This is a genomic window from Leifsonia sp. 10L418, assembly GCF_056395445.1.
Genome location: NZ_JBFTJN010000007.1, coordinates 113,362 through 169,903 on the forward strand (window position 1 = coordinate 113,362; position 56,542 = coordinate 169,903).

Genomic DNA, 56,542 nt, shown 5'->3' on the forward strand with positions numbered 1-56,542 from the left:
CCGCCGCTGACGGTGCTCAGTATCGAGGATCATGCTCGAGGGCTGAGCGACGAACCGCGCCTGCTCAGTTCGGCCGGCCGTGCGGTTCGTGAGGCCCGAATCGAGGTTGTCGGGGAACCCGAGTCCGGCGCCGTGGAACGCGGCGATGCAGGAGTTCTCGGCGCGACGGCGCTCGGCGAAATCGCTGTGAGCGGGCCGATGGTCACCCCCGGTTACTGGAATGCCGACGAGCGAACTGACCTTGGCAAGGCATTCGACGGTGCCGCCCTGCTTACCGGTGACGTGGGCGTCGTCACCAACGGCTATCTCTATCTCGCGGATCGCAAGAACAACATGCTGATCAGTGGGGGATACAACGTCTATCCGGGCGAGATCGAGTCGGTGGTCGTGTCGAGTCCTGGCGTGCGCGCTGCTGTGGTGGTCGGCCTTCCCGATGATCGCTGGGGCGAGCGAATCGTGCTCGCCTATACGACGACATCCGGTGACGATCTGACGGCAACCGAAGGTCAGTGTCTTCACGACCGCCTCGGTGGACTCGCGCCGCACAAGAGGCCGAAATCGTCCTATTTTCACACCGAGTTTCCGCTCGGGGCGACGGGCAAGATCGACCGCCGTGCCATCACCTCGCGACTCGTTGAGCTTCAGGCCAGCGTGCTACCACACGCTGTGCAGCCCGCCGCCGACCCGCCCACTGCCGCGAAGCATCCGCTCACCGAAGCATCTGATGAAAGGTTCCCCACGACATGATTCCCTCTGAACTGCTTGAGCGCCTGCGCCTTCCCGTCGTCGCGGCCCCCATGTTTCTGGCCTCGGGGCCGGAGCTGGTCATTGCAGCGAGCCGCGCCGGAATCGTCGGCTCCTTCCCCACGCCGAACTGTCGCACCATGGAAGAACTCGACGCCTGGCTCACGCAGATCACGACGGCACTGGGTACCGGGGTGGATGCGCCGCCGTGGGCGATGAACCTCATCACGCACTCCACGAATGCGCGCCTGGGCGATGACCTCGAGATGGTCGCGAAGCACCGCCCGCCGGTCGTCATCACGGCCCTTGGTTCGCCGCGCCCCGTCGTTGACGTGGTGCATTCCTACGGTGGCATTGTGCTGGCGGATGTTGTCTCGTTGAAGTTGGCCCGCAAAGCTGCGGATGCCGGTGCCGACGGCCTCGTCTGCGTGTCATCTGGTGCCGGCGGTCACACCGGCCACCTGTCGCCATTGCCTTTCATCGCGGCGGTACGCGACAGCTTCGACGGCCTCGTCTGTGTCGGCGGAGGCGTGGCAACCGGCGCCGGCATTGCCGGTGCCATTGCTGCGGGTGCCGACCTCGTCTACATGGGCACCCGCTTCCTGGCCACGCCAGAGAGCATCGCCCTCGAGGCGCACAAACAGATGGTCGTCGACAGCTCGATCGATGACCTTGTCGTTTCGGCGGCGATCACCGGCACCCCGGCATCCTGGCTGCGTGCCTCGCTGACCGCGGTCGGAATCGACCCCGACGCGGCCGCCCCGATCTCGCGCAACTACAACACCGAGGCCTCGAACGTTCGACGGTGGAAAGACACCTGGGCCGCGGGTCAGGGGCTCGACAACATCAACGCGATCGAAACGACGGCGGAAATCGTCGATCGCCTGGTCATCGAGTATGGCGCGGCGTGTGACCGGGTCGGCAGGCTGGCCGGCGCGCGATCACTAGGCTGACGGAGTGACAGCGACAATCCCCACGAACGGGAGTGCGATCGGAATCGCGCTCCTCGCCCTCGGCGACCGCTGGACGCTTCTCATCCTGCAGCGAGCCTTCGTCTTGCGTACCCGCCGCTTCGGCGACTGGGTTGCACAGCTCGGGCTGAGCGAATCGACGCTGGCGGCACGCCTGCGCGATCTTGTCGCGGCCGAGCTGATGGAGCGGGTTCCCTACGACGACAACGGTCGAACGCGCGAGGAGTACAAGCTCACTCCACGCGCGCTGGAACTGTCGAGTCTGCTCCTTGCGATCTGGGGGTGGGAACAGGTTTCCGTGCCCGGCGTCGAAGGCGCACCGGTGCTCATTCACGACGTCTGTGGGCACGCGACGCTTCCTGTCCTGGGGTGCGGCGTGTGTGGAGTGTCTCCGATCACGGCCCGCGAGACTTCTGCGGAGCGAGGTGCTGAGGCGGAGTTCACGAAGATCGCCGTGCCTCGATTGCACCGGCGGGCCGCTGAGTCCGGCACTCCAGCGGATGCGCTCTCCTACTACCCGGAGACGATGGAGATTCTCGGCGACCGCTGGAGCACGGCGATTCTCGCGGCTGCTTTTCTCGGTATACGCCGGTTCAACGCATTCAAAGCGGAGCTGGGCATCGCCCCGTCGATTCTGTCCGACCGGCTTCGCCGATTCGTCGCGGCCGGGGTACTGAGCGCTCCGTCGTCGGAGGGCGAGTATCGGCTCACCGCGAAGGGAATGAACTTCTTTCCCGTCTTCGCGATTCTCGTCGACTGGGCTCAACGCTGGTACTCGCCCGAGTCGGCTCATGAGCTGACGATCCGGCACACGTCGTGCGGTTCACCGCTCGGCCCGGTCCTGCTGTGTTCAGAGTGCGGCACCGAGCTGGTGCGCACGTCGGTGCACTTCGACCTGCCGGCGAGCCATTTCGGCGGTTGAGGAGCAGCAGACGGAGTCGGCCGCGTCTCGAAACCACGCGAGCCAATCCTCACACCTGGTTTGCGGCTGAATCTATGTAGACCTTTGGGTCCGTTCGAGGATCGACTCGCGAGGTCGGATTCACGTGCCCCAACTATCCCGGCGCGGTGTATCCCCGCTGGCGCGCGGTCTACCCCGCGCCCACGGGGATAGACCGCGCCGGGACAGGAATTTCGCGCTCGGTCAGCCCTCTTCGCGTCGGCCGGCCCTCGTGTGCGTCAGCCGGCGTTGTCTGCGCGTCCGGCGGCCTCGGCGACCTGCTGGTGCAGCTCAGAGTGATCGGCGGCGCTGAGCTCCTCGTCGCCACCGAACGTGTACGGCATGCCTTCGCCGGTCTCGATGAACGCCTTGAGGCTGCCGTTCACGAACATGCCCCACGCGTTCGAGCACACGTCGTAGCATTCGACCTCGGGCTCAAGGCCCTCGTGGGTGAAGGTGACCCGGGTGGCGCCGTCGGCCTGTTCGATGTCGAAACGCACGGTCGTGCCATTCCACTCCTGTTTGTCGTCGACGAAATCGAGGTAGCTGCCCGTGACGAGCCATTCGATGCGTCGCGCCGGCTCGACCTCGGTGATCCGGAATCCGCTGTAGTGCAGCCCGGGCACGACGTAGACGAATTCGTCGCCGACAGCGGTGGTCGAGCCGGTGATGCGCCCCCACCAGCCGGCTACGTCGTTGATCGAATCGAACGCCTGTTGCGGCGTGGCATCCACGGTGATCGTCGTCGTGAAGTTCTCGGTCATTCTCTGCTCCTTTGCACGCCTCCCGCGGCGGGAGGTCTCCGTAACTTGCCTGATGAAAGTGAGCGTAGACCGACCACTTGCATCATGCAAGTGGTAGAGTCGGCTCATGTTGGGAAAGACTTATGACACGCAGGTGTGCTCGATTGCGCGATCACTCGAACTCGTCGGCGAGAGGTGGAGCCTGCTCATCATTCGTGATGCCCTGTTCGCTCGGGTGACGCGGTTCGGTGATTTTCAGCACAACCTCGGCATCGCGACCAACGTGCTCACATCGCGACTGGATTCATTCGTCGGCAGCGGCATTATGGAGCGCGAAGGCTCTGCCGACTATCGCCTCACCGACAAAGGCCGAGCACTCGCGATCGCACTCATCGCCCTCACCGAATGGGGCGACGCCTGGGCCTCTCCCGTCGACCCGCCGATCCTGTACCGACACGCCACCTGCGGTGATGGCGAGGTGCACGCGGTCGCCCTGTGCGAGACCTGCGGCATTGTGCCGGCGGAAGAAGTTGCCATCCGCATCGGGCCGGGTATGCCGGCCGACTATCTCGCCGAGCGCCGCGGAGGATCCCGCGCGGGTTGAATGACCCGGTGAGCGGGATCGCCAGCGCTGCGTTCGCGGCCGCGTGGGTGAACGGTCAGTCGTTGTCGTCGCCCGAAGGCGTCTGCACTTCCCACCGCCCAAAGACGTGCAGCCCAGCGGAGTCGGCGAGAGCGTTTGACGCACTGTTGTCGAGTTGGCACCGGTATTGCAGTTCGTGATGCAGATCGTATGCGTGACGCGCCATCGCCTGAACGAGGCGACGTCCGTTCCCCCGACCGCGCGCGGTCGCGAGAGTGAGAACGCCGATGTCGGCGAGCGTCGATTCCTTCCACGGATAGGTACTCGCGACAGCCACAAGCTGATCGTCAGAGATCACACCAAAGGCCGCCCAATCGTCGAGATCGACCTGTGCATCGTCACGGTCCTGCTCGGATGCGCGATCTTCAAAATCGGCGAACAGGTCTCGATCGTCTGCAGTCAATTGCCGAATGACGAATGAGTCTGATCCCGTGTCCCCAGAAGGGTGGGAGCGGTCCGGAAAGTAGTAAAGATTGTCGGCGCCGTGGAGCACAATTCCGACCCGCACCAAGGCTTCCCGCACGCGCGCTTCCTCAAGGAGGGGCGCCCCCGCGCGGATGCCGTGACCCGCAAGCGCTTGAGCGAGCTCCGGAAGAACTGCGATCGCGGTATGGGAATCGTCGATGGTGTGGAGAACAATGACACGCTCATCGTCTCCGAGATCTGGGTTGATCGTGAGACTGAGGCGTTCATCGCGGTAGAGAACTTCACCGGCGAACGGCTTTCTCCAGAATTCAGTGACGACGTCGGAAAAGCGTGTCATGAGCTTGTCTCCATGGGTTTAGAGTTGATGGCAGGACTGACAGTTATGACAGCCTATGACACAAGAGGATCAACGAGTGAAAGAGCCGAGTCTTTCGTCGCGCGAGATTGCTCGCCAGGCGGTTCGCAACAGGATTCAGGAGGTTGCGGAGCGGCTCTTTGACGAGCGTGGGTTTCGAGAGACGACCGTGGGTGATATCGCCGAGGTGGTGGGTATTTCCGAACGCACCTTCTTCCGCTACTTCGCGACGAAGGATGATCTCCTGTTTTCGAGCTTCGACGCTGATACACAGTGGGCGATTGATTCCGTCAACGCCCGGCCACGGGGTGAGAACCCCTGGGACTCTCTGCACGCGGTGGTGGAAGCGGCGCTGGATCGGCTCGATAGCGATGCGCAGAGGAGGTCGGCGCTCTTTCAGCGAATCACAGCAGAGTCACCCCACGTACAAGCAAGTTATTTCACTCACGTTCAGGCGTTCCATCGGAGCATCGGGGAAGCACTCTGGGTCCGCTGGCACACGAACCACGTCAATACGGGTGGCAATCCGGCTTCCGGAACGAAGCCGAGCGACCCCGATGACCGGATAATCCTGTGCGCCGTTGTGAGTTCAGTGTTTGCTGCCGTCAACGAAGTGACTGTGCTTTCCTCTGACCGCGCTCCGGCCGAACAACGACGGATCATTCGCGCCACACTCGCCACACTGCGTCCCTCACTCACCGGATTCGAAAAAGAAAGCAGAAACGACCATTTCGCACGTCAACCTCGGTAAAACAAGCCCCGCAAGCTACCAACGACTCTCAGCACTCGATGCGACGGCCGCGGCGGAGGCAGTTGCAGTCGGACTCGACCCGCTGCTCATCGAACTCGTGAAGATCCGGGCGTCGCAGATCAACGGCTGTGCATTCTGCCTACGGATGCACTCGCGCGATGCACTCTCAAACGGCGAGTCCGCCGACCGGCTCGCGGTCGTCGCGGCCTGGTGGGAGTCACAGTACTTCAGTGACAAGGAGCAGGCCGCGCTCATCCTCGCCGAGCGGCTCACAAACATCTCCCTCGGCTCGGCCGACGCGCACAACACAGTTGATGTCGATGCCGTACTCACGACGCAGGAGGTCGCCGCAGTCTCCTGGCTGGTCATTGTGATCAACGCCTGGAACCGCGTGGCGATCTCAAGCCATTACCCCGTCGCCCCCGAACGGGTCGGCGCGCACTCCAACGGACAGGTCTGAAGCAATGAGTTGTCAGATCCGTCTTGCCACTTCGTCTGACCTCGACGCCGCAGCCCGCGTGCTCGCCGCCGCCTTCGACGCGTACCCCTGGACGCGATGGTCCATTCCCCACGACGGATACGCGAATCGCCTCGAGAAGCTTCAGCGCCTGTATCTGTCCCACGCCCTGGAGCATGGCATCGTGCTCGTAGACGAACAACTGAGCGCGGTCGCAGCGTTCCTTCCACCAGATTCTCCAGAGCCCACTGAGCAGACACAACAGCACGTCGCCGACCTGCTCGGAGCGCGCGTTGCAGTGCTCGCCGAGCTGTCACTGCCCGATGCACCAGCTGGAGCGTGGACTCTTGAAACTGTCGGTGTTGATCCGGCCCATCAGGGGACGGGACTCGGAACAGCCGTGACGGCGGCCGGCCTCGCGATGATCGACGAGCGCGCCGCACCCGTTGCCCTCGAGACCTCGAACGAACGGAATGTGCGTCTCTACCAGAGGCTCGGATTCTTCACCGTCGCCACGACCGCGATCCCAGGGGGTCCAATTGTGTACTCGATGAGCCGCACGACCCCGTCATGAGCCGCACGACCCCGTCATGAGCCGCACGACCCCATCCAGTGGCGGTTACTCGACGAGCTTCCCGGCCGTCGACACCTCACGGATCAGCTCGGCGACTTCCTCCGAAATCTCCGGGATTTCTTCGCGGACCACGCCGGTCGTGGGGGACCAGACGAGGTTGACCTGCAGGGTCGGATCAATCTCCGGGTAGTCGCTGCGGTTGTGGCATCCGCGGGTCTCGCGGCGTTCCACCGCCGCCTCGAGGGTGGCGCGGGCGGCCAGCGCCGACGCCTTGAGGTCGAAAGCGTGTGCGAGATCCTGGAAGCCGGCGATGTCGGGGTGGATTCCGACGTTCTGCATGCGCTGTTCAATGTCGTCGAGCTTGGCGAGGCCGGCCGTCAGGCCCTCCTCGTCGCGCACCACCCCGGCGTGTTCGGTCATCATGTTGCGGATGGCGCGCTGCAGCGCCCGCACGTTTTCGGGGCCGTCGGCCGCGAGCAAGTCATCGATCTCTGCGCGCGCCTGGGCCAGTGCCGCGGCAGAGCGCGGCTGGGCCTCGAGCGACGCCGAGTGCTCCGCCGCAGCATGGGCGACGATCCGGCCGAAGACGAGCAACTCGATCAGCGAGTTGCCGCCCAGACGGTTGGCACCGTGCAGACCACTGGATGCCTCACCGATCGCGTACAGGCCGTCGACATCCGTGCTGTGGTCCTCTGGGCGCACCCAGACGCCGCCCATCGAGTAGTGCGCGGTCGGTGCCACCTCGATCGGCTCCTTGGTGATGTCGAGCATCTGCACCTCCATCATGGTTTGGTAGACGCGCGGCAGGCGCTCCATGATGGTTTCGCGCGGCAGGTGTGACACGTCAAGCCAGACGCCGCCGTTGGCGGTACCGCGGCCCTCCTTGATCTCGGTGTACGCAGCCAGAGCCACCCGGTCGCGGGTGGAGAGATCCTTGCGCACCGGATCGTAGCGCTCCATGAAACGCTCGCCGGAGGAGTTGCGCAGGACGCCGCCCTCACCGCGGGCGGCCTCGGAGATCAAGGTGCCGGCCGCGTTCTCTGGCTCGATGATGCCGGACGGGTGGAACTGCACGAGCTCCGGATCGCGCAGCCGAGCGCCGGCGTCTACTGCCAGGCGGAACGAATCGCCGGTGTTCTCGTCGCGGCGTGAGGAGGTGCGGCGCCAGATGCGGTTGTGGCCGCCGGCCGCGAGGATGACCGCGTCGGCGTGGATGAGGTAGCGGGTGCCGGTGTTGAGGTCGAATCCGTAGGCGCCGAAGACCTGGTTGTCCTTGACCAGCAGCCGGGTGATGTAGACCTCGTCGAGGATCGGGACATCCAACTGCGCGGCGCGGTTGACCAGGCTGCGCTGGATCTCCAGGCCCGTGTAGTCGCCGGCGAACGCCGTGCGACGAAAGGTGTGCGCGCCGAAGAAGCGCTGCGAGATGCGCCCATCGTCTTCGCGGGCGAAGTTCATTCCATAGCGTTCCAGATCCTGGATGCCCTGCGCAGCACCGCGGGCGACGATCTCCACGGTGTGCGGGTTGGCCAAGAAGTAGCTTTCCTTGATGGTGTCGGCGGCGTGCTGCTGCCAGGAGTCGTCCTCGTCCATGGTGCCCAGCGCCGCGTTGATACCGCCTGCGGCGAGCGAGGTGTGCGCGTCGTTGCGGGGGCGCTTGCCCACCGCGAGCACGTCGACTCCCATTTCGGCCAGCTCGATGGCGGCCCGAAGCCCCGAGCCGCCGGTGCCGATCACCAGGACCGTGGTGGAAATCTGCTTTTCAATCGCTTTCGATGCGTTCATGCTTCAACGCTAAGAATCGACTCATGATTAGTCCAATGAATCATTCGAGTCGTTTCAATGCGTTTAGGCTATTGGAATGAACCTGGAACAGCTCCAAAGTTTCGTGGAAGTGGCTCGCATCGGGCACTTCACCCGTGCCGCCGCACATCTGCATTTGGCCCAGCCGTCGCTCAGCCGGCAGATTTCAGCCCTCGAAGCGGATCTCGGCGCGCCGCTCTTTCACCGAGCCCGGGGCAACATCACCCTGACCGCGGCCGGCGAATCGCTGCTTCCGCTGGCCAAGCGCATGCTCGCGGATGCCGACACCGTCAGGTACGAGATGCAGGAGCTGGCCGGCCTCCGAACGGGTCGGGTGCGCCTCGGGGCCACCCCGACGCTGTGCATCAGTCTGGTCGCCGAGGTGCTGACGTCCTTCCACGCGACGTACCCGGGCATCGACCTGCACCTGACAGAGGGGGGCTCGCACGGGCTGCTGGACGAGCTTTCCGGCGGGACGCTCGATCTGGCGCTCGTCACTACATCCGATGGCCGCCCATCTGCCATGAGCCTCCGCCGGCTTCCTCTTCTCACCGAGGAACTGGTGGTCATTGCCGCGGCCGAGAGCCCGCTTCTGCACGATCTTCAGGCCCTCACGCTCACGGAGCTCGCTGCGCTCCCACTGATCACGTTCCATGAAAGCTACGACTTGCGGGCCATGACAATGCGCGCATTTCAGGAAGCCGAGCTGGTTCCGACCGTGATCCTCGAGGGTGGGGAGATGGACTCAGTGCTGCGCTGTGTGGAACGCGGCCTGGGGGTGGCGGTCGTACCCGCCATGGTCTTGGCAGACCGGCCTGGCCTGCGCTCCGTTCGGCTCACCGCGCCGCGCCTTGCCCGGTCGATCAGTCTCGCCCAGCGCAATGACGTGACATTGACCCGCGCCGCTGAGGCGATGCAGAGTCTGATCATTGAGACGGCGAATGTGCTGTCGTCGGTCGAGGCCGGGGGTGAGGGGCTGATCACGCGGGCCGCCTAGGTTTTCGAAGGCGCCGAGTGGCGCCCGGTGGTGGCCTCAGGTCCGAATCTGACGGATGGCGTCGGGGATGGATCCCGACCAGGCCGGGCCGTGACCCGGCACGATGCGATGCGCCGCGACCGCGGAGAGCCCGTCGAGGGAACGGAGAGCTTCGGCCGGATCATCGGTGAACGGGGCCGGCTGCGGGCCCGTCACTCCGGTGAGCACGTTGCGGGTGGTGAGCGCATCGCCGACGAAGACGGTGTCGACTGACGGCACGAAGACGGCGACGCTTCCCGGTGAGTGGCCGGGCATCCCGATGATCTGCGGCGAGCCGGGCAGGGCGAGCGTCTCGCCGTCGCGCATCTCGACCACCGAACTCAGGTGCTTCGTCATCGCGCCGCCCTTGCGCACGGCGTACGCGGCGAAGCCGAGCACTGCGCCGAACCGCTTGGATCCGCCCGGGGCGTGCGAGGTCGCTTCTCCGCGTGCCCGGGCGGCATCGGCGGAGTGCACGTACACGGGGATGCCGTGCTCGCGGCGGAGCCGTTCTGCGATGCCGATGTGGTCGCTGTCGCCGTGAGTGAGCACCACCCCGCGGATGTCTGTGAGATCGCGGCCCATGTCCGAGAGTTCTGCACGAAGATCGGTCCAGTGGCCGGGCAGGCCGGCATCGATCATGGTGATCCCGTCGGGGGTCTCGATGAGGTGAAATGCCACGATGTCGTTGCCGACGCGACGGAGGCCTGGAGCGAGTTGCATTGTCTTGCACCTTTCGGATTGCTACGCTGGCTACATGGCTACGATACATAGCCATCATGGCTATAGTCAATAGCTATCAATTCTCAAGAGAGAGCCGCGGAGCACAATGCCAACACCTGAACGCACATCTCGCGAGGCGATCATTGCCGTTGGCCGCGAGCTCCTGGAAGTGGAGGGCCTCGCCGGGTTGAGCATGCGGGCGGTCGCCGACCGTGTCGGCGTCAAAGCTCCGTCACTCTACAAGCGAGTGCGAGATCGCGACGAGCTCGTTCGGCTCATCACCGAGGCGACCCTCAACGACCTCGGAGAGCATCTGCGGAGCGCCGCAGCCGAGCCGACGGATGCCGCATCGCGAGTCGCCGCGCTCGCGCTGGCGTTCCGGTCCTTCGCGCATCGCTTCCCGGCCGGGTTTCACCTCATCTTCGCGCCTGGCTCGGTGAATACTCGTCCGTCCGGCGACCTGATCGTCGCATCGAGCGAGCCACTCCTTGAGGTTGCGGGCGCGCTCGCCGGGCCGGACCATGCGCTCGAAGCTGCGCGCACACTCACGGCGTGGGCCAACGGTTTCATCGGCATGGAGCTGGCGGGCGCGTTCAACCTCGGCGGGAACGTCGACGAAGCCTTCGCCTTCGGCATCCGCACGCTGACATCCGCTCTTCAGATCCGCGAAGGGGTGCCAGCGGCGAGTTAATCCGGTCGCCGCGTTAGCATCGCTGTTGGACGCATCCGTTGATGCCAACCGCACCGTCTCACACCCGATGCCGACCGTCGCTGACCGCAGCACGAGCAACGCGATCGCACGATCGGCATCCGCGAAAGGATAAATCGTGGTCAGCTTCCGAACAACACTGTGGGCCGCCGGCGGCAACAACGTGGGCATCGTCGTGCCCGAGGATGTCGTGCTCGGCTTCGGCCGCGGCAAACGTGTTCCCGTCATCGTGACCATCGATGGCGACTATTCGTACCGCAACACCATCGCATCGATGGGCGGTCAGTTTCTGATCTCGTTCAACGCCGAGACCCGGGCTGCCACTGGCAAGGGTGCGGGCGATGAGATCGAGGTCACCCTCGACGTTGACGACGCACCGCGCACCGTCGACATCCCCGCAGAGCTGGCGGCGCAACTCGATGCGGACCCGGTGGCGACGGAGGCATGGTCGGCGCTCTCGTACAGCAAGCAGCGCGCGCATGCCGAGTCAGTTGCAAGCGCGAAGAGCGACGACACCCGAACGCGCCGGGTGCAGGCGGTCATGGATGCGCTGCGAGGCTAGCTGCAGGACGGGGGGACCCGCGGTTCCATCCTGCGTTCGGGCCGTCTAGTCGTCGATCACCGCTTCGCCCCGGCGCTCCAGATCGGAGAGACCATCTCGCATGGCCTGCAACTGGTCGGCCGAATGCCCCACCCAGTCCCTCAGCTCACCGACGACCTTCACCGGCTCCCGGGTGCGGAACGAACGGGTCGGATTGCCGGGAAACCGCTTGTCCGTCACATTCGGATCGTCTTCAAGGTCGCCGAGCGGTTCCACAATGTAGATCCGGCCGGGCCCCTCGCCCACGGCAAGTTCGGCGCCCCAGGTTGCGGCATCCAGAGTTGCCGTCACGTAGATGTGGTTCGCCGTCCGGCCCCCACCGAAGTTCGAACGGCGCCCGGGCACCAGGAGATCGCCCACGGTGAGGTTCGCTTTTGTCCCGTGGAACAGCGCCCCGGACTCGTGGACCTCGAACGGTTTGGGCACTTGTGTCATGTACACCCCTCGCAGACTTGTTCTGCAGCCCCAGCCGGAGCCGCCTACGAACGTGGTCTCGATTCAAGCACGAGCAACTCCCCATAGAGTCAAGGCCAGATGAAAAGTCACACGAGTGCATTGCAAAGTCGCGGATTCCTGAGCGCCGAGGACCTGACCTCGTTTGGTCAGATGTCAACCGAAGACCTCATTCGGAAGGTCGACTCCGACGACGCCGTCGAGCGATCTGCAGCCATCCGTTTGCTCGCACGCACGACGTCCGCGGGTGATTCGTTGAACCATATCTTCGTGGAACGACTCACCCGCGAAACCAAGCTCTACACCAAGCTCGAGATCTGTGAGGCGCTTCAGAGTGGAGGGGTACCAAGCGCGCGATTGCTCACCCCGCTGCTCGGCAAGATCGGGAAGAACCAGCACAAGCATCCCTCAGCTGAGGTGTTTAGGAAATCTAGCTATCCGCTTCCGCGAGACATCGTGGCTCGAACTCTTGCTCGGATGGATCCTCAGATTCTGCCGATGCTCATCGCCGTTCTTCGCGAGCGCCCGCGCGATGAGGTCGCAGAGGTCATCGATGCGATTGGGTTCATGTGCTTCTATGCGGCAGTGACGCCAACGGATCGATTGGCGGCATTGCGCGCACTGATTGACACCTTTCACGAGAACCCGAACGACGAGCTCGTGCAATGGAAGGTGGCGCGCGCTTTCGAGAGCTTCAATCATCCGGATTGCCTCTCACTACTGAGCGTGATTGAAAGGTGCGGTTCGATAGCGCCACTTCGCCAAGAGGCTCAACGCTCGCTCGCGCTGGCGGTTGAGCAGCCCTCCATGTGAAGTCTCCCTGCCGACTCGGCCGGTGATCTGCGACGAGCCGGTGTCCTGCGTCGAGCCGGTGTCCTGCATCGATGAATCGGCGGCCGCGAGGCGCGCCGATTCATCGACCCAGGCGGCTGTTATGCCGAGATCGACTCCGTGGGAGCAGGGACGGATGCCGGTGGCTTGGTCATCGCACGGGCGGTGATCACTGCTCCGACGAGGGCGAGGATTGCTGCGCCCAGGAAGGCGGCGGAGTAGCCCTCGGTCAGCTCGACCCGTGACGGGTCGGTTCCGGACATGCCGTAGACGATTGCCGTGAGCACGGCGAGTCCGAGCGCTGACCCGATCTGGTAGCTGGTGCTCACGAGCCCTGAGGCAACGCCGGTTTCGGCGGGTGGTGCCGCGTTGATGGCGGTGCCGAGAGAGGGAACGAACGCGAGTGACATTCCGAGGGCCGCCAGGAGCGAGGCGGGAAGAACGTCGACGGCATAACTTCCGTCGGGACGCACCAGGGAAAGCCACAGGAGTCCCGCCGACAGCACAAGGAGGCCGGCGACAATCAGCGATTTCGCGCCGAATCTCGCTTGAAGCCGTGGCGCCAACGCAATCATGACGACTACGACAAGGCCAGTCATCGGGAGAAGTGCGGCACCGGCGGCGAAGGCGGACGCGCCGAGAACCTGCTGCAGGTACAGGTTCAGGAAGAACCACATCGATACCCATGCCGCACCGAGGAGGAGTTGGGCGCTGTTGGCGGCCGCGAGCAGGGGTGCGCGAAGCAGTCCGAGACGCAGCAGGGGGCTCTGACTCCGTGCCTGGATGATGAAGAAGATCACCAGCAGCACGATGCCGACGGCCAGCACGCTGAGGGTCTGCGCAGTGAGCCAACCAACATCCGGGGCGTTGACGACGGCATAGACGATCGCGGCGAGGCCGGCTGTCACGGTGAGGGCGCCGCCGATGTCGATTGAACCCGATGCCTTCCGCACGGTTCGGGGGAGTGTCGTTGCGGTGAATGCGAGCACGAAGACCGCGATCGGAATCGTGACGTAGAACACCCACGGCCAGCTCGCATACTCGGTCAGCACGCCTCCGAGGAAGACTCCGGCGGTGCCACCGATTGGAGCTGCTGCGCCATAGACGGCGAAGGCCTTGGGGAGGTCAGATGTGCCGCCGAAGAGCATCATCAGCAGGGTCAGAGCCGCCGGTGCGATCAGTGCTGAACCGGCACCCTGAATGGCGCGGCCCGCGATCTCGAGGCCGATTGTGCTGGCCGCTCCCGCCATCAACGATCCGGCGATCAGCACGAGCCAGCCCAGAACGAAGATCTTGCGCGCGCCGAAGACATCGGCGAGGCGACCGCCCAGCAGGAGGAGGCCACCGAAGGCGACCACATAGGCGTTGAACACCCACGAGAGAGACTCCGGCGTGAAGCCGAGATCTCGTTGAATGTCGGGCAGGGCGACACCGATGATCGAGGTGTCCATGATGACAACGAACTGCGCTGTGGCGATCAGCACGAGGCCGAGCCACCGCTTCGCCGGTGAGAGGGGTGGATGGGTTGACATGTGATTTTCCTCCTGAGAAACGGCCGGTAATACCCGGTAGGGGTATACCTTATACCCCTGGGGGGTACATGTTTCAACCGGTCATCTTTCGCTTGCTTAATACCCTGGTGGGGTATACGGTAACTTTTACGGATACCCGGTAGGGGTACCGAGGAGTGTGAGGATGCGCGATGGCTACGAACGAGTACCAGGTGACAGGGATGACCTGCGGGCACTGCGAGATGTCGATCCGTGACGAGGTCGGCGAGATCGCTGGGGTTGAGGACATTCAGGTAAGTGCGCAGACGGGCACGCTCGTTGTGACGGGCTCCGATGCGGTCGACGATGCCCAAGTTCTGGCCGCCGTGGAGGAGGCAGGCTACCGGGCGGTGCGAGCCGCATGAAGACTGGCGCACGTCTTGCCATTTACGGGCTCGGACTCGTCGTGGCCTGTGGCGGTGCGTTCGGCATCGCCGGCGCTGTCGTTCCCGACAGCGTCGTCACAGGGTGGACGAAAGGAAGCGAGATGAACGGTCATGACAAGGGGCACGATCCCGAAAGCGCTGCGTCGGCAGACGCGAACGGAACCGCAACGAGTGCAGCGGTCGCGGCAGCAGTGAAGGGCCTCGCGCTCGGCGCCGACGGGTATGTGCTGTCGCCGGTCGAGGCACCCGCAACGGTCGGCGACCCCGGCGAGCTGAGCTTCCAGATCCAGGATGCCTCCGGCGTTCCGGTCACGACGTACACGACCTCCCACGATAAGGAGCTGCATCTGATCGTGGCGCGGTCGGATGGCAGCCAGTTCCGCCACGTTCACCCGACGTTGGACGAGTCAACGGGCACGTGGTCGATGCCGTGGGAATGGGCTGAAGCAGGCAGCTACCGCGTGTTTGCGGACTTCACGACTGCCGACGCATCCGCTCTGACGCTCACCCGCACCGTGCAGGTGGCCGGAGCGTTCACTCCGGTGGTGCCGCAGCCGATTCAGGTCGATCAGGTCGACGGCTTCACTGTTTCACTCGACGGCGAGATGGTGGCGGGCTCGGCCAGCGAGCTCACGATTACCGTCGACCGTGACGGTGCACCGGTCACAACGTTGGAGCCCTACCTGGGTGCATTCGGCCACCTCGTTGCGCTGCGTGAGGGCGATCTCGCCTTCTTGCACGTGCACGCCGAGGGCGAAGAACCCGTCGCGGGCGAGACGGCAGGGCCGCAGATTGTGTTTGCCGCAGTGGCTCCGACCGCGGGTCGATACCTGCTGTACCTGGACTTTCAGGTCGACGGCGAGGTTCATACCGCCGAGTTCGTGCTCGACGCCGGCCACGCCGCCGCTCCCGCCGACGCCCACAGCGACGGGTCCGCGAACACCGAGAGCGCAACGCATCCGGAAGGGCACTGACCGTTAGGTCTCGCCTTTTCTCCAGCTAGCAGAAGGAACAGCACATGAGCACAACAGCGCCCCCGAGTGTGGGCACAGGCATCGAGTTGGAGATCGGCGGGATGACCTGCGCCTCCTGCGCGATGCGGATCGAAAAGAAGCTGAACAAGCTCGACGGCGTCACCGCAACCGTGAACTACGCAACCGAGAAGGCGAAGGTCACTGTGCCCGACGGGTACGACCCGGCGCTGCTGATCGCCGAGGTCGAGAAGACCGGATACAGCGCCGCGGTGCCCGCCCCGAAGGGCAAGACGAAGGATGGCGCGGGCTTCGTTGACGCCGACGACGCAGACCCGGAGCTGCTGTCGCTGCGCAACCGGCTGATCGGTTCGATCGTGCTGACCCTTCCGGTGATTGCGATGGCGATGATCCCCGCGTTGCAGTTCACTTACTGGCAGTGGGCGTCACTCGCGCTGGCTGCCCCCGTGATCCTGTGGGCGGCGTGGCCGTTCCACAAGGCGGCGTGGACGAATCTCAAGCACGGCGCCGCGACGATGGACACCCTGATTTCCATGGGTACCTCCGCTGCGTTCCTCTGGTCGCTGTATGCGCTGTTCTTCGGCACCGCCGGAACCCCGGGGATGACGCACCCGTTCGAGTTCGCGCTGGCGCCCTCCGATGGCGCGGCGAACATCTACCTCGAGGTGGGCGCCGGTGTGACGATGTTCATCCTCGGCGGCCGCTACTTCGAAAAGCGCTCGAAGAAGCAGGCCGGCGCAGCATTGCGCGCATTGCTCGAGCTCGGCGCGAAGGAGGTGTCGGTGCTGCGCGTTGGGGTCGAGACGAAGATTCCGGTCGAGGACCTGCACGTCGGTGACGAGTTCATCGTTCGCCCGGGGGAGAAGATCGCCACCGACGGTGTGGTGGTCTCCGGGTCGAGCGCAGTGGACGCATCCATGCTCACCGGCGAAGCGGTGCCGGTCGAGGTCGCCGAGGGAGACAGCGTCACCGGGGCCACGACGAATGTCGGCGGCCGGCTCTCGGTGCGTGCCACCAGAGTCGGGTCGGACACGCAGTTGGCGCAGATGGCCCAGCTCGTGGAAAATGCCCAGACCGGCAAGGCCGAAGTACAGCGCCTCGCCGACCGGATCTCTGGCGTGTTCGTGCCGATCGTGATCGTGATCGCCTTCGCTGCGCTCGGCGGATGGCTCGGTGCCGGTTTCCCGGTGACTGCGGCATTCACCGCGGCGGTCGCGGTGCTCGTGATCGCGTGCCCCTGCGCGCTGGGCTTGGCGACGCCGACGGCGCTGCTGGTGGGTACCGGCCGCGGGGCGCAGATGGGCGTGCTCATCAAGGGCCCGGAAGTGCTGGAATCCACCCGCACCGTCGACACCGTCGTGCTGGACAAGACCGGAACGGTCACCACCGGCAAGATGACTCTCGTCGATGTGTTCGTCGAAGCCGGCACCGATCGTGCCGAACTGCTGCGTCTGGCCGGAGCATTGGAGGATGCCTCTGAGCACCCGATCGCGCAGGCGATCGCGAAGGGCGCGACGCAGGAAGTGGGAACGCTGCCGACTCCTGAAGGCTTCGCGAACATCGAAGGCAAGGGCGTTCAGGGCATTGTCGATGGCCATGCCGTACTGGTGGGCCGCGAGTCGCTACTGGCCGAATGGTCGCTGCAGCTGAGCCGTGAGCTTGCGTCGACGAAGGCGCGCGCCGAGGGTGAAGGCAAGACGGTGGTTGCCGTGGGCTGGGACGGCCAGGCACGAGGCATCCTCGTCGTCGCCGACACGGTGAAGCCGACCAGCGCCGAGGCGATCGCGCAATTCAAGGCGATCGGGTTGACACCGATCCTGCTCACCGGCGACAACGAGGCAGTCGCCCGGCGAATCGCCACCGAGGTGGGCATTGAGCAAGTCATCGCCGAGGTTCTTCCGAAGGACAAGGTCGATGTGATTGTCCGGCTGCAGTCGGAAGGCCGGATCGTCGCGATGATCGGCGACGGCGTCAACGACGCCCCCGCGCTGGCCCAGGCCGACCTCGGTCTGGCGATGGGCACCGGCGCGGATGTCGCGATCGAAGCATCCGACATCACCCTGGTGCGCGGCGACCTGCGCAGTGCGGTCGACGCCATCCGCCTCTCCCGCAAGACGCTCGGAACCATCAAGACCAATCTCTTCTGGGCGTTCGCCTACAACGTCGCGGCGATCCCTGTCGCGGCGCTCGGAATGCTCAACCCCATGCTTGCCGGGGCCGCGATGGCGCTCTCCAGCGTTTTCGTCGTCGGCAACAGCCTGCGCCTGCGCGGGTTCAAGAGTGTCGCAAAGCAATAGCGCGACCCACCCCACACCACCCACAGAAAACACGAAGGGAATCACCCACAATGACAAACGACCTCGAGGCGACCTCCAGTTGCTGCAGTACCAGCACCAGCGCATCCACCTTTACCGCGGCCGGCAACGCACGCGAGAACCTGATGGCGAGCGGCGCTGCTGACGACATGACGACCTGCCCGGTCATGGTCGGCAACCCCGTCAGTAAGACGGCGGCCGAAGCGACCGGTCTCTATCGCGACTACGAGGGCGAGCGGTACTACTTCTGCTGCGGCGGTTGCGGGCCGGCATTCGACTCGGATCCGGCCACGTACGTCGCCAACATGGCGTAGCCACGCGGATGCGGGGTTCTCGGTGTGAGATTTTGGTGCCGCGGACCCCGACGCGAGAAGCGCGTAGATCAGCAGAAAAGCGGCAGATAGTCTGTCACCACAGGGATGACCGCAACGTCGCCCCGGGAACTTCACAACTCCACCCGCACCCTGCCCATTCTGAATCGCTGGAACGTTAGGAACGTACGATGTCACCCTCCGAGACCTCCGCAGAAACCCACGGGTACATCAGCGACAAGGACAAGTACCTCAAGCGCATGGGGCGCATCGAGGGTCAGGCTCGCGGTATCTCCAAGATGATCGACGATGAGAAATATTGCATCGACATCCTCACCCAAGTCAGTGCACTCACCAGTGCGCTGCAGGTCGTCGCGCTCGGCCTGCTTGACGATCACCTCAAGCACTGCGTTCTCGACGCGGCGAAGCTCGGTGAAGACGAGGCTGCCGCAAAGATCAAGGAAGCCAGCGACGCGATCAGTCGACTCGTCCGCTCCTGACTAACTCCGGCAGTCTGAAATCGGGCATACCCCGGGTGGTCGAGACCTGGCGCGATGTCTCTCGCTAGGTTGTAGGGATGAGTATCAGGGGATTTCAAGGGGCGAGTGCGGTTCTGGCGGCGGCCTGTTTGGCCATGACGATGGCGGGGTGCTCGGCGACGTCACCGGAGGCTGCAGCACCAATTGCAACGCCGACGGTGAGCGTCACCCCCACGCCGACTCCCACGCCGACACCGACGCCAACATCTGAACCCATCACCTGCGACACCGCGTTCACCGCGGACGTGAGCGCAAAGATTTCAGCGGATGGTCTGACTTTTCGCGGAGCAGGCACGAGCGAGGACGCCGACGCATTGGTCGGAACCTACGGTCTTCAGTGCCAGTGGGGCAGGCCGCAGACTGACATCATCGTCCGCTACGCGAATTGGGTGCGCGACGCGGCGGCCTGGGACATCCTGAAAACGCAGCTGCTCGCCGACGGTTATGTCGAAACCGGACCGTTCTCGGTTGAACGCGCGGTGCCAGACTTCGACTCTGCCTATGCCTTCCGTGATGGCGTCATCCACTATGCGAGCCCGTCCAGGTTTATCGGGTCGGTGGCGGCGCTGCAGTAGTCGGCGTCGCTGGGGTCGCGAATGCGTCCGACGTTCACCGCTTCTCACCCTGTTTGCAGGATGCAACTCGCAGAGCGTCACGCTCCAATGATCGAGGGTGGCGTCGTCGCCCCATGAATCACCGACCGATTGGAAGCAAACAATGTCCGATTCGACACTTGACACTCCTGTTCTCGACCTCCTGGCCAGCATGACTGCGGCATCGGTCGAAGCATCAGTACTCGACTCCGAGACCCTCATGCTCGTGCGGGTGGCCGCGTTGGTCGCAGTTGGTGCGCCACCGGTGTCATATGCGCTGAACCTCTCGGCCGGCGGGGAAGTAGGACTCGATTCCGATGACCTGCGCGGCGTTCTCACCGCAATCGCCCCGATTGTCGGCACTGCCCGTATCGCCGAGGCAACGAGCAATATCGTCGAGGCTCTTGCGGCCGAAATCGAGATTGCCGAGCTCGAGGACGATCTCGACGAGGAGTAGCCGGTCCCGGAATCATCCATTTCGGATGAGGCAGGGTTCCTGGCCGCCCCGAAGAATTCAGTCAAACTCGGCGTGCGGTGCACGCCGCAAAGCGGAAGGCAGCAGCACATGAGCTTTTGGGACTACCTCGTCTGGTTTTTCTGGTTCTACATCTTCGTCACCTGCATCTGGATCTTCATCACGGTCATGATCGATGTCTTCCGCGACCGGACCTTGAACGGCTGGGAGAAGGCGCTCTGGGTCATCTTCCTGGTGCTCGTGCCGTACTTGGCTGCCTTGATCTACCTGATCGCGCGCGGCCGGGGCATGGCGGAGCGCCGAGCGGGCGAGATGCGGCAATCGCAGGCGGCGACGGATGACTACATTCGAACGGTTGCGAGCACCTCGAGTCCGACCGCCGAAATTGAGAAGGCCAAGTCGCTGCTCGACTCGGGCGCGATCACCCAAGCCGAGTACGACGCACTCAAGTCCAAAACGCTGGCAAACGCTTGACGCCAGACCAACCTTTGGTCTCGGGCTTCTGCCCGTAGAGTTCGCCGGGTCAGCCCTCCGTATGAACGTTCCCGCCCCGCCCCGCGCGGTGGCGGCTAGAAAACGGAGGCTGCCCCGGTGAACACCGAAAAAGTGGATGCGGCCCGGCGGCAGCTGTGGGAGCACCGAACCGGGACGCCACTTCTGATTGCGTCGGCGTTCTTCTTGTTCGGGTACTCCGTGTTGGTGCTTGTGCCCGACCTGGCGCAAGCATGGCAGGTCGCGCTGACCGTCATCCTCGGTCTGATCTGGGTGGCGTACATCGTTGACCTGATTGTGCGGGTGTCTCTGACTCCGCGACGCTCCCGGACGCGGTTCCTCCGAACGCATAGTGCGGAGGTTGCATCCGCCGTGGTACCCATATTTCGTCCGTTTCAATTGCTGACGTTGCTGCCACGCCTCCGCTGGTTCCGGGGGAACAGCGGCGGTTCGGTGCGCTCCCGTCTGGTCGTGGCCGCGCTCGCATTCGCGACGCTCTTCATCTACGTGATCGCTCTGGCGGTGCTCGCGGTCGAACGCGATGCTCCAGATGCGACGATCGTGAGTTTCGGAGACTCGATCTGGTGGGCCTGTGTGACAGTAGCCACGGTTGGTTACGGCGACTATACGCCCGTCACCGTTACGGGTCGATTGCTGGCGGTGGTGTTGATGGCGGGCGGTATCGCGATCATCGGCACGGCCAGCGCGACGATCGTCTCCGTTCTGAACGAACGCATCACGCATGTGCGCCAAAGTCATGCTGAAGGCGACGATTCATCTCCCGACGTTTGAGAGGCGAAGCATCTCCGACGTTCGACAAGCGAGTCGGAACCATATGTAGCGGTGTCGGGGCAAGGTCATTTCACGAAATGTGATGTCGGAATATGGTCGGGGATGTGCCGCCACGACACAAGGAGGAACCGACATGAGCTCAGTAGTGGTCCAATCATTTATCACCCTCGACGGCGTCGTCCAAGCACCCGGTGGTCCGGAAGAAGACACGGAAGATGGCTTCGCTTACGGCGGGTGGCAGGACAGGGATGCCGGCGGCGGCATCGTCGCAGAATGGGAGAGCAAGACCGAAGCGTTGCTGCTCGGGCGCAAGACCTATGAGATCTTCGCCGGAGCGTGGGGCGTGTGGGACGAGAACGCCGAGGGCTTCGAGGGTGAGCTGACTCGGCTGTATAACCGCATCCCCAAGTACGTTGCATCGCGCACGCTGACCGAGCTCGGCTGGAAGAACTCACATCTCCTCGGCGCAGATGTGCCGGCCGCAGTTGCGAAGCTGCGCGAACAGCCAGGTGGCGAAATTCGCATCTGGGGGAGCAGCCAACTGATCAAGTCGCTGGCCGAACACAACCAGATCGACGAGTACCGTCTCGTCGTCTACCCGCTTGTGCTCGGCACGGGCAAGAAACTGTTCTCCGACGGGTTTCCGTTTACACGGTTTTCCTTGGCTGAGAGTCTCGCTCTGCCCTCTGGTGTGGTGATCAATACCTATCGGCCTACTGGATCGGGCACACCAGGGCAGTAGGCTGCAAGAACTTCACACAGTTTCTCGAAGATCGACGGATGACGACTGGAGGGTGTGCTCATGGTTCATGCAGACATAGCTCGCGCCCTCGCCGAAGAGGAGAGACGAATTCGAGCCGTTCGCTTGAGCACTCTCCGAATTGTGCTTGGCGTCATCCTCGTGGTGGGGGCCTGGCTCCTGCTGCCGTTCGGCATCTCTCAACTCACGACGGGCGCCGTTGGCGCGCTGCCGGTGCTCGAAGTAGTCGGCGGTGTTGCGCTCCTGGCCGGAGGCGTCGTCATCGTCGTCAGAGAGGTTCGGGCTCGGCGCAGGGCCGAACGTCTGCACGCATCCGTCGTAGAAATCGGCAAGGCGAACCCGCTATTTGATGAAGACCGGCGGCCGCTTCCGACGGGTGGAACTCCCATCGCTTGGATCGGGAACGTGCCCGGCAGCTGAACGGTTCTGATTCGCCTGAGGACTGTGAGCCGCGACCTCTCGGTGACGCCGCATCCGCGACTTAGACTCCCCTCATGGGAGTCGACGGACGCCGGAGCAGGCTTGGCCAAGCCGCCGCTGCCTTCACGAGCAATGCGCGCAACCCCAACCTTCGCCGCGCCCAGCTGAGCTTTCTCGGCGCCTGGACCGCCGAGTGGGCCTTCACCGTTGCGCTCGGAATCGTCGCCTACCGCGACGGCGGAGCGACCGCGCTCGGGCTGGTGGGACTGCTTCGGATGGTGCCGTCCGCGATCCTCGCCCCGCTGCTGTCTCCGATCGCCGACCGCGGGCGCCGAGAGAGGGTGCTCATCCTGGTGTCCACGATTCGCGGAGTCGCGACCGCCGGTGCCGCCGTGGTCGCTGCGGTGGCAGGTCCGCCGATGGTCATCTACGCGCTTGCCGTGCTGTCGACGATCGCGGCCACCCTCTACCGCCCGGCGCACTCTGCGCTGTTGCCATCGCTCTGCCGCACCGGGTACGAGCTCGCCAGCGCCAATGTCGTGCGGGGGCTGCTCGACTCCGCAGCCACCCTCGTGGGTCCGCTGCTGGCAGCGGTGCTGCTCCAATTCACCGGCGTCGATGTCGTCTTCGCGGTCGCGGCCGCGTCGTCATTCTGGGCTGCCGCCCTTCTCCTGCGGCTGYGGTACGACGCCCCACCGCGACCTCCGGCGCCGCGGCGCCCCAATCTGGTTCGGGAGGCAGCTGAGGGGATTAGGGCAGTTGCGCAGAATCGTGACCTGGCGCTCATCCTGGGTCTCGCTGCGGCCCAGGCCCTCACCCGGGGCGCGCTCACCGTGCTCTCGGTTGTGGTGGCGATCGAGCTGCTCGGAACCGGCGAGCCCGGCGTGGGTGCACTGATGGCCGCCGTCGGGGTGGGCGCGGTTCTGGGGTCGCTCGCGGCTTCGCTTCTCGTCGGAACCGGACGACTGGGCGCGTGGTTCGCCATCGGGGTCGGCCTGTGGGGATTGCCGATCGCCCTTGTCGGGCTGGTGCCACAGCAGTCCGCGGCTCTCGTCCTGTTGGCCTTAGTCGGGGTCGGCAATGCCCTGATCGATGTCGCCGGGTTCACCCTGATCGGTCGGATGGCCCCCGATGAGGTGCTGGCCCGCGTCTTCGGCGTGCTGGAGGGTCTGGTCACCGTGTTCATCGGGATCGGGGCCATCGTCGCGTCGTTGATGATCGACTGGTTCGGTGTGCAGACCGCGCTCGTGACGATCGGACTGGTGTGCCCGGCGCTGGCGGCGGCTGCCTGGCGACGATTGCGATCTCTCGACCGGTCCGTGGACATCCTGGACCTGGATACCGGACTGCTGCAGCGGGTGCCGATGTTCCGCCCTCTGCCGCTGCCCGCTGTCGAGCGGCTGGCCCGGGGTCTGGAACCGGTCAGCGTGGCCACGGGTCACGTGGTGTTCGCACAGGGTGATATCGGCGACCGGTACTACCTGATCGAGTCGGGGGAGGCGGATGTGGTGGGCAACGGTCGGGTCATCGCAACACTCGGACCAGGGGAGGGCTTCGGTGAGATCGCGCTGCTTCGCCGCACCCGCCGAACGGCCACCGTGGTGGCCAGAAGCGACCTGCGGCTGCGGGCGCTGGAATCGGACCGGTTCCTCCCCGTCGTGCTCGGTTACACGCCGAGCGCTCAGCAGGCGTCAACGGCCGTCGACGTGCTGTTGGATCGCTTTGACCCGAAGAATCCGTTCGAGGAACCGCCGCCGGAAGCGCCGAAACCATAGGAGTCGTCGCTGTCGTGGTCGTCAAGGCCTCGCTGGTTGAGTAACCCCGGCTTTGGGTAGATCCTTGGGGCATGAATTCCGGGCGCGCAGTGCTGCTGATCGCAGACATCGGTGGGTACACCGACTACATGAGCAGTCACCGCATGAGTCTCGCTCACGCCGAAGTCAACACCGCACGGATGCTCGACAAGATGATCGACGCCGCTCCCGGCTACGATCTCATCGAAATCGAAGGTGACGCGGCCTTTCTCTCACGTCAGGCCGACACGAGCGATCCCGACACCACCGTCACGCAGATTCTCCAGGTTGCCGTCGCCATGCATCGGGCATTCCATCTTGAGCGGCAGAATGTCGCGACAAACCTCTGCCCGTGCGCGGGGTGCAAGGAAGCCGACAACTTGAAACTGAAGTTCGTGGCACATATCGGGGATGTGGCGACCCAGACCATCCGGCAACGGCAGAAGCTCGTCGGGATCGACGTCATCCTCGTGCACCGGCTTCTGAAGAACCCGGTGAACATACCGGAGTACGTGCTGCTTTCTGAGGAGCTTTACAGCACCGGCGAGACGCTGGTGCCCGATACCGTGCAGGAGATCTCGCACGAGCTCGAGGGGATCGGAACCGTGCGCGCGTACTTTGTCGACGTCGAAGATCTCGACGACCCGCTCCCGCCGTTGCCTGGGCCGTCGTGGCGTGGACGCCTCGGGCGAACGTTCGCGGCGGCGGGTCTGGGCTTGCCGTACATGGTCGGGTTACGGCGTTCTCGGCGTGGGACGTCGGCGCGGTAGCTCGGGGCTGTTCGTGGCCGGAGCTTCGGTCCGGCACGCGCTTCGATTCCTGCCGAACCGCGATCGCGGCGACCATCCGTCCGGTGGTCGAGCTTGTCGAGACCCGGTGGGCCGGTCTCGAGACCTGGCTCCAGAAGCCCAATCGGCTCGATCAGCGCGTGCCGTTTGATCGGTTGGTGTCTGAACGCTCCTCCACAGGTGGGGTGGTCGAGAAGTTGCTCACGGATCTGCGGTACCCGGGTTTCAGCTCTCCCCCTATTTCTAGTCTGGGAGTATGCAAAATCTCACCGATCAGCCTCTGCCTGATCAACTCCGGGAGGCCGCCTCGGCGGTCGCCCGGATCGGTGACGGTGCGGCCGGCTATGCGGCGCTCAGTGATGTGGACTTGCTGGAGTCGCAGACGCAGCTTGGCCTGATCCGGCGGTCGTTTGAGACGCATGCGGCGTGGGCGGCCGGGGAGATCGCCCGCCGCTCCTCCCGGGAACTCGGGTTTTCGGGGTTGGCGCAACGGAACGGGTTCCTCTCCCCGGTGGAGTTGATTCAGTCGGCGACCGGCGGCACTCGCGCCGAGGCGGTGAAACTGGTCGCGGTCGGCACGATGCTCACCCAGACCGAGGCCGCCGAGGAGCTGCAGCACCAGCTGCGACAGGCCGACCCGGACTCCCTGACCGACGAGCAGCGGGCCGCACTGGCCGGTCTGGCCGCCCCCTGGTTGGCCGTCGTCGCCGGGGCGGTCCACGCCGGGACCCTGTCCGTGGATGCGGCGGAGGCGATCCGGAAGGGCCTCGGCGACATCGACCCGGGCGTGCCCGCCGACAAGCTCGCCGCCGCCGCGGAGTTCCTCCTCGGCGAGGCCGGGACGCTGAACGCCGACCAGTTGCTGCGCCGGGCGCGGCGGCTCCGCGACCAGTTGGATGCGGAGGGGATCGCCCGGCGGGAGAAGACCCAGCGGGATGCCCGCAGTTTCCGGATCTGGCGGCAAGCCGACGGCATGTACCGAGTGTCGGCGTTGCTGCCGCCGGAGGACGGCCGCCTCGTCGAGTTGATCGTCGACGGGGCGACGTCGCCGCGCCGCGGTGGACCCCGCTTTGTCGACCCGCGCACCCAGGCCCGCGCCGACGCCCTCCGCGACGACGAACGCAGCATCGAGCAGATCGCCGCGGACACGATCCTGGCGCTGTTGCAGATCGCGGCCGAGGCCGACCCGAACACGGTGTTCTTCGCCCGCCGGCCGGCCGTCCGAGTGCTCGTCACCGAACACGACCTCGCTCACACGATCCCGGGCCCGGCCTTCCGGAACCGGGTCGGTCAGACGCCCGCCGGTCAGACGTCCGTCGGACCCGCGGCCGGCCATTCTTCAACCGGGTCTGCACTGACCGGAGCAGCCGCGGTCGGATCGGGCCTGACCGGTTCACCGACCGGATCGCCACCGACTGGATCCTCAGCCGGGCCGACCCCCACCTGCACCGACCCTCCCGGCAGTGACCTCGTTCGAATCGGGCACGGGCAGATCGAGGGGCACCCCGACCCGGTGTCGATGGAAACCGTGAACCGGCTGCTCTGCTCCGGGCTCACCGGGGTCGAGTTCGACGACGACGGGCAGTGCATCAACGTCGGCCGCGACCAACGCCTCTTCACCGCACGGCAACGCGTCGGGCTCGCCGCCCGTGACGGCGGCTGCCGGTGGCCCGGCTGCGACAAACCCGCCTCCTGGACCGAAGCGCACCACATCGACCACTGGAAAGCCGAACACGGCAAAACCGATCTCGCCGACGGCATCTTGCTCTGCAAAGCCCACCACCTGCTGCTCCACAACAACGGCTGGCACGTCCGGCGCACCGGAGCCGACTACTGGCTCATCCCACCGGCCACCCTCGACGCCGACCAGACCCCCATCCCGATGCCGAGCAAAAGCCCGCTCATGCTGGAGCTGTTCCCATCGAAACAACCCGCGGCGCCGCCCCGACGGCAACCCGCGGAACAGCCTACGCACCAGCCCGCTCAGCACCCTGTGGCGCACTCCGCGCAGCAGGCGGCGCCGCCACCCGCCCGACGGGCCGGTTGACCGGTGGTCGAGCCTGCCGAGCGATGTACTGAGCTTGTCGAAGTGACCTCCGCCGGACGCCCCATACAACGCACCCACCGCCCACGGCTCGGCGCACCCGGTCTCGACAAGCTCGACCACCGGAACGGGTCTGACCGCGTCGGACGTCCCCCTCTCGTTGGTCGAGGAGGCCGCCCGCGGCCGTCTCGAGCGATGTACTGAGCTTGTCGAAGTGACCTCCGCCGGACGACCCCCAAACGCGCCCCACGTTCAGAGATCGGCTCGCTTGGTTTCGAGACGCGGCCTCCTCCGTCGGCTGCTCCTCAACCACCGAAATGGTCGAGAATCACTCACCCGGTCTCGACAAGCTCGACCACCGGAACGGGTCTGGCCGCGGCGGACGTCACCCTCTCGCTGGTCGAGGAGGCCACCCGCGGCCGTCTCGAGCGATGTACTGAACTTGTCGAAGTGGCCTCCGCCGGACCGCCCTCAGACGCGCCCCACGTTCAGAGGTCGGCTCGCTTGGTTTCGAGACGCGGCCTCCTCCGTCGGCTGCTCCTCAACCACCGAAATGGTCATAGTCCACGTCGTTGCGACCTCCTCAACCAACAACACGGTCGCCATCCATGCAGTGACTCGACTAGCTCGACCATCGGGATCCCGCGACACACTCCGGAGACACCTCGACCGTTTGTAACCGCACCACCAGCTGTCTAGATGGCAACCTGATTCGCCCCAGAACAGGGTCGGCAACGTGATGAGATCAGCGAGTGCGCCGGTGAAGCACGAGTGTGGCTGCAGCTTGCGCCACTGACAGGGCGCGTGTGAGGGATATGCTACTGAATCTGGACCTGTCATCACTGCTGACTGACAGCCCGGCCAAACTTGCTTCACCCCGAGTAGCTGGCAAACACCAGAGCTCGGAAACCTACATCGTTGCCGTGCAGCCGCAGAAAGAGTGAGTCATGACCCAGAGTTTGATTTCCGAGCACACCGCCCAGGCGATCAGCCCCATCGATGGGGCGCTCATCGCCGAGGTCCCGATGGCCACCGTGAGCGATGTCGAGGCCGCCGTCGTCATCGCCCGCAACGCGTTCGAGAAATGGTCCAGCCAGACCCCAGTTGAGCGCGCGAACGTGCTGCGGGCCTGCGCGACGCAGATGCGCGCCGTCGCCGGCGAGGTGGCCCAGGCATTGACGCTCGAAAGCGGCAAGCCGCTGATGGAAGCCGAGTTCGAGGTCGCGGCCGCGGCGGATGTCTTCGACTACTACGCGAGCTTGGCGCGCACCCGGGGCGGCCGGCTCGCACCCCAGGCGACCCCAACCTCGACGAGCCTGGTGATCAAGGAACCGCTCGGCGTCGTCGGAGCGATCCTGCCCTGGAACTACCCGCTACTGCTCTGGTCGTGGAAGGCCGCCCCGGCTCTTGCCGCGGGAAACACCATCATCGCCAAGCCGTCCCCGGAGACGATGCTGTCACTGCCGCTCCTGGTCGCCTCACTGGATCTGCCGGAGGGCGTGCACCAGATTCTGCAGGGCGGCGCCGACATCGGCGAGGCCCTCGTGCGCAGCCGCGGCATCGACAAGATCGCGTTCACCGGCAGCTCCGCGGTGGGCAAGAAGATCCTGGCGCTCTGCGCCCAGGATGCGAAGCGTTGCTCGGTCGAGATGTCGGGCCATGACGCGATGATCGTCTGGGACGACGTCGATCTCGACCTCGCGGTCGAGGCCGCGCTGTTTGCGAAGTTCGCCAACAACGGCCAGGTCTGCACCGCGGCCGAGCGCTTCTTCGTGCGCGACACCATCGTCGACGAATTCACCGCGAAGCTGGCCGTTCGAATGAGCGCTCTCCTCGTCGGCGACCCGCTTGCCCCCGGCACGGATGTCGGGCCGCTGGCGAGTTTCGCGCACCAGGCGCGTCTGGTCGACTACTGCCGTCGCGCCCGTGAGGCCGGCGCTGAGTTTCTTCTCGGCGGGGAACCGATCGACGGAGTGGGCGCGTACTTCCAGCCCACGCTCATCCGTGGCCTGAACCACGAGCAGATCAACGAGCTCGGCGAGATCTTCGGGCCGGTCGCGCCGATCGTGCCGATCGCGACGTTCGAGGAAGGCATCGCGTATGCCAACGACAACCGCTTCGGCCTGAGCTGCAACGTTCTGGTCGGCGACCTCGGCCTGGCGATGAAGGCCGCCTGGGAGCTGAAGGTCGGAACGGTCTGGATCAACAACCCGCTGCCCGATAACTATGCAGCACCCTTCGGCGGTTTCCGTGAGGCCGGCCTCGGCCGCGAACTCGGCGAAGAAGGATTCGACGCCTACACCGAGGCCAAGCACGTGTGGATCGAGCATGGGCTGACGAGCCAGCCGCACTGGTACTCCGAGCGCCGCCTCTAAGACCACCTGGAAGACCACATCCGAGTCAACGGAGACACGATAACCATGGCTGCAACCGCACCCGCAACCTATTTTCACGGCGGCACGATCTGGTCGGGGACGAACCAGGCCGAGCACACGTCAGTGCTCGTCGAAGACGGCGTGATCACCGCATTCGATGCGGCCGCTGCCGAACGGGCCGATCAGATTGACGCCGCGCGGGTGCACCTCGACGGCGGATTTCTGATGCCCGGTTTCAACGAAGGCCACTCGCATCCGATCGATGGAGGTCTGGAGCAGCGCGGTCCCCAAATCGTGGGTCTCGAGAGCGTCGAGGCCATCGTCGGCGAAGTGCGACGTTATGCCGACGCGCATCCCGAGGACGAGTGGATTCTGGGGGCGTCGTACAACGGTTCGCTCGTCGACGGCGGCCTCTTCGACGCTCGCTGGCTGGATGCCGCGGTGTCGGATCGGCCGGTCGTGCTCTACGCCTGGGACTACCACACGCTCTGGTGCAACTCTGAAGCCCTCCGCCGGGCCGGCATCACCCGGGACACCCCTGAACCGGTGCTCGGCGAGATCCCACGGCGCGCCGATGGCGAACCGCTCGGCACGCTCCGCGAGGTGGGCGCCCTAGACCTGATGCTGAAGGTCAGTCCGGGACATCCGCTCGAAGAACGGATACGGGCTCTTGGCCGGGCCATCGACATGTTCACGTCGTTGGGCATCACCTATGTGCACGACTCCCTGGTGCCGCTCGGCGACGTCGACGTGTACCTTGAGGCGGCCCGACGCGGGATGCTGCGCGTGCGGATGAATCTGGCTTTCCTCGCTGACCCCCGAGAGTTTCCCACGGGACTTCCGGCGCTTGTTGCGGCCCGCGAGCGTGTGCGTGCCCTGAACCATCCGCTTCTCACCGCGAACACGATCAAGTTCTACGCAGACGGCGTGATTGAGAACGAGACCGGCTCCCTGCTGGAGCCGTACTGCACCGGTCACCACCGGGGTATGCGAGTGTGGCAGCCGCAGCACCTTGCCGAAGCGGTGACCGCGGTTCAGGCGGAAGGCTTCCAGCCGTATGTTCACGCGATCGGTGACGACGCCGTGCGCACCGCACTTGATGCGATGCAGGCCGCCAAGAACGTGCTCGGCGAGCTCGGCACGCGCCCGGTGGTCACCCACGTTCAGCTGGCCGAAGACAGCGATCTCGCCCGTTTCGCCGAGCTTGGCGTCATCGCGAACATGCAGCCGCTGTGGGCGCAGCAAGACTCGCTCATGACGGTGCTCACCGTTCCTCGTCTCGGGCGGGAACGCTCCGATCGGCAGTACCGCCTGCGCACGCTCGCCGATTCCGGGGCGAGGGTCGCCTTCGGCTCCGACTGGCCGTGCTCCTCCGCGGACCCGCGGGAAGGGATCGCGATCGCGGCAACCCGCACGACCGTCGACGGCGACCCCGTCGGTGGCTGGATGCCCGAGGAGATCCTTCCCCTCGAGTCGGCGATGGACCTCTACACCCGGGGGACCGCGTACCAAGCCTTCGCCGACACGACCGAGCACCCCTGGGGCACCCTTGAGGTGGGCAATAGCGCGGACTTCGCCGTGCTGTCCCGCGACCCTCGGTTCGAGGCGCCCGCCCTCTTTCCGACGAACACGATTCGGGCGACGTACCTCCTGGGTCGGGCGACGTACGTCGAGAAATCGGAAGGCTATCAAAGCGGCAAGGTGCCAAGCGGATTCGTGGCGGAATAGGTCCTGTTCCACCCCCGTTTGGGAGCCGTTTATGACGGAGAACCCTCAGTAAAAGCGCAGATGACACCTGAAAAGGGGAGCGCCCCGGCCGATCGATTTCAATAGGCTAAGTGCCATGACCCTCAAACCCTTCCGCCGCGCCCTAGCGCTGGCGCTTTCACTCACGCTTGCCGCCGGGGTGGCCCTCGTCGCCGCACCAGCGGCGCAGGCCGCCCTCCCGAACGACGCGACGCTCAGCGGCCTCACGGTCTCGGCGGGCACATTTGACGCTCCCTTTGACTCGAATTCGGACGTCGTCTCTCAGATTACTGTTCCCAACAGTGTGTCTTCGTTCGCGTTCACACCGACAGCGAATGATTCGGCCGCGACCATCACGACGTGGAACGGATGGAATTCCGCCTCGACCCTGAGCGGAACAGCCACCACGCCCGCCTTTGTGCGGGTCGGACTGAACATCATGACAGCGGGGGTCACCGCACAGGATGGGTCCACAAAGCAGTACACCTTGCATGTCACAAGGCAGGCGCCGCCGCCGCCCGTCTACGACCTCAACCTCAACGGTCTGACCGTTTCCGAAGGAACGCTCAGCCCCGCGTTTAGCAGCGCGACCACGTTGTACGCCGTCGACGTGCCGTACACGACGACCAGCATCACCGTCACTCCCGGGTCAAGCACGGGCAACACTGTCGTCGTGACCAACGGTGGCCAAGAGGTCGGGGACGTGATTCGCCTCGGAATCGGCAACAACTCGGCGCTCGTCACCGTGACCGCCCCAGACAGCACCTCGAAGCAATACAACGTCATCATCACGCGCGGTCCCGCACCCACCGCTGATGTTGACCTCGCCGGCATCCAGTTGTCGAACGGCACACTCAGTCCGGCCTTCGATCCCGCAACCCTGCGTTACACCGCAACCGTGCCGTATGCCAACAGAACGGTTCAGATCACGCTGACGGCGTCGACACCCGGCAACACGCTGACGATCAACAATGTGCCGGTCGTTGAGGGCGAGCCCGCGACCGTACGCCTCAACTTCAACTCCAGCAACGGAATCGGAATCACCGTCACTGCAGCAAACGGCGTGACGAAGACATACATTGTTGAAATCACGCGCGACCAGCCGTCGCAGAACGCCGACTTGACCGGCCTCTCGCTCTCAAACGCCACCCTGTCGCCGGCATTCTCGAATGCCGAGACCGTCTATACCGCGACCGTCCCGTATCTCACGACATCGACGGTGGTCACGTCGACCACGGCGGATGCGACGGCCATCCTTCGCGTCAACGGTCACGACACGGTGTCCGGAGCAGCCTCCGCACCGGTTGCCCTCGTGGTTGGCACCAACATCATCACGGTCACCGCGACCGCCGAAGACGGCGTCTCGACGACAACTCGCGCTCTCACCGTCACCCGTGAGGCACCCGATCTTGACCTGAGCACACTCACCGTCACCGGTGGCACGCTGTCGCCGGCGTTCGACGCCGACACCACCGCGTACACGCTTGCACTGCCGTACGCGGTCTCCTCGGTCGACGTCGCGGCATCCGCCGTTGAGTCGGACTGGACGCTCGAGATTGACGGCACCGAGACCGAGGAATCGACGGTTGCAGTTCCCGTCGGGTCAAGCACAATCACGGTCACGGTGACCGCGGCTCATGGCGAGTCGCGTCAGTACACGGTCGCCGTTGCGCGACAGGCTGCGTCGACCGACGCCGACCTGAGCGGCATCACGCTCTCGGACGGCACCCTTGCGCCTGCCTTCTTGGCAACAACCACGGGCTACACGGCCACGGTGGACTACCTCACCGAGCAGATCACGGTCGGAGCCTCGGTCGCGGATGAGACGGCCGATCTGACGATCAACGGACAGGCGGTGGCCTCCGCGGTCATTCCGCTCGCTGTCGGGGAGAACTCGATCACTGTCGTGGCAACGGCAGAAGACGGGACAACGACGAAGACCACAACGCTCCTCGTCACCCGTGAGGCCCCCGATCTCGACCTGAGCGCTCTCACCGTCACCGGTGGCACGCTGTCGCCGGCGTTCGACGCGGACACCACCGCGTACACGCTCGCGCTGCCGTACGCGGTCTCCTCTGTCGACGTCGCGGCATCCGCCGTTGAGTCGGACTGGACTCTCGAGATTGAGGGCACCGAGACGGGCACCAAGTCGGTTGCAGCTCCCGTCGGGCCGAGCACGATCACGGTCACGGTGACTGCGGCTCATGGCGAGTCGCGTCAGTACACGGTCGCCGTCATGCGACACGCTGCGTCGACCGATGCCGACCTGAGCGGCATCACGCTCTCGGACGGCACCCTCTCGCCCGCGTTCTCCGCATCCACTACAGGCTACACAGCCACGGTCGACTACCTCACGGAGCAGATCACGGTCGGCGCCTCGGTCGCGGATGCGACGGCCAGCCTGACGATCAATGGGAAGATCGCGACATCCGTGACATCAGCTATCGTTCCGCTCGTTGTCGGGGAGAACTCGATCACCCTCGTGACGACGGCACAGGACGGGTCGACGAAGACGACAACGATCGTCGTGACGCGCCAGACGGCACCGACCCCTGCCATCGTCATCGATCTCGGATTCAAGGCGGGTGACGCCGCAGCAAACGCACCGTTCGAAGTAATCGCCAGCAACCTCCTTCCGGGTAGCACAGCAACCATCACGATGCACTCGACTCCGATCGTTTTGGCGACCGGCACGGTGCTGGCTGACGGCACGATTGTATTGAAGGGTCACATCCCCGCGAATGCAGAGGCGGGCGCTCACCGCCTCGTGTTCGCAGGCATCGCTCTGGACGGTACTGCCGCGACCTCGACATCCTGGTTCACCGTGCTGCGCAATGGCACCATCGGCGCCGTCTCGCTCACCGAGCCCGTCGCCTATGTTGACCCGCAGCCTGCTCCCGCCACCCCGGTGGCGCCGCAGACTGTTCCCGCCACCAAGGTCAGTTCGACAGCTCTCGCTTCGACCGGCGCTGACAGCGGTTTCGGAGCGGCGACCGGCGCGAGTCTCGCGATCCTTGGCGCTCTGCTGCTCATGCTTGGCGGAGTCATCCGCCGACGCCGTAGCGCAGCCTAGGCCGTAGTGTCATCAAGGCGCCCCACCCTCGCGGGTGGGGCGCCTTCGCGTTGCACGCGTGTACAAAATCGCCTCCATTTACGTTTTGACGCGCTCGCAGCGCAACGACCGGCCAGTATTAACGCATGACGATCTCGGCCGAAGGCACGGAGCCGCGGAACCCGCACCGCACGGAGTCGGCTGCCGACGTGCTGCTCGGCTATGTGCACGAGCACGTGGGAAAGCTCAAACTGCAGGATCCGCGGGTGCGCGAGGGCGAGCCGGACGCGGTGCACCAGATGCGTGTCGCGTGCCGACGTCTGCGTTCCACCCTGACCACCTACCGCTCCCTTCTGGACCCCACGGCGGTGCAGCAACTCCGGGCCGACTTGCGGTGGCTTGCCGGAGTATTAGGCTCCGCCCGGGACATCCAGGTCATTCGGGAACGACTCACGGTTCAGCTCGCCGCTGAACGACCAGAAGTCATCGTCGGACCAATCAGGCAGCGGATCACCGATCAGCTTGATGTCGATTTTCAGGAGGCCCGACGCGAGGGCGTGGCCGCGCTCGACTCCGTGCGCTACGTTCGCCTCGTTGACGCGCTTGACGCCTTCCTGATCGCGCCGCCGCTGGTCCACTCTGCGGGGAGGCCGGCCCGCCAGATTGTGCCAGGGCTGATCCGGGGGGAATTGAACGAACTGAGGATGCTCGTCCGCGCCGCTGAGGCGGCGCCAGCGGGCAGCCACGTGCGTGATTTGGCCCTCCACGAGGTGCGCAAGCGCGCAAAACGTCTCCGGTATGCAGCGGAGTCGGCCTTGCCGGTGTACAGGGAAACGGCTCGCCGGTTGGCAAACTCAGCCCAGGAACTGCAATCCATTCTCGGCGACCACCAGGACAGCATCGTCGCACGAGACCTTCTGCTGCGCATGGCAGCGACGGCCCAGCTGCGAGGAGAGAGCAGCTTCAGCTACGGACGTCTGCACGCCCTGGAAGCAACCCGGGCGGCGGCATCCGAGACGGATTTCCGGCTCGCCTGGGCACAGTTCGCGAAGCACAAATTCAGGCTGTAACTGCCGCCGCACCGCGCGCTACCGGCGCCGAGCCCGCAGCACGACCTTGCCCAGTTCACCGAGCAGCAACAGCAGCACCGCCGGTGCGAGGCAGATCGCCCACTGCCAGCCGGTGAGCGGGAGGGTGCCGAAGACATCCCGCAACACGTCGAGTTGGGTGATGAGCATCGCCCCGACGAAGGCCCAGGCGAAGGCCCAGAGGAGCTTGGGGTTCGAGAAAGTCGAGGGCCCGAAGGCGCTTTCTTCAGGGAACCGCAGGTTGAGCGCCACGCTGATGTTCATCAGGCTGAGACCCACCAGTGCCATGGTCTGGCCGACCTCGAGCGAGTCGTATGAGACCTTGCCGATCTGCACGAGCACCAGTGTCGCGGCAGCCATGAACAGTCCGGCAATGAACAGACGCACCATCATCGACCGCACGATGATCGGCTGGTTGAACGGCCGGGGCTTGCGATCCATGATGCCCGGCGTCGCAAGGTCGAGGCCCATCACCGCGCCGATCGGCGCGACAACGGCCATGTGAATCCAGAGCACCTGGGCCGGGCTGAGCAGGGCCGTGCCGGCGATCGCGAACGCCGACGATCCGAGAAAAGCGAGAATGAACATGAACAGGTTGGCGATCTGGATACGCAAGAACTTCTGCAGGTTGTCGTAGACGAGCCGGCCCTGCTCGACCGCACTGATGATCGTCGCGAAGTTGTCGTCGGCGAGGATCATCTTCGCCGCGCCCTTGGCGACATCCGTGCCCGTGATGCCCATGGCGATCCCGATGTCTGCGGCGCCGATGGCGGGCGCGTCGTTCACTCCGTCGCCCGTCATCGCGACGATGTTGCCCTTGCGCTTGAGCACCTCGACGAGTCTGACCTTGTGCTCGGGGGCGACGCGGGCGATCACGCCGATCTCATCCACCTGGCGGTCCGCCTCCGCGTCGGTCATCTCCGCGAATTCGGCGCCGGTCACCGCGCGGCCCTCGATGCCGAGCTCCGCGGCGATCGCCGCAGCCGTGACCGCATGGTCGCCGGTGATCATCCGCACACGGATGCCGGCCCGCTTCGCCTCGGCGATGGCGGCCACGGCCTCGGCGCGCGGGGGATCGACCTCGCCGATCAACGCGGACATCTCCAGGTTCTGCATCAGCGCCATCAGATCACCGGCTGGATCGAACGTCGCCGGGTCGAATTCGCGCTGAGCGAGGCCGAGCACCCGCATGCCCTGACTGGCGATGCGCTCATTCTCGGTGAGCACCTGCGTGCGCATCTCCACGGTGAGTAGCGCGGTGTTGCCCCCCGGCAGTCGAGCGGAGGCCGAGCGGCCCAGCAGCACGTCGGGCGCACCCTTCACATACGCACGGATGACGGGCCGGCCGTCGGCGCCCGGCATCCGGTGGAAGGTAGCCATGAACTTGTAGTCGGAGTCGAACGGCACCGACGCCACCCGGGGGTTGTTCCGGCGGAACTCGCGCACGTCAACGCCGCCCTTCTGCGCGAGCACGTAGAGGGCGCCCTCAGTGGGATCGCCGACGACCGCTCCGTTCTGGATGTCGGAGTCGTTGCAGAGCGCGCACGAGAACATCACGTAGTCGAGGTCACGTTCGGGGTCGCCGGCCGTGCGCTGCACCTGGCCGTCGAAACTGTAGCCCTCACCGCTCACGGTATAGCGGTGCTGCACGGTCGAGATCTCGCGCACCGTCATCTGATTCAGAGTGAGCGTGCCCGTCTTGTCGGAGTTGATCGCAGAGGTGGAGCCGAGCGTTTCGACGGCCGGCAAGACCTTCATGATGGCGTTCTTCTTGGCCATGTTGAGTGAGCCGACCGACAAGATCGTGGTCACGACGGCCGGCAGGGCGTCGGGGATCGAGCCGACGGCCAGTGCCACGCCGATGCCGAACAGCACCGTGAACGATTCGCCCTGGATGAGACCCATCACCACGATCGCGATGAACGCGAAGCCCGCGGCGAGCAGGATGAAGATCGTCAATCGGTCCACCTGCTTGGTGAGCGGAGTCTTCTCCACCTTCTGCTCGGCCAACAGGGTGGCGATGCGGCCGACCTCCGACCCCATCCCCGTGGTGGTGACGAGGATCTCGCCGTGGCCCCGAGTCACGTTGGTGTTCATGAACGCCATGTTGAGCCGATCGCCGAGCGCAACGTCGGGCCGGTCGATGGTGTCGGTGTACTTCTCAACCGCCACGCTCTCGCCGGTCAATGCACCCTCTTCGATCTGGAGGGTGGCCGCCAAGATAATTCGGCCGTCGGCGGGAACCCGATCGCCGGCATCCACCACCACGATGTCGCCGGGCACAATGTCTTCGGCCGAGATCTCGGCGATCTCACCGTTGCGGCGCACCTTGGCGACCGACTTCATCATTTTTCCCAAGGATGCCGCAGCCGCTTCGGCCTTGCCCTCCTGGTGATAGCCCAGCCACGCGTTGAACAGCGTCAGCACGAAGAGCCCGATCGCGGTGCCGTATTCCTGAATCAGCAGACTGACCAGCGCGGCGACCACGAGCACGATCTGCATGTAGTCGCGGTAGTGCTTGAGAAATCGTTTCCAGGTCGGCTCCGTCTTCGCGGCGGCCAACACGTTCGGGCCGTACTGCTGCAACCGCTGTTGGGTATCAGCCGCGGTCAACCCGCGGGCGGGATCGACCTGCAGTTGGCTGGCCACCTGTTCAGTGGAGAGCGAGAACCAGGTGTCGGGAGCGGCCGAAGCCGGCCCCGCAGTCGCGCCGACTCGGTCGCTCATGACGTCCTCCTCTTCGCGGGACGCCGCTCAGACTGGGATTGAGATGCGCCGTGGCGCACCGTCGTCCCGCGCTGGGAATCGGTGTTCGGGGCCCGTCACCCTAGTGTTGCCAGGGCGTGCTGCGCCGTCAAGCTATGGTGCCCGGCGCGACGGATCAGGCGCGTGAGGCTGCACGCGCCCGTCGTCGGGAAGCGAGCAACGAACCGGCGACAACCAGCAGGATTCCCATGCCGAGGGGGAGCGCATTCTGATTGCTCATCCCAGTCCGGGGACATCACGGGCCCTGGTCGTGCGACCCTAGACGTATGGACTTGGAGGTGTCACCCGCGCTGACGATTCCCGCGTCGGAACTCGGCTGGCGCTTTTCGCGGTCGTCGGGGCCAGGCGGCCAGCACGTCAACACCTCTGACAGTCGCGTCGAACTCATCTGGAGTGTCGCCGACTCGGCGGTGTTATCCGAGGAGCAACGGATGCTGCTGCTCTCGCGTCTCGCGCGTCGCCTCGTCGCCGGGGTGATCACCGTCACCGCGTCTGAACAGCGCTCCCAGCTGCGCAACCGCGAGATCGCGTTGGCCAAGCTCGCCGAATTGGTGACCGCAGGACTGGCGCCGGACGGCCCGCGCCGTCGTGCGACGAAACCCACACGGGGCTCGAACCGACGACGCCTCGCCGCCAAGGGGCAGCGATCCGAAACGAAACGGAACCGGCAGCGGCCGTCGGCCGAGTAGTAGCCGCTGCACCGCGGAGTCCGCGAGGTGCCACCTTGTGCTCGTGCGCGGCGCTCCCAACGAGCACAAGGTGGCACCTCACGAGGTCGGTGGGCGGAGGGGAGTCCAGCCGACCGGAAGCGGGCCGCGGATGTCGGCCCGGCTGAGGTCCGCCACCCGCGACCAGCCCTGCGCGGCATGGGAGTTCGCCTCGCCGACCGGGCCACGCGCGACGCGAAAGCCCACGTCCTCGAGCACGGCGTCTGGCGCGCTGCCCCGGCGCACCGAAGCCCGGCAGCTCCACGTTTGATCGGCCCATCCGCCACCGCGGAGGCTGCGATAGTCGGCATAGCGCGCGGTATCGGCGTAGTCCCAGCACCATTCCCAGACGTTGCCGAGCGTGTCGAAGAGTCCGAACGCGTTCGCCTGCTTGAGCGCGACATCCTGCGGGCCCGAAATGTCATCGACTGCCGTCCACGCGATCTCGGGGAGAGGCCCATACACGGGGCCGAGCGTTCCGGCGCGGCATGACCACTCCCATTCAGCCTCGGTCGGGAGTCGGTAGCCATCTGCGTCGACGTGCCATTTCACATCGCGTCCGTCAACGCCGTAGGCGGGGGAGAAGCCGGCGGCGACCGACGCCGCATTGCACCAGCGCACCGCGTCAAACCAGGTCACCGGATGCGCCGGTGCGAGCGTCGATGTCGATGTCGATGTCGAGGCCGAGGTCGATGTCGAGATCGAGGTCGAGGTCGAGGTCGAGCCGGATGGTGCACCGGCGGACGCAGAGTTGCCGGCGACCGCGTCCCACTCGGCTCGTGTGACCGGAGTCCTGCCGATCTCGAACGCGCGCAGGGTGACCTGGCGCGAGGATTCCGAGCGGGCATCGCGCATCTCGAGCGCACCGGGCGGAATGGCGACGAGGGCGAGCGCGGGGCTGTGAGCATCCGCGTCGACGTGCGTGCGCGGTTCAGACGACGCACCAGCATTCGAGGAGGACATGATCTCATTCTGCGCGACTGCGCCGCTGCTCGCCCGATTGTGTCGCCTCGCCCGACGACGCAGCGAGCACCTCACGAACAAATGGGGTGGCTCTAGGCCGAGACCTGCGTGGGCTGGCCGGCCTCGAAGTAGGCGACCAGAGCGGGATCGAGGCGCGGCACGGTGAGCGCGCTGCCACCGGTACGCAGCGATTCGGTGGCCAGGATGCCGGCGGCCACAGCCTCGCGCGCGGCGACCGGCGACGTCTCGGTGACCCCGCCGTCCCTGACGAAGCGCAGGAACTCGGCAACCAGCAGGCCGTCCGCGCCGCCGTGCCCGGAGTCGGAGTCCAGCTCGGGAACGATGAACGTCTCATCGGCATCGGCTGCCCGCGTGTGGCGCTGATTCCAGAGGCGCACCTCGTCGCCGCTCTCGTCGCCGAGGTTCTCGATCCGCCCCTCGGTGCCGATGATCGTGTAGTTGCGCCAATAGTCGGGAGTGAAATGACACTGCTGGTACGACGCCAGCACGCCGTTCTGCAGCCGGAGGTTCACCATTGAGATGTCCTCGACGTCGATCACCGGGTTCAACCCGGTCTGCGCGGTCGGCGGCCAGTTGCCGAGGCTGAACCAGTCGTACATCCGCTCGTTCGACCGATCGAGACGGTCGTCGATGTCGCCATAGACGCTGAGCGAACCCATCGCCGCAACGCTCTCACTGTAGGCACCGGCCAGCCAATGGATCACGTCGAGGTCATGGGCGCCCTTCTGCAGCAGCAGCCCGGTCGTCTTGGAGCGTTCGGCGTGCCAGTCCTTGAAGTAGTAGTCGCCGCCGTTGCCGACGAAGTGACGGCACCAGACGGCTTTGACCTCGCCGATGCGCCCCTCCTGAATCAACCGGCGCATCAGCGTGATCACCGACATGTGCCGCATGTTGTGGCCGATGTAGAGGCGGCTTCCCGTGCGTTTCGCGGTCTCGAGCATGGCGTCGGCGTCGGCGATGGTGATGGCCAATGGCTTCTCACAGAACACGGCGACGCCGGCTTCGAGGGCGCGGATGGCCACGTCGGCGTGCTGATGATCGGGGGTGAGCACGAACACGGCATCGACGCCGGAGGTGAGCAACTCGTCGAGATCGGCCGTGATCAGGGCGTCGGGCAGCACGGATGCCGCGTCGGCGCGGGAGCGTTCGCTGATGTCGCAGATTGCGGTGACACGGGAGCCGTGCCCGGGGTGATGAGCTTCACGCCAGAGTCCGGCGCGAGCGCCGAAACCGATGATGCCGATTCTGAGATCCATGGGGGTTTCCTTGGGTTCGGTGCGCCGTTTTTGGGCGCTGCGGAGGGAGCGCCGGCGGTGCGGGCGCTGGTGGAAAGTGGTACGGGGTACGGGGTACGGGGTACTGGTATTGGGCGCGTGAGTGGAGGGTTCTAGGAGGGGAGACCGTCGACCGCGAGCCCGGTGGATTCGCCCGCGTGCAGCGTCCACTCGAACTCGTGAACGGTGCCGAGCTCCGTCACGTCGGCGAACGACTGCCCGATGATGATCTCGGCCTGCCGCTCGTAGAAATCGGTAGGACCGACCGTGCTCAACGTGGGGGTGACGAGCCGGGCATCTGGAGTGTTGCCCACGCCGATCACGGCGATGTCTTCTGGCACGCGCAGGCCGAGCCGGTGCGCAGCGTTGATGGTCTGAATCGCCGCGAAGTCCGTGGTGACGTAGACCGCCGTCGGCCGGTCGGGCTGGCTGAGCAACCGGATCGCCGCCGAGAACGCACTGGCCTGGGTCGCGCTGAAAAGCTCGACATAGCGCGGGTTGATCGGGAGGCCGGCGTGGCTGAGCCGCTCGACGTACGGGGTGTAGCGGGTGACGCCGGCGCCGGTGACCTCCTCCTCGGTGGCCAGGCAGGCGATCTTCGTGTGCCGCTCGAGCAGATGGTCCACCGCGAGATAGCAGCCGGGGATGGCATCCGAACGGATGGTGTCGTAGCCGTCGGCCTCGAGGGTTTCACTGAACACCACGAGGCGTTGGCCGCGTGCGGCCAGGCTCGCCAACTTCTCGGGAGCCGCCGCATCCGAGCCCACATGGTAGATGTAAGCGATGTCACTCGCTTGCCGCTCCAACGCCCCGAACCAGTCGCCGTCGGCGAGGATCATGGTGGTGAGATCGTGTTTATTCGCTTCGGCGTTCACCGCATCGGCGACGGCCAGCGACCACGGGTCGCTGAGCATATGCAGCGACAGCAGCACCACGCCGGTGCGGCCGGTGCGGATCGCCTGCGCCGAACGATTGGGGTGGTAGCGCAGCCGCGCCGCCGCATCCCGAACGGTGCGCGCCGTGATTTCGGAGATGCCCGAGCCCTGGGCGTCACCGCCGGGACGACCCGAGAGCACGTAGGACACGGTCGCCGTCGACACTCCGGCGGCCTCGGCCACCATCTTCAGCGTCGGGCGTTTCTCGATTTTCGGGGGCGTCGTCTCGTGGCCCGACTCTCGGTCTGACAAGTGATCCTCCATGGACTAACCCTTCGATCCCGAGAACGCGATCCCCTGAATGAACTGCTTCTGCAAAATCATGAACGTGATCAGCATGGGCAGTGTCGCCAACAACGTGCCCGCCATCAGCACCGGATAGTTGGTGCCGTGCAATCCGACGAGCTGCGCGAGTCCCACCGAGAGCGGCATCCTCGCCGGGTCCGTCGTCACCACAAGCGGCCACAGCAGATCATTCCACGACCACAGCACGGTGAACACGACCAACGCGATGATTCCCGGTTTTGCCAGCGGCACCATCACCCGCCAGAACGTCTGCCAGGGGTTGGCGCCGTCGATCCGTGCCGCTTCCTCGAGCTCCGCCGGCATCGACATGAAGAACTGCCGCATCAGGAAGGTGCCGAACGCGCTGAAGATGCCAGGCACGATGAGCGCCTGCAACGTGTTCAGCCAGCCGAGGTTCTGCATGAGCTCATATTGCGGCAGCAGGTAGAGCTGCGACGGCACCATCAGCACCGACAGGAACACCACGAACACTGCGTTGCGACCCCGAAACGGAATCCGCGCGAACGCGTAGCCGGCCATCGTGCAGAGCACGACCTGGCCAATCGTGCGTCCGAGAGTCAGCACGACCGAGTTCAGAAACATCTGACCGAACGGCATCGTGTCGAACACCTTGGCGAAGTTCGTGAAGACCCACGGGTCGGGGAGGATCGTAGGCGGCACCTGCACCGAGTCCTCGAACGTCTTGAAAGCGGTGAGCGCCTGCCAGACAAACGGGAACACCATCACCACAGCGCCGGAGATCAGCAATAGGTGCACAATCCAGAGCCCGCGGTTCTTCGGTCGGCGAGAGGCGACGGATGTTCCGCGCGGGGCGCGACGGGCCGCATCCGTGCTCTGAACATCCACGCTCTGATTCTCAGTGCGCTCCGCGTCCGCGTGAATCAACGTCGGGTTACTCATAGTGCACCCACTTTTTCTGCATCCGGAACTGAACGACCGTGAGCACGAGAATGATGAGCAACAAGAGGAAGGCGACGGCCGCCGCGTAGCCCCGCTCGTTGTCGAGGAATCCCGCCTGATAGAAGAGGTAGACGATCGTGCGGGTGTTCGGCATCGCCGGGTTGTTGCGGCCGAGCATCATGTAGATGAGGTCGAACACCTGCAGTGCGCTGATCACGCTGATCACGCTCACAAAGAAGATGCTCGGGCTGAGCAACGGAATGGTGATCGAGAAGAACTTGCGCACCGGGCCCGCGCCGTCGAGGTCGGCCGCTTCGACGATGGTGTCGGGAATGCCCTGCAGGCCGGCGAGGAAGATCACGATGTTCGTGCCGAGGCCCGCCCAAATGCCGACGACGGCAATCGCGACGAGCGCGGTGTTCGGGTCGGTCAGCCAGTTGTTGCCCGGGATGCCGACGAGGCGGAGGGTCTCATTGAGCACGCCGTAGTCGCCGTTGTAGATCATGCGCCACACCAGTGCGATCGCGGCCGGCATCGTGACGACGGGGATGAAGTAGAGGGTGCGGTAGATGCCGCGGCCGCGCAGCCCCTCTGTGTTGAGGAGGGCGGCAATGGCCACTGCAATCGGAATGCCGAGCAGCGCGATGACCGTGTACAGGGCCGTGTTGCGCAGGGCGCCGACCAATTCGGGGTCCTGGAAGAGGGCGACGTAGTTGCCGAAGCCGATGAACTCCGATCCTCCGAATGGGCCGGACTTGGTGAACGAGAGCATGAACGTGCGCACCGTCGGCCAGAGGTAGAAGGTGAGCAGGCCGACGGCGGTGGGCCCGAGGAAGACGAGGGCCCACCACCCCGATTGCCCAGGTCCTCGGCGCCGCCGGCGGAGCACGGTCGCACGCGGCCGCACTCCGTTCGGCGTCGCCCCGGCGGCGCGGCGCTGCGTGACCGGCGCGACCGTGCGCTCCCGGGTTGGCAGAGCGCTGCGCTTGGCGATCAGTTCGGACATTGACTACTCGGATTCTTTGTCGAGCGCTGCTTGCATCTTGACGGCGAGGTCGGCGAGGCCATCCTTCGGCGTCACCGTGCCGGCCCACACCTGCGCGAGGATCTCGTCTTGAATGGCGTTCCAGGCCGCGGTGTTCTTCGAGACCGGGTAGGGCACCGCGGTCTTGAGCGCATCGATGTACACCTGCAGGTCGTACTGCGGCAGGGCGTCGACCCAGTCCTGCTGAGTCCCGGCGAAGGCCGGGATGACGGTGCCGGTGTCGGCCTGGATCTTCGCCGCTTCTGCACCACTCGCGAAGGCCGCGAACTGCTTGGCGGCATCGAGGTGCTTGCTCTTGGCGTTGACGACGTTGCCGAGACCGTGGATCATGCTCTGGTTGCCGGTCGGGCCCTTCGGCAGCGGAGCCACATTCACCTTGGCGGCGAGGTCGGGGTTGTCGGCGTAGCCGACTGCCGCCCAGGAACCGTTCTGATACATGGCCGACTTGCCCGAGAGGAAGAAGCTCTCGGGGCTCGACTCGGTCATCTGCTGCGCTGTCGGTGAGGATCCCGCCGCCAAGATGTCGGTCCAGACGGAGATGCCTTCCAGCGCCTCGGGGGAGCCGAAGCCCGAGGTGGTTCCATCGGAGCTGATCACCTCGCCACCGGCCTGCACGATGTTGTTGTAGTAGTTCTCCTGGCCGTACTGCGTCGCGGTGATTCCGTAGACCCCGGTGGCCGGGTTGGTGAGCTTGGCCGCGTTTTCCTTGAGTGTGTCCCAGGTCCAGCTGGCGTCGGGGTAGGCGACGCCCGCCGCGTCGAACAGCTCTTTGTTGTACCAGAGTGCGACGGTGTCAAAGTCTTTCGGTGCGCCGTAGAGCTTGCCGTCGAAGGTGTACAGATCGATGAGTCCCTGCGGGTAGTCGGCGGCGTCGATGCCTTGGTCGTCAAGCGGGGCGAGCACGCCATTGGCGGCGTAGAACTGGAAGTTCGGTCCGTTCATCCAGAACACGTCGGGCCCGGAACCGCCCGACACGGATGTCTGCAGCTTGGTGAAGTAGGCCCCGTCGGTGAACGGCGTCACCTGCACGTCGACAGTGACGTTCGGGTGCTCCTGGGTGAATGCGGCCGCGATCTCTTTCATGGCCGGCTCCTGGTTTTTGTCCCAGAGGGCGTAACTGATGGTGACATCGCCGGTTTCGGCGCCGGAGCCGCCGGCGTTACTGCCGCCGCTGGCGCACGCGCTGAGTCCGAGCGCGGCAATCGCGCCGAGAGCAATGACCACTGCGGTGCGTGATCGGCTGAACTGCATGGGCTTCTCCTTTGAATCCACTCGACGGGCCGCGGTGGCGGGTCGTTTAACCGATTAAGTTAATCGATTAACAGGTGACGTTAGCCGAGCGTTTTCTTGCGCGCAAGCATTTTCTGAGATTGCCTTCTCGGGCCCTCACCCCCACGTTGCTCCCACCGCTTGACTTTGCGGCGCCCGGAACGAGCACAAGTTGGCACCCCACGAGCGCATCGTGAGCGGGACAGGTCAGGAGCCGACCTCGCCCAGCACCCGGCGGGGGCCAGCGCCCTCCTGCCCGAGCCGGTCTTGTGAGTTCACGACGGCGCAACGCGATTGCGACAGGCAGCCGCAGCCGATGCAGCCGGTGAGTTCCTCCTGCATTCGAGCGATCACCCGCTGCTGCTGCTCGAGATGCTCAGCCCATTTCTCGGAGATGCGTTGCCAATCCGCCCGGCTCGGTGGCCGGTCACGCGGGAGAGTGGTGAGCAACTCGGCGACCTCGGCGAGCGAGATGCCGTAGCGCACTGACACCTGAATCAGCGCGATGCGCCGGAGCACGTGGCGAGGGAAGAGTCGCACATTCCCGGCCGACCGCGTCGCCGGAATGAGACCCAACGATTCGTAGTAGCGCACCGTCGAGACCGGCACGCCGGCGCGACTGGCGACCTGCCCAATCGGCAGGAGGTCAACCGTTGACACCTTCTCGGTCATTCCTTCGCCCACCTGGTCCGCCATCCGTCACCCCGTTTTGACCTCAAGTGTACTTGAGGTGTTACCGTCCAAATGGCGCACCGTTTCAACGGAGAGCGCGTGAATCAAGGAGACGGATGACGAAGATCGCCCAGACTGAGACGGCACCGGTTGAGCTGGTGGACCAGTTCAAATCCGTGTTTCGAATGCACCCAGCGGGAGTCTCGCTGATCACTGCAGCTGGTCCGAACGGCCCGGTCGGGTTGACCGCCTCCAGCGTCGCATCCGTCTCGGCGGACCCCGCCGCGCTGGTGTTCTCCGTCACCACGGTGACCGGCTCCGCGGGCGTCATCCTGGCCGCACCAACCCTTGTCGTGCACCTCTTGCACTCGGAACATGTCGAGATCGCTCAAGCATTCGCTCGCTCCGGTGCGCCTCGCTTCACCCCGGAGCAAGGGTGGACGACCTTGGCGACGGGGGAGCCGGTTCTCCGCAGTGCGCTCGCGATGCTGCGGTGTCGCATCATTCAGACGGTTCCGGTCGGCGGATCAACCCTGGTCGTCGTCGAGGTGCTCGCGATCGAGCATGGCGAGACCGGCACCCCGCTCGTGTACCACGATCGCGGTTTTCACCGCATCGAAGCAGCGTCCTGACCTGATCAGGCCGGCGTTCGCCTGCATCCGTTCGCTGTCCATCGTCCCTGTTCGTCTTCACTGCCCATCCTCACCGCCGACCGGCGGTGGCCTCCCACAGAATGGAATCCGATGACCCGATACACCCTGCCCGAGCTGGGCTATGACTACAGTGCCCTCGAGCCCGCCATCAGCGGCCGCATCATGGAGCTGCACCACAGCAAGCACCACCAGGCCTACGTGACTGGCGCCAACGCGGCTCTGGATGCGCTGGCCGACGCCCGCGACTCCGGAAGCCTGGCGAACGTCAACAAGCTGCAGAAGGATCTCGCGTTCAACCTTGGCGGCCACGTCAACCACTCAATCTTCTGGACGAACCTCACGGCACCGAACGGCGACCGGGCCGAGGGCGAACTCGCCGCTGCGCTGGATGACGCGTTTGGCTCGTTCGAGAAGTTCCAGGCGCATTTCACCGCCACCGCGCTGGGAGTGCAGGGCTCGGGCTGGGCCATCCTGGCTTGGGATACTCTCGGCCAGCAGCCGATTATCGTGCAGCTCTACGACCAGCAGGGCAATCTTCCCGCCGGCATCATCCCGCTGCTCATGCTGGATGTCTGGGAGCACGCGTATTACCTCGACTATCAGAACGTGCGCGCGAGCTATGTCACCGCGTTCTGGAGCATCATCGACTGGGCAAATGTCACGCGCCGATTCGAGCGTGCCCGTGACACCACGGCTGGTCTGATCACCTTCTGAACGAACCAGCATTCTCTCCCACCCCGTGAGGTTCCGGCTTCTGCTGGCGCGAGGCTCGCAACGCGAGGCTCGCAACAAGCCGAAGCTGTCGCCTCACGGGCGGAGCCGGCGCGCTCGACAGAATCTTCCGGCGAGAGGGGCCGCTAGCGTCTGACCCGACTTGCTGCACCCGAGAGCTGATACGCATCAAGTGCGAAGAGATCGCTCGAACCGGCGGTGGCCGCCCCCAGCAGACCAGCACACTGAGGCAGCAGTTGCTCCGCATAGAACCGGGCCAACACCAGCTGGCTCTCAGCCAACGCGATGTCGCCCGTTGCCGGAGCCGCGACCGCTGCACGCGCCAGCAGCCAGCCCCCGGCGCAGAGCCCCCACATTCGCAGGTACGGCGTCGAGCCGGCGAGTACGGCATTCGGATCGGTGTGACCGGTGCGGAGCATCCAGTGGGTGGCCTCCTCGAGGGCATCGAACTGCCGGCCGAGCTCGTCGCGGATCGTGTCGAATTCGCTGCCGGCATCGGCCAGGTCTGCCGCGACTTCGCGCATCGTCGCGAGGAACTCGAGCACAGACGCACCGCCCCGCACGCCGAGTTTTCGGCCCACGAGGTCTGCGGCCTGGATGCCGTTCGTGCCCTCGTAGATCGCGGCGATCCTCACGTCGCGCACGTGCTGGGCCACGCCGGTCTCCTCGATGTAGCCCATGCCGCCGTGGATCTGGAGAGCGAGTGAGGTGAGCTCATTGCCGAGGTCAGAGCCGAAGGACTTGCAGATGGGTGTGAGGATTCCGACGATCTCGTTTGCGCGGGCGCGCACGGCGGGGTCGGGATCGTGCGTGCTGCGGTCAACATAGCTGGCGTCGAGCAGCATGACATACCGAAGCGCCGCCAGTGAGGCGCGCTGCGTCATGAGCATCCGGCGCACATCGGGAAACTCGATGATCGCGGAGTCAGGGCCCGTTGCGCCGATCGCGAGGCCCTGCCGACGCTCCTGCGCGTAGGCGAGTGACTGCTGATAGGCGAGTTCGCCGACCGCGAGGCCCTGCATGCCCACTGAGAGCCGCGCGCTGTTCATCATCACGAACATGATGCGCATCCCGAGGTTCTCCTCGCCGATGAGGTAACCGGTGGCTTCTTCGTACGAGAGCACGCAGGTGGGCGCGCCGTGGATTCCCATCTTGTGTTCCAGCGACACGGTGTGCACCGAGTTGCGTTCGCCCAGCGATTCGTCGTCGTTGACGAGAAACTTCGGAACGATGAAGCAGGAGATGCCCTTGGTGCCCGCCGGAGCGCCCGGCGTGCGTGCCAGCACGAGGTGAACGATCTGTTCGGACATGTCGTGGTCGCCGAAGGTGATGAAAATCTTCTGCCCGGTGATGGCAAAACTGCCGTCGGCCTGCGGAACAGCGCGCGTGGTGAGTGCGCCGACATCCGACCCCGCCTGTGGCTCGGTGAGATTCATCGTCCCCGTCCATTCACCGCTGACCATCTTGGGCAGATAGCGCAGCTTCTGGGCGTCATCGCCGTAGTGCAACAGAGCCTCAATCGCACCTTGCGTCAGCAGCGGGCAGAGCGCGAACGCCATGTTCGCGCTCGTCATGAGCTCCTGAATGATGAGGCCGACGGTGCGGGGAAAACCGCCACCGCCGAATTGCTCGGGGAGAGGCACCGAGCCCCATCCGGCTTCGACGTACTGGTGATAGGCCTCCGCGAACCCGTCGGGGGTCAGAACCGAGCCGTCGGGCTGCCGACGTGCCCCTTGGACATCGCCGGTTTGATTGGTCGGCGCCACAACTTCGGCCATGAACTCGCCGCACTGCTCGATGAGATCGACGACCGTGTCGAGGTCGGCGTGCTCGAAGCCCGGAAGGTTGGCTATCTCCGGGTAGCCCGCGACGTGCTCGAGGGCGAACGCAATGTCGGCAATCGGAGGCTGGTATCGAATCATGCCGACAGCGTACCTTGGGCACCCCCTGCTGCACCGGAATTGTTTTCACACACCGGGGCGGCACGGAGCGCGCCGGTTGTGACGATCAGGAGTTCACTGCCCAACCCTGTACTCACAGGGCTCCCTGCGCACGGCAAGCTGGTCTAGCGTTGGCGCATGACCTCAACGATCACTTTGAACAACGGCGTCGTCATGCCGGCTCTCGGTTTCGGTGTGTTCCAGACGCCGCCGGATGCCACGGCGGAGGCCGTCGAGACCGCGCTCCGCGTCGGCTACCGGCACATCGACACCGCCGCCGCATACCTGAATGAACGCGGGGTCGGCGACGGTATCCGTCGGTCGGGCCTCGACCGATCCGACATCTTCATCGAGACCAAGGTGTGGATCAGCGACTACGGATACGACAAAACCCTCCACGCCTTCGAGAAGAGCGTGCGCAAGCTCGGCGTCGACACCCTCGACCTCCTCATCCTGCATCAGGCACTGCCGGGAGCATTCGACAAGACGATCGCCGCCTACCGCGCCCTCGAAACGCTCCTCGCGGATGGTCGGGTGCGTGCCATCGGCGTGAGCAACTTCATGCCTGCTCATCTGGATGAGCTCCTGGCGGCGACCGACGTCGTGCCCGCCGTCAATCAGGTCGAGGTGCACCCGTATTTCTCGCAGCCCGACGTGCAGAAGGCCGATGCAGCGCACGGAATCGTCACCCAGGCCTGGTCGCCGATCGGCGGGATCACGTCGTATCGCGGCGACAGCTCGAAGACCACGTTCACCGATCCGGTTATCGTCGGTCTGGCTGATCGGCACGGCAAGACGGCGGCGCAGGTCATGCTTCGCTGGCACCTGCAGGAGGGCCGCCAGGCCATCCCGAAGTCGGTGCGCCCCGAGCGCATCGCCGAGAACTTCGATGTGTTCGACTTCGAACTTGCCGCCGACGAACTTGCGTCGATCGACGCGCTCGACACCGGCATCCGCGGCGGCCCCGAGCCGGAAATGATCACCCTCGAGAGCTTCGGGCGGGAGATTCCGGAGGCCTAGCGGGCCGTTCGTGTCTTGGCGATCGAAGCGGATGTCCGAGGGGCTCAGCTTCCGTCGCGAAGGTTCTGCGGCACGTCGTGGCCGAACCTGATTTCGTCGAATCGGGCCACACACGAGTCGCCCATCGGCGCCTGCGACAGGAATCCGACCCGGATCGGCCCGGTTGCATTCAGCCGGAACAGTCTGACGAAATCCCAGCTGACTCCGTCGGTTGAAGCATGGAAAGCCCAGGCCGCACCGGTGCGCGTCACACGCAAGTGGACGGCATCGGTCGTGACGAGCGTTGAATTGGAGTCGTCGGAAAAGCCGTTGGTGACCACGCTGACGACCATCGGATGCCCGTCGGGGGAGTACTCGAAGCAGAGTTTCGCCCAGTGGTCAGAGTCTGCCCAGAGGGCGAGCACTCCCGCATCGAAGGTGGTGCGCTGGCCGTCGACGCACACCCGAGCCGACAAGGAGAACTCGGCCGGTGCCTCGAAACCGAGCAGAGTCGCATCCGTTTGGTTGCTGGCGCCGAGGGCATCGTTCGACCAGTCGACGCCGGGCTCGGCAACCAGAGTGAGTTGGCCGAGGGACTCGTCGACCTGGGCTGTGCCGATCTGTGGCACCCAGGCCAGGTCGGGAAGCGTGGCGATGCCGATGCCGAGGTCGTCGATGTCCATGAGAATTCAGTGTGCCCCACCATGCGCCCGTTCCAGTGGACCCCGGCCGACATGTCGTTAGTTGAGGAGCAGCCGACGCAGGAGGCCGCGTCTCGAAACCACGGGAGCCGATCCTTGAACCTGGGTTGCGTTCGATCGTCGGTTCGCGTGGTTTCGAGACGCACGCTTCGCGTGCTCCTCAACCAACGAAATGGTGAGACCTCGGCGCAGTCGCTACTCCGCGGATGCCGGCGGTAGCTCCGACAGGAATCGCTGGGTGTCGGCAGCGATCTCATTCGACAGGGTGTGGTGCAGGTAGTGGCCGCCGTCGAGCAGAACTGCCTCGCCGTGGTCGACGCTTGCCGCCTGCGCCTCATGCAGCTCAACCCAGCCCGCAACCTCCGGGTCGTTGGCCTGCACGAAGAGCAACACGGGGAGATCCGCGGGGAACGTCTTTCCCGTCGCGGCGGCGAAGTTGGCGCCGATGTGCTCCATCTCGTTCGCATAGGTCGACGACAGCGAGTTCTTGTTCGACAGGAACGTCATCTGCTCCTTGGTCTTGTCATCGAACGTCGTACCCGCGTAGGGATCGCCACCGATCGCGCCGAGCACACGCATCAGCCCGAGCGCCTTCGCCGCCTTCAGCTCACCGATCGGCATAGCGTCGTCCATTCCGGGCTGGCCCGGCACGCTCGAGTCGATGCCGACAAAGGCGGTGACTTCGTCGCGGTAGGTCTGGGTGTATTCGATGCCGTAGATACCCGCGATCGAGTGGCCCATCAAGACGTACCGGTCAATGTCGAGCTGTTGCAGCGCCTCATGTACCTCGCTGACAATATTCTCGGTCGTGCGCTCCTTGTCGGTGGGATCGCTCAGGCCGTAGCCGAACGGCTCGATAGCGACCACACGGTAGTTCGGCGTGAGCTGCTCGATCACCGGCAGGAAGTCGAGAGCGGGGGCCGCGGTGCCGAACCCGGGCAGCAGCACGATCGTCTCGTCGCCGGCACCGCTGATGGTCACGTTCATTTTCTTGCCGTCGACGTGGACGAGCTGCCCGTAGGATTCGATCTTTCCGGCCTCTGAGTTGGTCGCAACGAGGTTCACGATCGACGTGGTGGCCAAGAAGAGGGCGATGACAACGACGATGCCAGCGATCGTCTTGAGTGTGATTCTGAGCAGCTTTTTCATGGTTCCAATTTCTGGGTGGAGGGGTGGGACGATGCCGCGAACCTTGTGGGTGCGCGAGCGGGAAGGGTTGGGTGTGAGACTCGGATCGCTTGGTCTGAGACTCGAGCACCGAGAGGATGCGCACAGCGCGTCGGGCTAGATCACGCCGTTTCGAAAGGCGAAGACGACAGCCTGCACGCGGTCCCGCATCCCGAGCTTCTGCAGGATGCGACCGACATGAGTCTTGACGGTGGAGTCGGAGAGCCAGAGCCGCTCTGCGATCTCGGCGTTGGAGAGCCCGAGCACGAGCGCGTCGAACACGTCACGCTCACGATCGGTGAGTGCCTGCAGCCGCTCGAGTGCCGCGTGGCGGTCAGCGACCTGCTGCAGCTCGGCCGAGTCACCCGTCGGTCGACTCAGCGCGCCGTAGCGCCGCAACAGCTCGGACGTCACGCGCGGCGCGAGCACGGCATCGCCCGCTGCCACCGCTCGCACGGCGGTGAGGATGTCCTCGCTCGTCGAGTCTTTGAGCAGAAAACCGCTCGCTCCGGCCTCGAGCCCGCCGAAGGCGTAGGCGTCGATGTCGAACGTTGTCAGGATGATGACCCGGCTGCCACCGCCCTGCGCCGTGATCTCCCTGGTGGCCTCGATGCCGTCCATCCGGGGCATCTGCACGTCCATCAGAACGATGTCGGGTTTCAACACCCCAGCGAGCGCGACGGCCTCGAGCCCGTCAGAGGCCTCTCCGACGACATCCATGCCCTCGGTCGCCCCCAGCACCATCGCGAGACCTGCGCGGATGAGAGCCTGGTCGTCGACGATCAAGATTCGGATGGTGCTCATCGGCCGGCCCCCGGAAGAACGAGGTGCACGGTCCAACTTCCGTTGCCGTCGGGACCAGCCGACAGGGTTCCGCCATACAGGGCGGCCCTCTCGCGCATGCCGACGAGGCCTCGGCCGACGCGATCGCGGTGCGCGTCGTCGGGCTGCGGATGCTCTGGTGCGCCGTCGTTCTCCACGGTGACGGTCACGTCGTCGCCGGCCTCCACCTGCACGCGCACGATCACCGGGGTGCGCGCGTGACGCAACACATTCGTCAGGGCTTCCTGCACCACGCGGAACACCGTCACCTGTACACCTGACTCCGGCGGGGCCTCCCCGATCACCGTGAGTTCAACGGGCAGCCCGATGCCACGGTAGACCTCGACGAGCCGGGGAAGATCGTCGTAGCCGGTGCCGGCCTGCGAGGCGGCAGTGCCGGGTGTGGACTCGAAGACACTGATGACCCGTCGCATCTCGGTGAGAGAGGAACGCGCGACCCCGCCGACCTGGTCGATCGCCACTTTGGCTCGTTGTGGCTCCCGAGCGAACACCGCGCTGGCACCGTCGGAGAGGCGAACGATCACCGACAACGAGTGCGAGACGATGTCGTGAATATCACGCGCGATGCGGGACCGCTCGGCCAGAGCAGCAAGCTGAGCCTGCTGATCCCGTTCGCGCTCGAGGTGCCGGGCGTGCTCGAGCAGGCTCTCGATGTACCGCTTGCGATTGCCGGAGTTCTGCCCCCAGAGCAACGCCACGAGCAAGACGAGCAGGCCGGTCACCGCGTAGGTGATGACGTTGCCGATTCGTGAAACGCCTTCGGGCGGCACCAGGAGCGGAGGATCGAGGAAGAAAAAGGTCACGGACGTCAGCAATGCGACGGTGGCCGACGCGGCGGCGGCCAGCCGTGCCCGACGCACGGAGTCGTAGACACCAATGGCGAAGATGCAGAACGCCGCTGCCACGCTCGGAAGATCGGGGCTCAGCAGAACAAGGGGCAGGGTGACGATGAACGTGATCGCGAAGGCGAGCAGCGGCCGGCGACGGCGGAACACCAGGAGACAACCGGCGACGACGACCACGATGACAACGAACACGACGCCCGAGACCCAGTTGAAGGCGGGGCCCACCGTGGCAAACAGCAAGGAGGGAGCACTGATCAGCACCCAGCTGAGAGCCACCAAGGCGTCGACTAATCGGGGGTGACGCTGCCAACGCTCGGCCAGAGCAATGCTGCGCGGCACAGTGTCGGTCACGGTGTCAGTCTCCCACGGTCGAGGTCGAGGTCACTGACCGCGGATGCATCGTCGCTGAAGTCGATGTCGTCCTCGAAGTCGAAGGCATCCTCGTTGAGCGCCAGTTCTCTGCGCATCACACGCTTGGCCGCGCGGCGTTCGACCCGGCGCTCGTGGAGTGCGTAGAGCGCGGGGACCAGCAGCAAGGTGAGAATCGTGGAGGACACGAGCCCGCCGATCACGACGATCGCCAGCGATTTGGAGATGAATGCGCCGCCTCCGGTGAGCCCGAACGCCATCGGCAGCAGGGCGAATACCGTCGCGCATGCCGTCATGATGATCGGTCGCAACCGCAGTCGGGCGCCGTGGGTGACCGCGTCGTCGATGCTTGAACCCTGTCGGCGATAGTCATTGATCAGGTCGATCAGAACGATCGCGTTCGTCACGACGATGCCGATGAGCATCAGCATCCCGATCATCGCGGGGATTCCGAGCGGCGTTCCCGTGATGAGCAGTCCCACGATCGCGCCGGTCGCCGCAAGCGGCACCGAAACGAGCAGGAGAAGCGGCTGTACGAGCGAGCGGAAGGTCGCCACGAGAACGATGTAGACCAGGGCAATGGCAACGACCATGGCGAGTCCGAGCTGGGCGAACGAGTCAGTCTGTTCCTCGGCCGCACCGCCTTGATCGAGACTGACGCCGTCGGGCAGGTTGAGCGCGGCAACAGTGCTGTCGACCGCCGCTGCCGCCGCACCGAGGTCGCCACCCCGCGGCATGGCCGAGATGGTGATCGCACGCACGCCGTCGATTCGGGTGATCGTCGCCGGGGCGTTCACCACCGTCACCGTTGCGACATCGCTCACATGGATGGCGGGCGCCGTGAGATTCTCGATGTCCCGCTGAGCTTGGCTGAGTCGTTCAGCGGTGGCCTGCTGAGCAGCCGCATCGGAAATGGACTCCCTGGCCGAGGCGATCTGCTCGTCGAGGGCAGTCAGACCGGCCGCTGCGCCGCTGACCGCGCCGCTGAGTTCTCCGACGAGCTTCTGGTATTCCAGGGCGCTGAGGTCCCCACCGGTCACCGGGTTCGGGTCGGCGGGCGGTGGGTTCGCGATCAGAGTTGCAAGCTGGTCTCGCAGGCCGGCCAGATCCCGAGCCGACTGGGCGCGTGCATCCACCAGTTTCGAAACCTGCCGATCGGCCGAGCGGTTTCCCTCGGACCGGGCGTCGTCGGAAATCTGTTGTTGCTCCAGCGTGAGGGCATCCACCGCATTCTTTTGAGCGCGTTGCTGCTGAAGTGCCGAGACGGGGAGTGCCAGTGCGCCGATCGCCGCGGGATCGCTCTGGGTCACCTGGGAGCGCAGCACGAGATCATGCGTCTGACCGTCAACACTCACCGAACCGAGTCGCTCGCCCTCGACGGCGGCGGCGATCGCGGTGCCGACCTCGACGACGCTGAAACCTTGTGCTGCGGCGGCCGTGGGGTCCACTGACACCTTGAGCACCGGCTGCTCGGCGGCGAGATCGGTGGTGACCGTTGTGATCTCTGGGAGCGCGCCCAGCTTGTCAGCGATCGCGGACGTCGCCGAGGACAGGGTGGCCTCGTCGGTGCCCTTCACGATGACGTCGATCGTCGAACTGGTCGTCTGCGTGGCTTGCGTCGCAACGGTGATGTCGTCGGCGCGGGGCAGCGATGAGACCGACGCACGGATGCTCGTCAGTGCGGCATCAGGATCGACGTCTTTCGCCAGCACGAGGTCAAGCTGCACCGGCGCGCCCTGCGACCCGAGCGTCGTCTGGTACGACTCCACCTCGTCGACCGAGGCGATGTTCTTCTCAATTTCACGAGCCACCGCATCCGCAGCTTCGAGGGTCGAGTCCAGCGGCATCGTCTGCTTCAGCTGCACCGCTCGAGCGTCGGCAAAACTGCCGAGCATGTCGGTCTTCAAAAAACCGGTGGCCATCAGCGTTCCCGCGAACATCAGCACGGCGACGATCACCATGGTCACGGGTCGGCGCAATGCGAGGCGCAACGCCGGAAGGTAGGCCCGTTGCATGGGAGTGGTGGCCTCGGCCTGTTCGGCGATCGCGATCCCGGTGCCGTCAGCGGGTTCTGCGGCCTGATGGCCAGCTTTCCGGGCCGACGTCGAGGGCTTGCGCATGAACCAGTAGGCGAGAACGGGCACGATTGTGAGCGAGACCACGAGCGAGGCGAGCAGGGCGATCG

General features: G+C 65.2%; 55 protein-coding genes (2 of these 55 running past the window's edge). 33 read left to right on the forward strand and 22 right to left on the reverse strand.

The window, feature by feature from the left end:
* The 3 genes in view from AC1DCF_RS14705 to AC1DCF_RS14715 are tightly spaced (at most 4 nt apart) and all read left to right on the forward strand, a layout consistent with a single transcriptional unit that may run on beyond the window.
* Positions 1-747, forward strand: the final stretch of a protein-coding gene (locus AC1DCF_RS14705) for a class I adenylate-forming enzyme family protein (protein WP_477211680.1). The gene continues 942 nt to the left of window position 1, outside the view; 747 of the gene's 1,689 nt are visible here — the last part of the coding sequence; its start codon lies off the left edge, out of view; its stop codon occupies positions 745-747.
* Positions 744-1,697, forward strand: a complete 954-nt coding sequence (locus AC1DCF_RS14710) for an NAD(P)H-dependent flavin oxidoreductase (RefSeq protein WP_477211681.1) — start codon at positions 744-746, stop codon at positions 1,695-1,697. The genes AC1DCF_RS14705 and AC1DCF_RS14710 overlap by 4 nt, the downstream gene beginning before the upstream one ends.
* A 4-nt stretch (positions 1,698-1,701) precedes the next feature.
* The gene (locus tag AC1DCF_RS14715; protein ID WP_477211682.1) at positions 1,702-2,637 is read left to right on the forward strand and encodes a winged helix-turn-helix transcriptional regulator; all 936 of its coding nucleotides are present in this window, start codon (positions 1,702-1,704) and stop codon (positions 2,635-2,637) included.
* A 257-nt stretch (positions 2,638-2,894) separates the two neighbouring features.
* Here the strand turns inward: AC1DCF_RS14715 and AC1DCF_RS14720 are convergent, their stop codons facing one another.
* Positions 2,895-3,419 (reverse strand): SRPBCC family protein, encoded by a 525-nt coding sequence (locus tag AC1DCF_RS14720; protein WP_477211683.1) that lies wholly within the window; start codon positions 3,417-3,419, stop codon positions 2,895-2,897.
* 106 nt (positions 3,420-3,525) lie between these two features.
* Between AC1DCF_RS14720 and AC1DCF_RS14725 the strand changes: the two genes are divergently transcribed.
* A complete protein-coding gene (locus tag AC1DCF_RS14725; protein WP_477211684.1) occupies positions 3,526-4,002 on the forward strand; it encodes a winged helix-turn-helix transcriptional regulator in 477 nt (158 codons plus the stop codon).
* A gap of 55 nt (positions 4,003-4,057) precedes the next feature.
* Here the strand turns inward: AC1DCF_RS14725 and AC1DCF_RS14730 are convergent, their stop codons facing one another.
* Positions 4,058-4,804 carry a GNAT family N-acetyltransferase gene (locus tag AC1DCF_RS14730; RefSeq protein ID WP_477211685.1) on the reverse strand — a complete coding sequence of 249 codons (747 nt, stop codon included), beginning with the start codon at positions 4,802-4,804 and terminating at the stop codon, positions 4,058-4,060.
* A gap of 76 nt (positions 4,805-4,880) precedes the next feature.
* Here AC1DCF_RS14730 and AC1DCF_RS14735 point away from each other — a divergent pair, with 76 nt between their 5' ends.
* The 3 genes from AC1DCF_RS14735 to AC1DCF_RS14745 are packed head-to-tail and all read left to right on the forward strand — an operon-like array spanning position 4,881 to position 6,604.
* Positions 4,881-5,573, forward strand: a complete 693-nt coding sequence (locus AC1DCF_RS14735; protein ID WP_477211686.1) for a TetR/AcrR family transcriptional regulator — start codon at positions 4,881-4,883, stop codon at positions 5,571-5,573.
* A complete protein-coding gene (locus AC1DCF_RS14740) occupies positions 5,551-6,033 on the forward strand; it encodes a carboxymuconolactone decarboxylase family protein (RefSeq protein WP_477211743.1) in 483 nt (160 codons plus the stop codon). The genes AC1DCF_RS14735 and AC1DCF_RS14740 overlap by 23 nt, the downstream gene beginning before the upstream one ends.
* A 4-nt stretch (positions 6,034-6,037) precedes the next feature.
* Positions 6,038-6,604 carry a GNAT family N-acetyltransferase gene (locus tag AC1DCF_RS14745; protein WP_477211687.1) on the forward strand — a complete coding sequence of 189 codons (567 nt, stop codon included), beginning with the start codon at positions 6,038-6,040 and terminating at the stop codon, positions 6,602-6,604.
* Between the two features lie 45 nt (positions 6,605-6,649).
* Here the strand turns inward: AC1DCF_RS14745 and AC1DCF_RS14750 are convergent, their stop codons facing one another.
* Positions 6,650-8,389 (reverse strand): L-aspartate oxidase, encoded by a 1,740-nt coding sequence (locus tag AC1DCF_RS14750; protein ID WP_477211688.1) that lies wholly within the window; start codon positions 8,387-8,389, stop codon positions 6,650-6,652.
* Positions 8,390-8,465: 76 nt separating this feature from the next.
* Between AC1DCF_RS14750 and AC1DCF_RS14755 the strand changes: the two genes are divergently transcribed.
* Entirely contained in the window at positions 8,466-9,404 is a 939-nt protein-coding gene (locus AC1DCF_RS14755) for a LysR family transcriptional regulator (protein ID WP_477211689.1), read from the forward strand.
* 36 nt (positions 9,405-9,440) lie between these two features.
* Here the strand turns inward: AC1DCF_RS14755 and AC1DCF_RS14760 are convergent, their stop codons facing one another.
* Positions 9,441-10,145 (reverse strand): MBL fold metallo-hydrolase, encoded by a 705-nt coding sequence (locus AC1DCF_RS14760; RefSeq protein ID WP_477211690.1) that lies wholly within the window; start codon positions 10,143-10,145, stop codon positions 9,441-9,443.
* Between the two features lie 106 nt (positions 10,146-10,251).
* On the opposite strand from AC1DCF_RS14760, the gene AC1DCF_RS14765 reads away from it, so the two are divergent.
* A complete protein-coding gene (locus tag AC1DCF_RS14765) occupies positions 10,252-10,836 on the forward strand; it encodes a TetR/AcrR family transcriptional regulator (RefSeq protein WP_477211691.1) in 585 nt (194 codons plus the stop codon).
* 136 nt (positions 10,837-10,972) lie between these two features.
* Positions 10,973-11,416: a YdeI/OmpD-associated family protein gene (locus AC1DCF_RS14770; RefSeq protein WP_477211692.1), complete on the forward strand. Its 444-nt coding sequence runs from the start codon at positions 10,973-10,975 to the stop codon at positions 11,414-11,416.
* Positions 11,417-11,461: 45 nt separating this feature from the next.
* On the opposite strand, the gene arr is transcribed toward AC1DCF_RS14770, so the two are convergent.
* Entirely contained in the window at positions 11,462-11,890 is a 429-nt protein-coding gene (gene arr / locus AC1DCF_RS14775) for an NAD(+)--rifampin ADP-ribosyltransferase (RefSeq protein WP_477211693.1), read from the reverse strand.
* Positions 11,891-11,989: 99 nt separating this feature from the next.
* Between arr and AC1DCF_RS14780 the strand changes: the two genes are divergently transcribed.
* Complete coding sequence (locus AC1DCF_RS14780; RefSeq protein ID WP_477211694.1) at positions 11,990-12,721, forward strand: hypothetical protein; 732 nt, start codon at positions 11,990-11,992, stop codon at positions 12,719-12,721.
* A 119-nt stretch (positions 12,722-12,840) separates the two neighbouring features.
* Here AC1DCF_RS14780 and AC1DCF_RS14785 read toward each other — a convergent pair whose 3' ends face one another.
* Positions 12,841-14,271, reverse strand: a complete 1,431-nt coding sequence (locus AC1DCF_RS14785; RefSeq protein WP_477211695.1) for an MFS transporter — start codon at positions 14,269-14,271, stop codon at positions 12,841-12,843.
* Between the two features lie 170 nt (positions 14,272-14,441).
* Here AC1DCF_RS14785 and AC1DCF_RS14790 point away from each other — a divergent pair, with 170 nt between their 5' ends.
* The 5 genes from AC1DCF_RS14790 to AC1DCF_RS14810 all read left to right on the forward strand — a co-directional run bounded on the left by AC1DCF_RS14790 (position 14,442) and on the right by AC1DCF_RS14810 (position 18,793).
* Positions 14,442-14,654 carry a heavy-metal-associated domain-containing protein gene (locus AC1DCF_RS14790; protein ID WP_477211696.1) on the forward strand — a complete coding sequence of 71 codons (213 nt, stop codon included), beginning with the start codon at positions 14,442-14,444 and terminating at the stop codon, positions 14,652-14,654.
* On the forward strand, positions 14,651-15,649 hold the full coding sequence (locus AC1DCF_RS14795; RefSeq protein ID WP_477211697.1) for a heavy-metal-associated domain-containing protein: 999 nt from the start codon (positions 14,651-14,653) through the stop codon (positions 15,647-15,649). The genes AC1DCF_RS14790 and AC1DCF_RS14795 overlap by 4 nt, the downstream gene beginning before the upstream one ends.
* Positions 15,650-15,693: 44 nt before the next feature.
* Positions 15,694-17,964 (forward strand): heavy metal translocating P-type ATPase, encoded by a 2,271-nt coding sequence (locus AC1DCF_RS14800; RefSeq protein ID WP_477211698.1) that lies wholly within the window; start codon positions 15,694-15,696, stop codon positions 17,962-17,964.
* A gap of 50 nt (positions 17,965-18,014) precedes the next feature.
* Positions 18,015-18,296, forward strand: coding sequence for a YHS domain-containing protein (locus AC1DCF_RS14805; protein WP_477211699.1), 282 nt, complete (start codon positions 18,015-18,017; stop codon positions 18,294-18,296).
* A 188-nt stretch (positions 18,297-18,484) separates the two neighbouring features.
* Positions 18,485-18,793 carry a metal-sensitive transcriptional regulator gene (locus AC1DCF_RS14810; protein ID WP_441789197.1) on the forward strand — a complete coding sequence of 103 codons (309 nt, stop codon included), beginning with the start codon at positions 18,485-18,487 and terminating at the stop codon, positions 18,791-18,793.
* Positions 18,794-18,887: 94 nt separating this feature from the next.
* On the opposite strand, the gene AC1DCF_RS14815 is transcribed toward AC1DCF_RS14810, so the two are convergent.
* The gene (locus AC1DCF_RS14815; protein WP_477211700.1) at positions 18,888-19,052 is read right to left on the reverse strand and encodes a hypothetical protein; all 165 of its coding nucleotides are present in this window, start codon (positions 19,050-19,052) and stop codon (positions 18,888-18,890) included.
* A 25-nt stretch (positions 19,053-19,077) separates the two neighbouring features.
* Here AC1DCF_RS14815 and AC1DCF_RS14820 point away from each other — a divergent pair, with 25 nt between their 5' ends.
* The 13 genes from AC1DCF_RS14820 (at position 19,078) to AC1DCF_RS14880 (ending at position 35,232) form a co-directional block, all read left to right on the forward strand.
* Positions 19,078-19,407 carry a hypothetical protein gene (locus tag AC1DCF_RS14820; protein ID WP_477211701.1) on the forward strand — a complete coding sequence of 110 codons (330 nt, stop codon included), beginning with the start codon at positions 19,078-19,080 and terminating at the stop codon, positions 19,405-19,407.
* A 142-nt stretch (positions 19,408-19,549) separates the two neighbouring features.
* Positions 19,550-19,882 carry a carboxymuconolactone decarboxylase gene (locus tag AC1DCF_RS14825; protein WP_441789194.1) on the forward strand — a complete coding sequence of 111 codons (333 nt, stop codon included), beginning with the start codon at positions 19,550-19,552 and terminating at the stop codon, positions 19,880-19,882.
* Between the two features lie 108 nt (positions 19,883-19,990).
* Positions 19,991-20,374: an SHOCT domain-containing protein gene (locus AC1DCF_RS14830; protein ID WP_441789193.1), complete on the forward strand. Its 384-nt coding sequence runs from the start codon at positions 19,991-19,993 to the stop codon at positions 20,372-20,374.
* Positions 20,375-20,491: 117 nt separating this feature from the next.
* Positions 20,492-21,184 carry a potassium channel family protein gene (locus AC1DCF_RS14835; RefSeq protein ID WP_477211702.1) on the forward strand — a complete coding sequence of 231 codons (693 nt, stop codon included), beginning with the start codon at positions 20,492-20,494 and terminating at the stop codon, positions 21,182-21,184.
* 133 nt (positions 21,185-21,317) lie between these two features.
* Entirely contained in the window at positions 21,318-21,926 is a 609-nt protein-coding gene (locus AC1DCF_RS14840) for a dihydrofolate reductase family protein (RefSeq protein WP_477211703.1), read from the forward strand.
* Between the two features lie 123 nt (positions 21,927-22,049).
* A complete protein-coding gene (locus tag AC1DCF_RS14845) occupies positions 22,050-22,364 on the forward strand; it encodes a hypothetical protein (RefSeq protein WP_477211704.1) in 315 nt (104 codons plus the stop codon).
* Between the two features lie 74 nt (positions 22,365-22,438).
* The gene (locus AC1DCF_RS14850; protein WP_477211705.1) at positions 22,439-24,139 is read left to right on the forward strand and encodes an MFS transporter; all 1,701 of its coding nucleotides are present in this window, start codon (positions 22,439-22,441) and stop codon (positions 24,137-24,139) included.
* A gap of 71 nt (positions 24,140-24,210) precedes the next feature.
* The gene (locus AC1DCF_RS14855) at positions 24,211-24,927 is read left to right on the forward strand and encodes a DUF2652 domain-containing protein (RefSeq protein WP_477211706.1); all 717 of its coding nucleotides are present in this window, start codon (positions 24,211-24,213) and stop codon (positions 24,925-24,927) included.
* 274 nt (positions 24,928-25,201) lie between these two features.
* A complete protein-coding gene (locus AC1DCF_RS14860; protein ID WP_477211707.1) occupies positions 25,202-26,992 on the forward strand; it encodes an HNH endonuclease signature motif containing protein in 1,791 nt (596 codons plus the stop codon).
* A gap of 944 nt (positions 26,993-27,936) precedes the next feature.
* On the forward strand, positions 27,937-29,364 hold the full coding sequence (locus AC1DCF_RS14865) for an aldehyde dehydrogenase family protein (protein ID WP_477211708.1): 1,428 nt from the start codon (positions 27,937-27,939) through the stop codon (positions 29,362-29,364).
* A 45-nt stretch (positions 29,365-29,409) separates the two neighbouring features.
* Positions 29,410-31,092: an amidohydrolase gene (locus tag AC1DCF_RS14870; protein ID WP_477211709.1), complete on the forward strand. Its 1,683-nt coding sequence runs from the start codon at positions 29,410-29,412 to the stop codon at positions 31,090-31,092.
* Between the two features lie 115 nt (positions 31,093-31,207).
* Positions 31,208-34,183: a beta strand repeat-containing protein gene (locus tag AC1DCF_RS14875; RefSeq protein ID WP_477211710.1), complete on the forward strand. Its 2,976-nt coding sequence runs from the start codon at positions 31,208-31,210 to the stop codon at positions 34,181-34,183.
* Between the two features lie 125 nt (positions 34,184-34,308).
* The gene (locus AC1DCF_RS14880; RefSeq protein WP_477211711.1) at positions 34,309-35,232 is read left to right on the forward strand and encodes a CHAD domain-containing protein; all 924 of its coding nucleotides are present in this window, start codon (positions 34,309-34,311) and stop codon (positions 35,230-35,232) included.
* 18 nt (positions 35,233-35,250) lie between these two features.
* Here the strand turns inward: AC1DCF_RS14880 and AC1DCF_RS14885 are convergent, their stop codons facing one another.
* Together AC1DCF_RS14885 and AC1DCF_RS14890 are read right to left on the reverse strand one after the other, a co-directional pair.
* Positions 35,251-37,977, reverse strand: a complete 2,727-nt coding sequence (locus AC1DCF_RS14885; protein WP_477211712.1) for a cation-translocating P-type ATPase — start codon at positions 37,975-37,977, stop codon at positions 35,251-35,253.
* Between the two features lie 154 nt (positions 37,978-38,131).
* Entirely contained in the window at positions 38,132-38,236 is a 105-nt protein-coding gene (locus tag AC1DCF_RS14890) for an LPXTG cell wall anchor domain-containing protein (RefSeq protein ID WP_477211713.1), read from the reverse strand.
* A 46-nt stretch (positions 38,237-38,282) separates the two neighbouring features.
* Between AC1DCF_RS14890 and arfB the strand changes: the two genes are divergently transcribed.
* A complete protein-coding gene (gene arfB / locus AC1DCF_RS14895) occupies positions 38,283-38,705 on the forward strand; it encodes an alternative ribosome rescue aminoacyl-tRNA hydrolase ArfB (protein WP_477211714.1) in 423 nt (140 codons plus the stop codon).
* Between the two features lie 78 nt (positions 38,706-38,783).
* Here arfB and AC1DCF_RS14900 read toward each other — a convergent pair whose 3' ends face one another.
* The 7 genes from AC1DCF_RS14900 to soxR all read right to left on the reverse strand — a co-directional run bounded on the left by AC1DCF_RS14900 (position 38,784) and on the right by soxR (position 46,132).
* Positions 38,784-39,686 carry a formylglycine-generating enzyme family protein gene (locus tag AC1DCF_RS14900; RefSeq protein ID WP_477211715.1) on the reverse strand — a complete coding sequence of 301 codons (903 nt, stop codon included), beginning with the start codon at positions 39,684-39,686 and terminating at the stop codon, positions 38,784-38,786.
* 92 nt (positions 39,687-39,778) lie between these two features.
* On the reverse strand, positions 39,779-40,963 hold the full coding sequence (locus AC1DCF_RS14905; protein ID WP_477211716.1) for a Gfo/Idh/MocA family protein: 1,185 nt from the start codon (positions 40,961-40,963) through the stop codon (positions 39,779-39,781).
* Between the two features lie 131 nt (positions 40,964-41,094).
* A complete protein-coding gene (locus AC1DCF_RS14910; RefSeq protein ID WP_477211717.1) occupies positions 41,095-42,180 on the reverse strand; it encodes a LacI family DNA-binding transcriptional regulator in 1,086 nt (361 codons plus the stop codon).
* A gap of 3 nt (positions 42,181-42,183) precedes the next feature.
* Positions 42,184-43,068, reverse strand: a complete 885-nt coding sequence (locus AC1DCF_RS14915; protein WP_477211718.1) for a carbohydrate ABC transporter permease — start codon at positions 43,066-43,068, stop codon at positions 42,184-42,186.
* A 46-nt stretch (positions 43,069-43,114) separates the two neighbouring features.
* A complete protein-coding gene (locus AC1DCF_RS14920; RefSeq protein ID WP_477211719.1) occupies positions 43,115-44,128 on the reverse strand; it encodes a carbohydrate ABC transporter permease in 1,014 nt (337 codons plus the stop codon).
* 3 nt (positions 44,129-44,131) lie between these two features.
* Positions 44,132-45,418 (reverse strand): ABC transporter substrate-binding protein, encoded by a 1,287-nt coding sequence (locus AC1DCF_RS14925; protein ID WP_477211720.1) that lies wholly within the window; start codon positions 45,416-45,418, stop codon positions 44,132-44,134.
* A 225-nt stretch (positions 45,419-45,643) separates the two neighbouring features.
* Positions 45,644-46,132 carry a redox-sensitive transcriptional activator SoxR gene (gene soxR, locus AC1DCF_RS14930; protein WP_477211721.1) on the reverse strand — a complete coding sequence of 163 codons (489 nt, stop codon included), beginning with the start codon at positions 46,130-46,132 and terminating at the stop codon, positions 45,644-45,646.
* Between the two features lie 92 nt (positions 46,133-46,224).
* On the opposite strand from soxR, the gene AC1DCF_RS14935 reads away from it, so the two are divergent.
* Positions 46,225-46,740 (forward strand): flavin reductase family protein, encoded by a 516-nt coding sequence (locus AC1DCF_RS14935; protein ID WP_477211722.1) that lies wholly within the window; start codon positions 46,225-46,227, stop codon positions 46,738-46,740.
* Positions 46,741-46,851: 111 nt separating this feature from the next.
* Positions 46,852-47,475 carry a superoxide dismutase gene (locus tag AC1DCF_RS14940; protein ID WP_477211723.1) on the forward strand — a complete coding sequence of 208 codons (624 nt, stop codon included), beginning with the start codon at positions 46,852-46,854 and terminating at the stop codon, positions 47,473-47,475.
* A gap of 143 nt (positions 47,476-47,618) precedes the next feature.
* Here the strand turns inward: AC1DCF_RS14940 and AC1DCF_RS14945 are convergent, their stop codons facing one another.
* On the reverse strand, positions 47,619-49,415 hold the full coding sequence (locus AC1DCF_RS14945; protein ID WP_477211724.1) for an acyl-CoA dehydrogenase: 1,797 nt from the start codon (positions 49,413-49,415) through the stop codon (positions 47,619-47,621).
* A gap of 156 nt (positions 49,416-49,571) precedes the next feature.
* On the opposite strand from AC1DCF_RS14945, the gene AC1DCF_RS14950 reads away from it, so the two are divergent.
* Complete coding sequence (locus tag AC1DCF_RS14950) at positions 49,572-50,453, forward strand: aldo/keto reductase (protein WP_477211725.1); 882 nt, start codon at positions 49,572-49,574, stop codon at positions 50,451-50,453.
* A gap of 44 nt (positions 50,454-50,497) precedes the next feature.
* On the opposite strand, the gene AC1DCF_RS14955 is transcribed toward AC1DCF_RS14950, so the two are convergent.
* The 5 genes from AC1DCF_RS14955 to AC1DCF_RS14975 all read right to left on the reverse strand — a co-directional run.
* Positions 50,498-51,115: a DUF1349 domain-containing protein gene (locus AC1DCF_RS14955; RefSeq protein ID WP_477211726.1), complete on the reverse strand. Its 618-nt coding sequence runs from the start codon at positions 51,113-51,115 to the stop codon at positions 50,498-50,500.
* Positions 51,116-51,328: 213 nt separating this feature from the next.
* Positions 51,329-52,282: an alpha/beta fold hydrolase gene (locus tag AC1DCF_RS14960; protein WP_477211727.1), complete on the reverse strand. Its 954-nt coding sequence runs from the start codon at positions 52,280-52,282 to the stop codon at positions 51,329-51,331.
* 135 nt (positions 52,283-52,417) lie between these two features.
* Positions 52,418-53,104, reverse strand: coding sequence for a response regulator (locus tag AC1DCF_RS14965; protein WP_477211728.1), 687 nt, complete (start codon positions 53,102-53,104; stop codon positions 52,418-52,420).
* Entirely contained in the window at positions 53,101-54,339 is a 1,239-nt protein-coding gene (locus AC1DCF_RS14970; RefSeq protein WP_477211729.1) for a sensor histidine kinase, read from the reverse strand. The genes AC1DCF_RS14965 and AC1DCF_RS14970 overlap by 4 nt, the downstream gene beginning before the upstream one ends.
* Positions 54,336-56,542, reverse strand: the 3' portion of a protein-coding gene (locus AC1DCF_RS14975) for an efflux RND transporter permease subunit (protein ID WP_477211730.1). The gene runs 1,393 nt beyond the window's last position; the window shows 2,207 of its 3,600 coding nt (coding positions 1,394-3,600); the start codon falls outside the window, past its right edge; its stop codon occupies positions 54,336-54,338. The genes AC1DCF_RS14970 and AC1DCF_RS14975 overlap by 4 nt, the downstream gene beginning before the upstream one ends.

Bases quoted from the DNA above. Each gene is read 5' to 3' on its own strand.
- AC1DCF_RS14790 (WP_477211696.1), top strand. From the start codon at position 14,442: ATGGCTACGAACGAGTACCAGGTGACAGGGATGACCTGCGGGCACTGC.
- AC1DCF_RS14750 (WP_477211688.1), bottom strand. From the start codon at position 8,389: ATGAACGCATCGAAAGCGATTGAAAAGCAGATTTCCACCACGGTCCTG.
- arfB (WP_477211714.1), top strand. From the start codon at position 38,283: ATGGACTTGGAGGTGTCACCCGCGCTGACGATTCCCGCGTCGGAACTC.
- AC1DCF_RS14765 (WP_477211691.1), top strand. From the start codon at position 10,252: ATGCCAACACCTGAACGCACATCTCGCGAGGCGATCATTGCCGTTGGC.
- AC1DCF_RS14710 (WP_477211681.1), top strand. From the start codon at position 744: ATGATTCCCTCTGAACTGCTTGAGCGCCTGCGCCTTCCCGTCGTCGCG.
- AC1DCF_RS14920 (WP_477211719.1), bottom strand. From the start codon at position 44,128: ATGTCCGAACTGATCGCCAAGCGCAGCGCTCTGCCAACCCGGGAGCGC.
- AC1DCF_RS14830 (WP_441789193.1), top strand. From the start codon at position 19,991: ATGAGCTTTTGGGACTACCTCGTCTGGTTTTTCTGGTTCTACATCTTC.
- AC1DCF_RS14925 (WP_477211720.1), bottom strand. From the start codon at position 45,418: ATGCAGTTCAGCCGATCACGCACCGCAGTGGTCATTGCTCTCGGCGCG.
- AC1DCF_RS14900 (WP_477211715.1), bottom strand. From the start codon at position 39,686: ATGTCCTCCTCGAATGCTGGTGCGTCGTCTGAACCGCGCACGCACGTC.
- AC1DCF_RS14890 (WP_477211713.1), bottom strand. From the start codon at position 38,236: ATGAGCAATCAGAATGCGCTCCCCCTCGGCATGGGAATCCTGCTGGTT.
- AC1DCF_RS14855 (WP_477211706.1), top strand. From the start codon at position 24,211: ATGAATTCCGGGCGCGCAGTGCTGCTGATCGCAGACATCGGTGGGTAC.
- AC1DCF_RS14960 (WP_477211727.1), bottom strand. From the start codon at position 52,282: ATGAAAAAGCTGCTCAGAATCACACTCAAGACGATCGCTGGCATCGTC.
- AC1DCF_RS14780 (WP_477211694.1), top strand. From the start codon at position 11,990: ATGAAAAGTCACACGAGTGCATTGCAAAGTCGCGGATTCCTGAGCGCC.
- AC1DCF_RS14805 (WP_477211699.1), top strand. From the start codon at position 18,015: ATGACAAACGACCTCGAGGCGACCTCCAGTTGCTGCAGTACCAGCACC.
- AC1DCF_RS14905 (WP_477211716.1), bottom strand. From the start codon at position 40,963: ATGGATCTCAGAATCGGCATCATCGGTTTCGGCGCTCGCGCCGGACTC.
- AC1DCF_RS14945 (WP_477211724.1), bottom strand. From the start codon at position 49,415: ATGATTCGATACCAGCCTCCGATTGCCGACATTGCGTTCGCCCTCGAG.
- AC1DCF_RS14875 (WP_477211710.1), top strand. From the start codon at position 31,208: ATGACCCTCAAACCCTTCCGCCGCGCCCTAGCGCTGGCGCTTTCACTC.
- AC1DCF_RS14935 (WP_477211722.1), top strand. From the start codon at position 46,225: ATGACGAAGATCGCCCAGACTGAGACGGCACCGGTTGAGCTGGTGGAC.
- AC1DCF_RS14950 (WP_477211725.1), top strand. From the start codon at position 49,572: ATGACCTCAACGATCACTTTGAACAACGGCGTCGTCATGCCGGCTCTC.
- AC1DCF_RS14795 (WP_477211697.1), top strand. From the start codon at position 14,651: ATGAAGACTGGCGCACGTCTTGCCATTTACGGGCTCGGACTCGTCGTG.
- AC1DCF_RS14810 (WP_441789197.1), top strand. From the start codon at position 18,485: ATGTCACCCTCCGAGACCTCCGCAGAAACCCACGGGTACATCAGCGAC.
- AC1DCF_RS14865 (WP_477211708.1), top strand. From the start codon at position 27,937: ATGACCCAGAGTTTGATTTCCGAGCACACCGCCCAGGCGATCAGCCCC.
- AC1DCF_RS14825 (WP_441789194.1), top strand. From the start codon at position 19,550: ATGTCCGATTCGACACTTGACACTCCTGTTCTCGACCTCCTGGCCAGC.
- AC1DCF_RS14955 (WP_477211726.1), bottom strand. From the start codon at position 51,115: ATGGACATCGACGACCTCGGCATCGGCATCGCCACGCTTCCCGACCTG.
- AC1DCF_RS14880 (WP_477211711.1), top strand. From the start codon at position 34,309: ATGACGATCTCGGCCGAAGGCACGGAGCCGCGGAACCCGCACCGCACG.
- AC1DCF_RS14965 (WP_477211728.1), bottom strand. From the start codon at position 53,104: ATGAGCACCATCCGAATCTTGATCGTCGACGACCAGGCTCTCATCCGC.
- AC1DCF_RS14885 (WP_477211712.1), bottom strand. From the start codon at position 37,977: ATGAGCGACCGAGTCGGCGCGACTGCGGGGCCGGCTTCGGCCGCTCCC.
- soxR (WP_477211721.1), bottom strand. From the start codon at position 46,132: ATGGCGGACCAGGTGGGCGAAGGAATGACCGAGAAGGTGTCAACGGTT.
- arr (WP_477211693.1), bottom strand. From the start codon at position 11,890: ATGACACAAGTGCCCAAACCGTTCGAGGTCCACGAGTCCGGGGCGCTG.
- AC1DCF_RS14720 (WP_477211683.1), bottom strand. From the start codon at position 3,419: ATGACCGAGAACTTCACGACGACGATCACCGTGGATGCCACGCCGCAA.
- AC1DCF_RS14910 (WP_477211717.1), bottom strand. From the start codon at position 42,180: ATGGAGGATCACTTGTCAGACCGAGAGTCGGGCCACGAGACGACGCCC.
- AC1DCF_RS14755 (WP_477211689.1), top strand. From the start codon at position 8,466: ATGAACCTGGAACAGCTCCAAAGTTTCGTGGAAGTGGCTCGCATCGGG.
- AC1DCF_RS14745 (WP_477211687.1), top strand. From the start codon at position 6,038: ATGAGTTGTCAGATCCGTCTTGCCACTTCGTCTGACCTCGACGCCGCA.
- AC1DCF_RS14940 (WP_477211723.1), top strand. From the start codon at position 46,852: ATGACCCGATACACCCTGCCCGAGCTGGGCTATGACTACAGTGCCCTC.
- AC1DCF_RS14840 (WP_477211703.1), top strand. From the start codon at position 21,318: ATGAGCTCAGTAGTGGTCCAATCATTTATCACCCTCGACGGCGTCGTC.
- AC1DCF_RS14785 (WP_477211695.1), bottom strand. From the start codon at position 14,271: ATGTCAACCCATCCACCCCTCTCACCGGCGAAGCGGTGGCTCGGCCTC.
- AC1DCF_RS14725 (WP_477211684.1), top strand. From the start codon at position 3,526: ATGTTGGGAAAGACTTATGACACGCAGGTGTGCTCGATTGCGCGATCA.
- AC1DCF_RS14870 (WP_477211709.1), top strand. From the start codon at position 29,410: ATGGCTGCAACCGCACCCGCAACCTATTTTCACGGCGGCACGATCTGG.
- AC1DCF_RS14860 (WP_477211707.1), top strand. From the start codon at position 25,202: ATGCAAAATCTCACCGATCAGCCTCTGCCTGATCAACTCCGGGAGGCC.
- AC1DCF_RS14730 (WP_477211685.1), bottom strand. From the start codon at position 4,804: ATGACACGCTTTTCCGACGTCGTCACTGAATTCTGGAGAAAGCCGTTC.
- AC1DCF_RS14800 (WP_477211698.1), top strand. From the start codon at position 15,694: ATGAGCACAACAGCGCCCCCGAGTGTGGGCACAGGCATCGAGTTGGAG.
- AC1DCF_RS14760 (WP_477211690.1), bottom strand. From the start codon at position 10,145: ATGCAACTCGCTCCAGGCCTCCGTCGCGTCGGCAACGACATCGTGGCA.